At 61.8% G+C, this 55,301-nt stretch carries 61 protein-coding genes (2 of these 61 running past the window's edge); 24 read left to right on the top strand and 37 right to left on the bottom strand.

What is annotated here, in order from left to right; genetic code table 11:
* On the top strand, positions 1-177 hold the end of the coding sequence (locus HB676_RS12845; RefSeq protein WP_213738161.1) for a MarR family winged helix-turn-helix transcriptional regulator. Its footprint begins 285 nt before the window's first position; only the last 177 of its 462 coding nucleotides appear in the window; its start codon lies beyond the left edge, outside the window; its stop codon occupies positions 175-177.
* A gap of 120 nt (positions 178-297) precedes the next feature.
* On the top strand, positions 298-1,230 hold the full coding sequence (locus HB676_RS12850; protein ID WP_213738162.1) for a DMT family transporter: 933 nt from the start codon (positions 298-300) through the stop codon (positions 1,228-1,230).
* Between the two features lie 84 nt (positions 1,231-1,314).
* Here HB676_RS12850 and HB676_RS12855 read toward each other — a convergent pair whose 3' ends face one another.
* From HB676_RS12855 to HB676_RS12905, 11 genes are all read right to left on the bottom strand, one after another.
* The gene (locus HB676_RS12855; RefSeq protein WP_213738163.1) at positions 1,315-3,000 is read right to left on the bottom strand and encodes a methyl-accepting chemotaxis protein; all 1,686 of its coding nucleotides are present in this window, start codon (positions 2,998-3,000) and stop codon (positions 1,315-1,317) included.
* Positions 3,001-3,264: 264 nt separating this feature from the next.
* Complete coding sequence (gene serA / locus HB676_RS12860; protein ID WP_213738164.1) at positions 3,265-4,854, bottom strand: phosphoglycerate dehydrogenase; 1,590 nt, start codon at positions 4,852-4,854, stop codon at positions 3,265-3,267.
* 239 nt (positions 4,855-5,093) lie between these two features.
* Positions 5,094-6,266 (bottom strand): phosphoserine transaminase, encoded by a 1,173-nt coding sequence (locus HB676_RS12865; protein ID WP_213738165.1) that lies wholly within the window; start codon positions 6,264-6,266, stop codon positions 5,094-5,096.
* Between the two features lie 79 nt (positions 6,267-6,345).
* Positions 6,346-6,567, bottom strand: coding sequence for a hypothetical protein (locus tag HB676_RS12870; RefSeq protein WP_213738166.1), 222 nt, complete (start codon positions 6,565-6,567; stop codon positions 6,346-6,348).
* A 191-nt stretch (positions 6,568-6,758) separates the two neighbouring features.
* A complete protein-coding gene (locus tag HB676_RS12875; RefSeq protein ID WP_213738167.1) occupies positions 6,759-7,229 on the bottom strand; it encodes a GNAT family N-acetyltransferase in 471 nt (156 codons plus the stop codon).
* A gap of 15 nt (positions 7,230-7,244) precedes the next feature.
* Positions 7,245-7,835: a glutathione S-transferase family protein gene (locus HB676_RS12880; RefSeq protein WP_213738168.1), complete on the bottom strand. Its 591-nt coding sequence runs from the start codon at positions 7,833-7,835 to the stop codon at positions 7,245-7,247.
* A gap of 99 nt (positions 7,836-7,934) precedes the next feature.
* Positions 7,935-8,747 (bottom strand): outer membrane beta-barrel protein, encoded by an 813-nt coding sequence (locus tag HB676_RS12885; RefSeq protein WP_213738169.1) that lies wholly within the window; start codon positions 8,745-8,747, stop codon positions 7,935-7,937.
* Between the two features lie 211 nt (positions 8,748-8,958).
* Positions 8,959-9,816, bottom strand: a complete 858-nt coding sequence (locus HB676_RS12890) for an outer membrane beta-barrel protein (RefSeq protein WP_213738170.1) — start codon at positions 9,814-9,816, stop codon at positions 8,959-8,961.
* A 261-nt stretch (positions 9,817-10,077) separates the two neighbouring features.
* On the bottom strand, positions 10,078-11,346 hold the full coding sequence (locus tag HB676_RS12895) for an MFS transporter (RefSeq protein ID WP_249780208.1): 1,269 nt from the start codon (positions 11,344-11,346) through the stop codon (positions 10,078-10,080).
* Between the two features lie 131 nt (positions 11,347-11,477).
* Complete coding sequence (gene glmM, locus HB676_RS12900) at positions 11,478-12,824, bottom strand: phosphoglucosamine mutase (RefSeq protein ID WP_213738171.1); 1,347 nt, start codon at positions 12,822-12,824, stop codon at positions 11,478-11,480.
* 208 nt (positions 12,825-13,032) lie between these two features.
* Positions 13,033-13,209, bottom strand: a complete 177-nt coding sequence (locus HB676_RS12905) for a hypothetical protein (protein ID WP_213738172.1) — start codon at positions 13,207-13,209, stop codon at positions 13,033-13,035.
* Positions 13,210-13,328: 119 nt separating this feature from the next.
* On the opposite strand from HB676_RS12905, the gene HB676_RS12910 reads away from it, so the two are divergent.
* Positions 13,329-14,465 (top strand): alpha-hydroxy acid oxidase, encoded by a 1,137-nt coding sequence (locus tag HB676_RS12910; RefSeq protein WP_213738173.1) that lies wholly within the window; start codon positions 13,329-13,331, stop codon positions 14,463-14,465.
* Between the two features lie 214 nt (positions 14,466-14,679).
* On the opposite strand, the gene HB676_RS12915 is transcribed toward HB676_RS12910, so the two are convergent.
* The 4 genes from HB676_RS12915 to HB676_RS12930 form a co-directional block, all read right to left on the bottom strand.
* Entirely contained in the window at positions 14,680-15,306 is a 627-nt protein-coding gene (locus HB676_RS12915) for a hypothetical protein (RefSeq protein ID WP_213738174.1), read from the bottom strand.
* A gap of 94 nt (positions 15,307-15,400) precedes the next feature.
* The gene (locus HB676_RS12920) at positions 15,401-15,973 is read right to left on the bottom strand and encodes a hypothetical protein (protein ID WP_213738263.1); all 573 of its coding nucleotides are present in this window, start codon (positions 15,971-15,973) and stop codon (positions 15,401-15,403) included.
* Positions 15,974-16,096: 123 nt separating this feature from the next.
* Positions 16,097-16,939, bottom strand: coding sequence for a shikimate dehydrogenase (locus HB676_RS12925; RefSeq protein ID WP_213738175.1), 843 nt, complete (start codon positions 16,937-16,939; stop codon positions 16,097-16,099).
* Positions 16,940-17,080: 141 nt separating this feature from the next.
* Positions 17,081-18,091: a bile acid:sodium symporter family protein gene (locus HB676_RS12930; RefSeq protein WP_213738176.1), complete on the bottom strand. Its 1,011-nt coding sequence runs from the start codon at positions 18,089-18,091 to the stop codon at positions 17,081-17,083.
* 108 nt (positions 18,092-18,199) lie between these two features.
* Here HB676_RS12930 and HB676_RS12935 point away from each other — a divergent pair, with 108 nt between their 5' ends.
* Entirely contained in the window at positions 18,200-19,048 is an 849-nt protein-coding gene (locus HB676_RS12935; RefSeq protein WP_213738177.1) for a LysR substrate-binding domain-containing protein, read from the top strand.
* A gap of 22 nt (positions 19,049-19,070) precedes the next feature.
* On the opposite strand, the gene HB676_RS12940 is transcribed toward HB676_RS12935, so the two are convergent.
* The 6 genes from HB676_RS12940 to HB676_RS12965 all read right to left on the bottom strand — a co-directional run bounded on the left by HB676_RS12940 (position 19,071) and on the right by HB676_RS12965 (position 26,751).
* Entirely contained in the window at positions 19,071-19,706 is a 636-nt protein-coding gene (locus HB676_RS12940) for a DUF1275 family protein (protein WP_213738264.1), read from the bottom strand.
* A gap of 71 nt (positions 19,707-19,777) precedes the next feature.
* Positions 19,778-21,790: a WG repeat-containing protein gene (locus tag HB676_RS12945; RefSeq protein WP_213738178.1), complete on the bottom strand. Its 2,013-nt coding sequence runs from the start codon at positions 21,788-21,790 to the stop codon at positions 19,778-19,780.
* Between the two features lie 143 nt (positions 21,791-21,933).
* Positions 21,934-23,997 carry an elongation factor G gene (locus tag HB676_RS12950; RefSeq protein WP_213738179.1) on the bottom strand — a complete coding sequence of 688 codons (2,064 nt, stop codon included), beginning with the start codon at positions 23,995-23,997 and terminating at the stop codon, positions 21,934-21,936.
* 187 nt (positions 23,998-24,184) lie between these two features.
* The gene (locus HB676_RS12955; RefSeq protein WP_213738180.1) at positions 24,185-24,670 is read right to left on the bottom strand and encodes a DUF992 domain-containing protein; all 486 of its coding nucleotides are present in this window, start codon (positions 24,668-24,670) and stop codon (positions 24,185-24,187) included.
* A 216-nt stretch (positions 24,671-24,886) separates the two neighbouring features.
* Complete coding sequence (locus HB676_RS12960) at positions 24,887-25,408, bottom strand: DUF992 domain-containing protein (RefSeq protein WP_213738181.1); 522 nt, start codon at positions 25,406-25,408, stop codon at positions 24,887-24,889.
* A 140-nt stretch (positions 25,409-25,548) separates the two neighbouring features.
* On the bottom strand, positions 25,549-26,751 hold the full coding sequence (locus tag HB676_RS12965; protein WP_213738182.1) for a pyridoxal phosphate-dependent aminotransferase: 1,203 nt from the start codon (positions 26,749-26,751) through the stop codon (positions 25,549-25,551).
* A 193-nt stretch (positions 26,752-26,944) separates the two neighbouring features.
* Here HB676_RS12965 and HB676_RS12970 point away from each other — a divergent pair, with 193 nt between their 5' ends.
* The 4 genes from HB676_RS12970 (at position 26,945) to HB676_RS12985 (ending at position 29,627) form a co-directional block, all read left to right on the top strand.
* Positions 26,945-28,219: a glycosyltransferase family 87 protein gene (locus HB676_RS12970; RefSeq protein WP_213738183.1), complete on the top strand. Its 1,275-nt coding sequence runs from the start codon at positions 26,945-26,947 to the stop codon at positions 28,217-28,219.
* Between the two features lie 190 nt (positions 28,220-28,409).
* A complete protein-coding gene (locus HB676_RS12975; RefSeq protein WP_213738184.1) occupies positions 28,410-29,063 on the top strand; it encodes a glutathione S-transferase family protein in 654 nt (217 codons plus the stop codon).
* A gap of 177 nt (positions 29,064-29,240) precedes the next feature.
* Entirely contained in the window at positions 29,241-29,417 is a 177-nt protein-coding gene (locus HB676_RS12980) for a hypothetical protein (RefSeq protein ID WP_213738185.1), read from the top strand.
* 60 nt (positions 29,418-29,477) lie between these two features.
* Entirely contained in the window at positions 29,478-29,627 is a 150-nt protein-coding gene (locus HB676_RS12985) for a hypothetical protein (RefSeq protein WP_213738186.1), read from the top strand.
* Positions 29,628-29,769: 142 nt separating this feature from the next.
* On the opposite strand, the gene HB676_RS12990 is transcribed toward HB676_RS12985, so the two are convergent.
* On the bottom strand, positions 29,770-30,123 hold the full coding sequence (locus tag HB676_RS12990; protein ID WP_213738187.1) for a DMT family protein: 354 nt from the start codon (positions 30,121-30,123) through the stop codon (positions 29,770-29,772).
* Between the two features lie 218 nt (positions 30,124-30,341).
* On the opposite strand from HB676_RS12990, the gene HB676_RS12995 reads away from it, so the two are divergent.
* On the top strand, positions 30,342-31,157 hold the full coding sequence (locus tag HB676_RS12995; protein ID WP_213738188.1) for a PAS-domain containing protein: 816 nt from the start codon (positions 30,342-30,344) through the stop codon (positions 31,155-31,157).
* 284 nt (positions 31,158-31,441) lie between these two features.
* Positions 31,442-31,657: a hypothetical protein gene (locus HB676_RS13000; protein WP_346347329.1), complete on the top strand. Its 216-nt coding sequence runs from the start codon at positions 31,442-31,444 to the stop codon at positions 31,655-31,657.
* A 147-nt stretch (positions 31,658-31,804) separates the two neighbouring features.
* Here the strand turns inward: HB676_RS13000 and HB676_RS34235 are convergent, their stop codons facing one another.
* The 4 genes from HB676_RS34235 to HB676_RS13020 form a co-directional block, all read right to left on the bottom strand.
* Positions 31,805-32,278: an EF-hand domain-containing protein gene (locus tag HB676_RS34235; RefSeq protein WP_213738189.1), complete on the bottom strand. Its 474-nt coding sequence runs from the start codon at positions 32,276-32,278 to the stop codon at positions 31,805-31,807.
* 235 nt (positions 32,279-32,513) lie between these two features.
* The gene (locus HB676_RS13010; protein ID WP_213738190.1) at positions 32,514-33,209 is read right to left on the bottom strand and encodes a glutathione S-transferase family protein; all 696 of its coding nucleotides are present in this window, start codon (positions 33,207-33,209) and stop codon (positions 32,514-32,516) included.
* A 135-nt stretch (positions 33,210-33,344) separates the two neighbouring features.
* Positions 33,345-34,052 carry a glutathione binding-like protein gene (locus HB676_RS13015; protein ID WP_213738191.1) on the bottom strand — a complete coding sequence of 236 codons (708 nt, stop codon included), beginning with the start codon at positions 34,050-34,052 and terminating at the stop codon, positions 33,345-33,347.
* Between the two features lie 139 nt (positions 34,053-34,191).
* Entirely contained in the window at positions 34,192-34,428 is a 237-nt protein-coding gene (locus tag HB676_RS13020; RefSeq protein ID WP_213738192.1) for a hypothetical protein, read from the bottom strand.
* Positions 34,429-34,533: 105 nt separating this feature from the next.
* Between HB676_RS13020 and HB676_RS13025 the strand changes: the two genes are divergently transcribed.
* The 3 genes from HB676_RS13025 to HB676_RS13035 all read left to right on the top strand — a co-directional run bounded on the left by HB676_RS13025 (position 34,534) and on the right by HB676_RS13035 (position 35,975).
* Positions 34,534-35,442 (top strand): LysR substrate-binding domain-containing protein, encoded by a 909-nt coding sequence (locus tag HB676_RS13025; RefSeq protein WP_213738193.1) that lies wholly within the window; start codon positions 34,534-34,536, stop codon positions 35,440-35,442.
* 91 nt (positions 35,443-35,533) lie between these two features.
* Positions 35,534-35,773, top strand: coding sequence for a hypothetical protein (locus tag HB676_RS13030; RefSeq protein WP_213738194.1), 240 nt, complete (start codon positions 35,534-35,536; stop codon positions 35,771-35,773).
* Positions 35,766-35,975, top strand: a complete 210-nt coding sequence (locus HB676_RS13035) for a hypothetical protein (RefSeq protein WP_213738195.1) — start codon at positions 35,766-35,768, stop codon at positions 35,973-35,975. Before HB676_RS13030 ends, HB676_RS13035 begins: the two co-directional genes overlap by 8 nt.
* A gap of 133 nt (positions 35,976-36,108) precedes the next feature.
* Here the strand turns inward: HB676_RS13035 and pgm are convergent, their stop codons facing one another.
* The gene (gene pgm / locus HB676_RS13040; protein ID WP_213738196.1) at positions 36,109-37,758 is read right to left on the bottom strand and encodes a phosphoglucomutase (alpha-D-glucose-1,6-bisphosphate-dependent); all 1,650 of its coding nucleotides are present in this window, start codon (positions 37,756-37,758) and stop codon (positions 36,109-36,111) included.
* A gap of 332 nt (positions 37,759-38,090) precedes the next feature.
* Between pgm and uvrB the strand changes: the two genes are divergently transcribed.
* The gene (uvrB, locus tag HB676_RS13045) at positions 38,091-41,363 is read left to right on the top strand and encodes an excinuclease ABC subunit UvrB (protein WP_213738197.1); all 3,273 of its coding nucleotides are present in this window, start codon (positions 38,091-38,093) and stop codon (positions 41,361-41,363) included.
* A gap of 131 nt (positions 41,364-41,494) precedes the next feature.
* On the opposite strand, the gene HB676_RS34240 is transcribed toward uvrB, so the two are convergent.
* The 3 genes from HB676_RS34240 to HB676_RS13060 all read right to left on the bottom strand — a co-directional run bounded on the left by HB676_RS34240 (position 41,495) and on the right by HB676_RS13060 (position 44,249).
* Positions 41,495-41,713: an SEC-C metal-binding domain-containing protein gene (locus HB676_RS34240; protein WP_346347331.1), complete on the bottom strand. Its 219-nt coding sequence runs from the start codon at positions 41,711-41,713 to the stop codon at positions 41,495-41,497.
* 861 nt (positions 41,714-42,574) lie between these two features.
* Positions 42,575-42,814, bottom strand: coding sequence for a hypothetical protein (locus HB676_RS13055; RefSeq protein ID WP_213738198.1), 240 nt, complete (start codon positions 42,812-42,814; stop codon positions 42,575-42,577).
* A gap of 316 nt (positions 42,815-43,130) precedes the next feature.
* Positions 43,131-44,249 carry an alpha/beta fold hydrolase gene (locus tag HB676_RS13060; RefSeq protein ID WP_249780211.1) on the bottom strand — a complete coding sequence of 373 codons (1,119 nt, stop codon included), beginning with the start codon at positions 44,247-44,249 and terminating at the stop codon, positions 43,131-43,133.
* Between the two features lie 398 nt (positions 44,250-44,647).
* Between HB676_RS13060 and HB676_RS13065 the strand changes: the two genes are divergently transcribed.
* The 6 genes from HB676_RS13065 to HB676_RS13090 all read left to right on the top strand — a co-directional run bounded on the left by HB676_RS13065 (position 44,648) and on the right by HB676_RS13090 (position 48,010).
* Entirely contained in the window at positions 44,648-45,097 is a 450-nt protein-coding gene (locus HB676_RS13065) for a nuclear transport factor 2 family protein (RefSeq protein WP_213738200.1), read from the top strand.
* Positions 45,098-45,232: 135 nt separating this feature from the next.
* Positions 45,233-45,499, top strand: coding sequence for a hypothetical protein (locus HB676_RS13070; RefSeq protein ID WP_213738201.1), 267 nt, complete (start codon positions 45,233-45,235; stop codon positions 45,497-45,499).
* A 164-nt stretch (positions 45,500-45,663) separates the two neighbouring features.
* Complete coding sequence (locus HB676_RS13075) at positions 45,664-46,098, top strand: nuclear transport factor 2 family protein (RefSeq protein WP_213738202.1); 435 nt, start codon at positions 45,664-45,666, stop codon at positions 46,096-46,098.
* 115 nt (positions 46,099-46,213) lie between these two features.
* The gene (locus HB676_RS13080; RefSeq protein ID WP_249780212.1) at positions 46,214-47,140 is read left to right on the top strand and encodes a hypothetical protein; all 927 of its coding nucleotides are present in this window, start codon (positions 46,214-46,216) and stop codon (positions 47,138-47,140) included.
* Positions 47,141-47,299: 159 nt separating this feature from the next.
* Complete coding sequence (locus HB676_RS13085) at positions 47,300-47,713, top strand: hypothetical protein (protein WP_213738203.1); 414 nt, start codon at positions 47,300-47,302, stop codon at positions 47,711-47,713.
* 159 nt (positions 47,714-47,872) lie between these two features.
* Positions 47,873-48,010 (top strand): hypothetical protein, encoded by a 138-nt coding sequence (locus tag HB676_RS13090; protein WP_213738204.1) that lies wholly within the window; start codon positions 47,873-47,875, stop codon positions 48,008-48,010.
* Positions 48,011-48,062: 52 nt separating this feature from the next.
* Here HB676_RS13090 and HB676_RS13095 read toward each other — a convergent pair whose 3' ends face one another.
* From HB676_RS13095 to HB676_RS13105, 3 genes are all read right to left on the bottom strand, one after another.
* A complete protein-coding gene (locus HB676_RS13095) occupies positions 48,063-48,206 on the bottom strand; it encodes a hypothetical protein (RefSeq protein WP_213738205.1) in 144 nt (47 codons plus the stop codon).
* Between the two features lie 135 nt (positions 48,207-48,341).
* A complete protein-coding gene (locus tag HB676_RS13100) occupies positions 48,342-48,821 on the bottom strand; it encodes a MaoC family dehydratase (RefSeq protein ID WP_213738206.1) in 480 nt (159 codons plus the stop codon).
* Positions 48,821-49,288 carry a MaoC family dehydratase gene (locus HB676_RS13105; protein WP_213738207.1) on the bottom strand — a complete coding sequence of 156 codons (468 nt, stop codon included), beginning with the start codon at positions 49,286-49,288 and terminating at the stop codon, positions 48,821-48,823. The genes HB676_RS13100 and HB676_RS13105 overlap by 1 nt, the downstream gene beginning before the upstream one ends.
* Positions 49,289-49,497: 209 nt before the next feature.
* On the opposite strand from HB676_RS13105, the gene HB676_RS13110 reads away from it, so the two are divergent.
* Positions 49,498-49,791, top strand: coding sequence for a DUF4282 domain-containing protein (locus tag HB676_RS13110; RefSeq protein ID WP_213738208.1), 294 nt, complete (start codon positions 49,498-49,500; stop codon positions 49,789-49,791).
* A gap of 28 nt (positions 49,792-49,819) precedes the next feature.
* On the opposite strand, the gene ychF is transcribed toward HB676_RS13110, so the two are convergent.
* The 4 genes from ychF to HB676_RS13130 form a co-directional block, all read right to left on the bottom strand.
* Complete coding sequence (gene ychF / locus HB676_RS13115; RefSeq protein WP_213738209.1) at positions 49,820-50,917, bottom strand: redox-regulated ATPase YchF; 1,098 nt, start codon at positions 50,915-50,917, stop codon at positions 49,820-49,822.
* A gap of 131 nt (positions 50,918-51,048) precedes the next feature.
* Positions 51,049-51,654, bottom strand: a complete 606-nt coding sequence (gene pth, locus HB676_RS13120; protein WP_213738210.1) for an aminoacyl-tRNA hydrolase — start codon at positions 51,652-51,654, stop codon at positions 51,049-51,051.
* Positions 51,655-51,681: 27 nt separating this feature from the next.
* Positions 51,682-52,437, bottom strand: coding sequence for a 50S ribosomal protein L25/general stress protein Ctc (locus HB676_RS13125; protein ID WP_213738211.1), 756 nt, complete (start codon positions 52,435-52,437; stop codon positions 51,682-51,684).
* A 167-nt stretch (positions 52,438-52,604) separates the two neighbouring features.
* A complete protein-coding gene (locus HB676_RS13130) occupies positions 52,605-52,868 on the bottom strand; it encodes an accessory factor UbiK family protein (RefSeq protein WP_213738212.1) in 264 nt (87 codons plus the stop codon).
* 271 nt (positions 52,869-53,139) lie between these two features.
* On the opposite strand from HB676_RS13130, the gene lgt reads away from it, so the two are divergent.
* The 3 genes in view from lgt to pgeF are tightly spaced (at most 56 nt apart) and all read left to right on the top strand, a layout consistent with a single transcriptional unit that may run on beyond the window.
* Complete coding sequence (lgt, locus tag HB676_RS13135; RefSeq protein ID WP_213738213.1) at positions 53,140-53,994, top strand: prolipoprotein diacylglyceryl transferase; 855 nt, start codon at positions 53,140-53,142, stop codon at positions 53,992-53,994.
* 56 nt (positions 53,995-54,050) lie between these two features.
* Positions 54,051-55,136 (top strand): SAM-dependent methyltransferase, encoded by a 1,086-nt coding sequence (locus HB676_RS13140; RefSeq protein WP_249780233.1) that lies wholly within the window; start codon positions 54,051-54,053, stop codon positions 55,134-55,136.
* Positions 55,133-55,301: the start of a peptidoglycan editing factor PgeF gene (gene pgeF / locus HB676_RS13145; protein WP_213738215.1), read on the top strand. 602 nt of this gene lie beyond the right edge of the window; 169 of the gene's 771 nt are visible here — the first part of the coding sequence; it begins with the start codon at positions 55,133-55,135; its stop codon lies off the right edge, out of view. The genes HB676_RS13140 and pgeF overlap by 4 nt, the downstream gene beginning before the upstream one ends.

Genomic DNA, 55,301 nt, shown 5'->3' on the forward strand with positions numbered 1-55,301 from the left:
CTGGTTGCGCTGACCGCCCAAGGGCGGGCCAAGCTTGCGGAATCGGAGGTGCTGTGGGCCCGCGCCCAACGCGGCTTCGAGGCAGGGTTTGGCGCGGCCAAGTCCGCTTCGTTGCGCAAGGCGCTCGAATTTCTCGTGTCAGATGATTTCGTCAATGCCTTTAACGGCCAAGGGTAAAAACAGGGCCAAAACAGAAGCGGCGGCGAAGCGCCCACCCGAATGAGCTGAGGACATTGTAGCATTGCGGGCGCGGGACTTGTCGCGCGGTGGGAATCCGGCACAACTTCGCTGCAAGCCATGACCAGTCCCACCCCACCGCCGCCGGCTTCCGATCCGGTCAGATGGCTCAGCAACCAGCCTTATCTGCTTCTGAGCCTGACTTCGTTTTTCTGGGCCGGCAATATCGTGCTCGGGCGGTACGTTGCCGGCCATATGCCGCCGATGACGTTGTCCTGCATCAGATGGATCGGCGGCTTTTTCATCTTGCTGCCGTTCGCGTGGCCGCATCTCGCGCGGGACTGGCCGGTATTGTGGGCGCGGCTTCCGCTCATGATCGTACTGTCGGCGACCGGCTTCGCCCTCAATAACGCGCTGGCCTATTGGGCGCTGCAATACACCCAGGCGCTGAATGCGCTGTTGATCCAATCTTCTGGCCCCCTGTTCGTCGCGCTGTGGTCGCTCGCGCTGTTTGGCGTGCGGCTAACCTTCGCCCAACTCGCCGGAATCACCATCTCGCTCGCCGGCGTCCTCACCATCATTCTGAACGGGGACTGGATGGCGCTCGCCGCTATCAGGTTCAATAAGGGCGACATCATGCTGGCCGGCGCGCTGGCATCCTTTGGACTTTATTCGGCATTGATGCCGCGCCGGCCGGTCACGCATCAGCTCTCGCTGATCTTCTTCACCACCGGCTGCGGCGCGCTGTTGCTATTGCCATTCGCGGTCTGGGAATACGCGACCGGCTTTGCGCTGAAATTCGATACCGTGACGATCGCGACCGTGATCTATGTCGTGGCCTTTCCCTCGGCGCTGTCGTATCTGTTTTTCAACCGCGGCATCGCACTGATCGGGCCGAACCGGGCCGCGCCGTTCTTTCATCTGATGCCGGTGTTCGGATCGGCAATGGCGATCCTGCTGCTCGGCGAGCAGCCGCAGCTATTTCATCTCATCGGTTATGCGCTGGTGCTGGCCGGGATCGTAATCGCATCGCGGCAGGGCTCGGCGGCGTGAGCGGCGACAAACAAAAACAGCGGCCTCGGCTCTGATTGATCAGAACCGAGGCTGCGGGTTGTAACAATCCGGCAGAAGATTGGCTTAAGCCGCGCGGACCTTGGCCAGGAATTCATCGACCGCGTTGCGCAGCATGCCCGACTGGTTGTCGAGTTCGCGCGCATTGGACAGCACGTCCGAAGCGGCAAGGCCGGTGGCAGCCGCAGCGCTGGTGACGCCGCCGATATGGGCGCTGATCTCGCTCGACCCGGCCGCAACCGACTGAATGTTGCGCGCGATCTCGCGAGTCGCCTCGCCCTGCTGGTCGATCGAGGTCGCGATGCTGACCGTGATCTCGCTCATCTGCGCGATCGTTTCGGTGATGCCGCCGATCGAAAGCACCGCGTCGCTGGTGGACGACTGCATGGCGGCAACCTGGGCGGAGATTTCCTCGGTCGCCTTGGCGGTCTGGTTGGCGAGCGCCTTGACCTCGGAGGCCACGACGGCGAAGCCGCGGCCGGATTCGCCGGCGCGGGCCGCTTCGATGGTGGCGTTGAGGGCGAGCAGATTGGTCTGCGCGGCGATGCTGTGGATCAGCTTGACGACCTCGCCGATCTTCTCGGCGCCGGTCGACAATACCTGGACGGTGGCGTTGGTGCGCTCGGCATCGTCGACCGCCTTGCTGGCGATCTCGCTCGACCGCGTCACCTGCCGGGAGATCTCGGTGACCGAGCTCGACAGTTCTTCCGCGGCCGCAGCAACCGTCCCAACATTGTTCGAGGCGCTGTCGGACGCGGCTCCGACGGTTGCGGCACGTGCGCTGGCGTCGCTCGCAGTGGCGGTCATGGATTGCGCCGTGGTCTGCATGCCCTTTGCCGCCGTCGCGACCGAGGAGACGATGCCCTTGACGCTGCGTTCGAAATCATTGGCGATGCTCTCCATCGCGGTACGGCGCTCGGCCGCGGCGCGCTGTTGCGTTTCCGCCTCGACCTTTTCGAGCCCGCGAATGCGCAGCGCATTGTCCTTGAATATCTGAACGGTGGCGGCCATCTTGCCGACCTCGTCGCCGCGCTCGGTACCGGGAATCTCGCCATCCAACTGGCCGTCGGCCAATCCCCGCATGCGGGCGCCGAGTTCGCCGAGCGGCCGACTGATGCTGCGGCCGATCATCCAGGCGATGCCGCCTGAAATCACAGCGATGATGAGCGTGGCAATGCCGAGCGACCAGATCACCGGCTTCAACTTGGCGTCGAGATCCTCGAGATAGGCGCCGGTGCCGAGATACATATTCCAGCCGGGGACCGCGACCGCGTAACCGATCTTGCGGATCGGCTTGTCTTCGCCGGGCCTGACATAATCATAGGTCACCAGGATTTCGCCCTTGGCCTTGACGCCATCGAGCAATTCGCGGGAGATCATCCGGCCATTGACCACGACGTCCATGCGATTGGTGCCGATCTGCTTGGGCTCGGGCGACAGCACCGTGATGCCATCGTAATTGGTGCCGAACAGATAGCCGGCGCCATTATCGTAGGTCAGGGTATTGGCGCGGCGTCCGAATTCAGCCAGCGCCGCTTCCTTGGTGAGTTGCCCGGCATCGACCTGCTTCTGCAGGCCGATCGCCAAGTTGCGGCCCATATCGACGATGGCGTGAACCTGATCGATGCGCGCATTTAGCATTTCGCGCTGCATCAGATAGCCCGCGAGAGCACCGGCGATACAGAGGCCGAACAGCGTGACGCTCACCAGAATGCCGAGTTTGGGAACGATCGTCAGATTGTTCAGCTTCACGGGGGAGTCTCCGGGGGTGTGCGCTCACGGCGCGCGATGGAGGGATAAGAATCTCCTCACAATATGGTGAGAATTATTTAGTAATTTCTTACGAAAGGTGTCCTGGGACGGCTTCAAAGGCAAAGAACAGCCGTCATCGTCGCGCGATTTCTCGCGCGGCCCCCGTATATTTACGCGGCTATTTTTGTTTGCGCTGGCGAAATCGAAATTTCGGCGAACCGGCGGCTTGAATCGAAGACTCAAACCGCCGGGGACCGGAGCTTTTTAAAACGCCAGCGCTTTGGCCTGCTTCACCTGCGGCAATGCCTGCACCTTGGCGAGCACGTCCGCCGGCACCGCGCCGTCGATCTCGACCAGCGCGATCGCATCGCCGCCCTGCTTGTTGCGGCCGAGATGGAAGGTCGCGATATTGATCCTGGCCGCGCCGAGCAGGCTGGCGAAACCACCGATGAAACCGGGCTTGTCTTCGTTGGTGACGTAAATCATCGACTTGCCGAATTCGGCATCGACCCGAATACCCTTGATATCGACAAGGCGCGGCTTGCCGTCGGCATAGACCGTGCCCGACACCGAGCGTTCCTGCCGTTCGGTCGTGACCGTGACGGTGATCAGGCTCTCATAGTCGCTTTGCGCCGCGCGCACGATCTCGTCGACCACCATGCCGCGCTCCTTGGCAACGACCGGCGCGGAGACGACATTGACGTCGCCCAGCATCGGCCGCAGCAATCCCGACAACACCGCCGAGGTCAGCGCCTTGATCTTCATTTCGGCGACATGACCCTCATAGGTGATCTGCACCTTGGCGATGCCGCTCTCGGTGAGCTGGCCGGCGAACGAGCCGAGCTTTTCGGCGAGCGCGATGAACGGCTTCAGCTTCGGCGCTTCTTCGGCAGTGATCGAGGGGAAATTGACCGCATTGGAAATCGCGCCGTTCAAAAGATAGTCCGACATCTGCTCGGCGACCTGCAGCGCGACATTCTCCTGCGCTTCGGTCGTGGCGGCGCCGAGATGCGGCGTGCAGATCACGTTGGGATGCCCGAACAGCACATTGGTGGTGGCGGGCTCTTCGACGAACACGTCGAACGCCGCGCCCGCGACCTGCCTGGAATTCAGCGCATCGACCAGCGCCTGCTCGTCGACCAGACCGCCGCGCGCGCAATTGACGATGCGCACGCCCTTCTTCATTTTGGCCAGCGCCGAGGCGTCGATGATGTTCCTGGTCTTCTCGGTCAACGGCGTATGCAGCGTGATGAAGTCCGCGCGCTTGAACAGATCCTCGAGCTCGACCTTCTCGACGCCGATATCCTTGGCGCGTTCCGGCGACAGGAACGGATCGAATGCGATCACCTTCATGCGCAGACCGAGCGCGCGGTCGGCGACGATTGCACCGATATTGCCGCAGCCGATCACGCCGAGCGTCTTGGCGGTGATCTCGACGCCCATGAAACGGTTCTTCTCCCACTTGCCGGCCTGGGTCGAGGCGTCGGCCTGCGGAATTTCCCGCGCCAGCGCCAGCATCAAGGTGATGGCGTGTTCGGCGGTCGTGATCGAATTGCCGAACGGCGTGTTCATCACGATGATGCCCTTGGCGGTCGCGGCCGGAATCTCGACATTGTCGACGCCGATGCCGGCGCGGCCGATCACTTTCAGCCGCGTCGCCTTCTCGATGATCTTGGCGGTCGCCTTGGTGGCCGAGCGGATCGCAAGTCCGTCGTAATTGCCGATGATCTCGGCGAGCTTGTCCTTGTCCTTGCCGAGATTGGGCTGGAAATCGACCTCGACGCCGCGGTCCTTGAAAATCTGCACGGCAGCGGGCGACAGCGCGTCGGAAATGAGAACCTTGGGTTTTGTCATCTGGTGTTCCTTCATCCTCCCCTGGAGGATCTGCATGCAATGCCGGAGGGGTGAAATATCTTGGAGCGATTTCTTCTCCCTCTCCCCATTCTTACGGGGAGAAGGTCGGGGTGAGGGGCTCTATCGACAGACTAGGAGTCGTGGTGAGTCCCCCTCACCCGGATTGCAGCGGACGATGCTTCGCATCGCCGAGGCAATCCGACCTCTCCCCGCGTGCGGGGCGAGGTTAAGAAAGAAAGCTACGCCGCCTTGGCGAACGTGGACTTGGTCTCGGCAAAAGCCCAGTCGATCCACTGCGTCAGCAGCGCGACGTCCCTGGCTTCCACGGTGGCACCGCACCAGATGCGAAGCCCCGCGGGCGCATCGCGATAATGCGCGAAGTCGTAACCGGCGCCTTCCTTCTCCACCAGCGCGACCAGCTTCTTGGCGAAATCGGCCTGCGCATCCGGGCTCAGCGCCGTGATCGCGGGATCGATCACCTTCATGCACACTGAAGTGTTGGAGCGGATCGCCGGATCGTTGGCGAGGAAGTCGATCCACGGCGTCTTCGCCTTCCAGTCGGCGAGTACCTTGGTGTTGGCATCGGCACGCGCCATCAGGCCCTTGAGACCGCCGACCGACTTGGCCCAGCCGAGCGCATCGAGATAATCCTCCACGCACAGCATCGAGGGCGTGTTGATGGTCTCGCCTTCGAAAATGCCCTCGTTGAGCTTGCCGCCCTTGGTCATGCGGAAGATCTTTGGTAGCGGCCAGGCAGGTGTGTAGCTCTCCAGCCGTGCCACCGCGCGCGGCGAGAGCACCAGCATGCCATGTGCCGCCTCGCCGCCCAGCGCTTTCTGCCAGGAGAACGTCACCACATCGAGCTTGGCCCAATCGAGATTCTGCGCGAACGCCGCCGAAGTTGCGTCGCAAATGGTGAGGCCTTCGCGATCTGCCTTGATCCAGTCGGCATTGGGCACGCGCACGCCCGAGGTCGTGCCGTTCCAGGTGAAGACGATGTCGGAAGCCGGATCGGCCTTGCTGAGATCGGGAATCTCGCCATAGCCGGCATGCAGCTTGGTGACGTCCTTGAGCTTCAATTCCTTGACGATATCGCTGACCCAGCCTTCACCGAAGGATTCCCAAGCGATCGTCGTCACCGGCCGCGCGCCGAGCAGCGACCACAGCGCCATCTCGACCGCGCCGGTATCGGACGCCGGCACGATGCCGATCTTGTAGCCCGCAGGCACTTCAAGCACCTCGCGGGTCAGTTCTATCGCAAGCTTGAGCTTGGCCTTGCCGATCTTCGCGCGATGCGAACGGCCGAGCGCGGCGTCGTTGAGGGTTTGGGGAGTCCAGCCAGGGCGCTTGGCACAGGGGCCGGACGAAAAATGCGGCACGGTCGGCCGCGAAGCGGGCTTCGCTGCAGTCATAATCTATCCTTCCAGATAGCAAGCCTCCCGTTGGGGGGAGGTGTCCCGCCGCGGTGCATAAGGGAATAGCCCGGAATCGTCAAGAAACTTCGGGAGGATCAGGGATGGAATCACAAGCGATTGATGGCGCGGCCTCCAACGGCAGAAGTTGCGCCGGCGGCGGCGGTTCGGAATCCAGCAATTCGGCGGCATTGGTGACGAGTTGCGCAGCCCTGCGCCGGCTGGCGACTTTCAGCACGCTCTGATCGCCGGCTTGCACGACGTATTCGTTGCCGATCCGTACGATCGAGTAATTTTTCATGTGCGGTCCCCAAGCTGCCCGAGCCCGACGGGATACGCCAAACTCTCACAGATCGTTCTGCAGAAAAAATGACGAACGGCCGGGTAGTTTATCGGGTGTTAATCCAAACGAATCGCAAAACTCGTTTGGCAATGGCTGCAACGTCGCGTTCATCGAGCTGAACAATTCGGCTGTATCAAAACAACGCTGTCTCAAAAGCGTATCGTCATACCGGCGTGGCTCTGCGCAAATCCCAGCCGTTTGTAAAATCGCTGCGCATCGACACGGCTATTATGCGTCAGTAACTCAACCAGTCTGCAACCGCGCGAACGCGCTTGCGCAACGGCCCATTGCACCATCTGTTCGCCGATGCCGCGGCTGCGGCAATGCGAAGCGACGCGAACGTCTTCGATCAGGCCGCGCGAGACGCCCTGCGAGCTCAACCCCGGCAAGATGCAGAGTTGCAGACAGCCGACCACGGCCCCTTCGCGATCTTCCGCAACCATGAGCTGGATGTTCGGATCGCGGTCGACCGCCTCGAACGCCCGAAAATACGATTCCGGCAAGGGATCCTCAACGCGCTCGCGGCCGCTGCCGAGCGGATCGTCCGCCAGCATCCGCACGATCGACGGCACGTCGCCGCGACCGGCGCGCCGGATGGTAACCGGGGAAATCTCAGCCATGACCGCTCTTATCCCTCAACACGCCGGCGGCAGGCCCAAAAATGCCTCGGCTTCGCCGATCCAGCGCCGCACGGCGGCATAGCCGTCGAGGTGAAAGCTGCCTTCATGCGCCAGCCTTGTGTAGGCCAGCAGTGCTATGTCGGCGAGCGAGAAGGTATCGCCGACCAGGAATCGCGTCAGCGCAAGCTGCTGCTCCATCCGCGCCAGCGCGGCGCAACCGCGCTTGATCTTGTCCGGATCGAGATCGGAGGCCGGCTTGCCGAGATACACCATCTGGAACCGGCACCCCGCGATATAGGGTTCATGGCTGAACTGCTCCCAGAACAACCATTCGTCCATCTTGGCGGCGGCGAAAGCATCGGCCGGGATCAGGTCGCTGTCGCGGGCGAAATAGCGAATGATCGCGTTGGATTGCGCCAGCGTGCGGCCGTCGTCGAATTCGACCGTCGGCACCTGCCCCGCACTGTTGAGCTTCAGGAACTCTGGCGTGCGGCTCTCGCGCTTGAGGATATCGATGGAAATCCAGCTATAAGGCAGCGCCAGCCTGTCGCAGACCCATTTCACCTTCAGGCAATTGCCCGAACCAAGATCGCCATAAATTTTCATGGGCTGCCGATGCCTCCATCGAGGCAATAGACCAACAGCCTGCAAGAATTCTGTCAACCGGATTGCAAAACGCGAAACTATCCGCGCGCCGCGCGACGATCAGAACTTGTAGCCGAGGCCGGCGCGTACGGTGTTGATGCTGGTGTCCACCGAGGACGTGAAGCGGATATATTCCCACTCCCCGCGCAGGAAGAGACCGCCGATCAGATTGTAGTCGAAGCCGATACCCGCCGTGTAGCCATAGATCAGGTGATTATGCACGGCATTGTCGGCAGACACCGACATTAGCTGGGTAAATTGGCCAAGCGGCGTAGTACTGACGGCGTCATTGACCGTGACAGAACTCGAGATATTAGCATTACCGAGGGCGAACCCGCCGAACATATAAGGCAGGAAGCAGCCCCAGGCGTAACCCGCACGCGCACGAAACGTCGCCATGTCCGTAATCGCGATCGCAGACGTCGAGTTCACCGAAACTGCATGATAGAAAGTGTCGGACAACGGGCCACCGACGAGAGGACCCGCGGTAGCGCTGGCCGAGCCGCCGAATGCACCATGCAAATAGGACATTTCGAGGCCGGCAACGACCTCATCCCACTGCCAGTTATATCCGGCGAAGGCCCCGTATCCTGACGAACGTTGGGACTGCTTGCCGAGTTGAAGATTCCACTGCGCTACCCCCATCTGCTGGATGACGTCGTCCGCAATCAAGGCCGCAACCATGTTCGCGGGGCCGCCGCCATTGAAATTCTCGTCAGATGAACCGTAGCCGCCCTGGGCGCCGATATAAAAGCCGCGCCAGTTTTGCGTCACGGGTGCACCGACCGAGCCACGCAGGAAATCCGGCATGTCGGCCGCTTGCGCGCCGCTCGCCGCTCCGAACATCATCGCCGCCAGCAAAAGTCTACGCATCGCAACGCTCCCGTCGAACACCTTTAACTGGCGTTGATCATGGCTCGTTAACCTTAACCAATCGTTGTCGCGGCGCGCCGAACGGGATGATCGCAGCGGAAAACCGAAATCTGTTTTCGTAAATCGCCTCTCAAGTTCGCGCGGCCGCGCACAGCAAAACGGCGCGGGAGGATCCCGCGCCGTTAGCAAACATTAACAAGTCAGGAAGCGATCAGCCCTTGCGGATCAGCGGCGGGGGAGCGGCCGGCTCTACTTCGCAGCAGGTCCAGCGCACGCCGAGCTTCACATCCTGCGAGGTCAGGTTGTTGAACTGGAACGGCCGCAGGCTGGTGGTGCCGGCGAAGGTCGAACCGCCGCCGGTGACGGCGGAGCCGAGATCGAGGTAGCGATACGCCAGTTCGATGGTGAAGTTGCTGTTGACCTTGTAAGCCAGACCCGCATGGAGCGCCCAGGCGAGGTCGGTCTTCGATGCCCCCTGCGCCTGATACAGGCTGGTGCTGAGATTGTTCGCCGGGAACGTCGCCATGTCCGACAGACCGGTGGTCTTGTTGTACGCGAAACCGACACCGGCGCCGACGAACGGCGTGATGCACCACCACGTGCCGAGATCGGCATAGGCGTTGACCAAGCCGACCCAGCTCGAATAGCCGCCATTATAGGTGTCGCCGAGCGGAGAATTGCCGGGAACGCCGTTCAGGCCGTTGACGACAACGAAGTCATTGCCGCTGAAGTTGACCCGCGAACGATATTCGCCGGTGATATCGGCACGGAACCAGCCGTTGAACTGATAGCCGACGCCGAGACCGTATGAGGTGCCGCCGGTGAACTCGTGGCCAACCTGCTGAAAGGAGACGGTCGATGCGTCGTTATAGCCGGGAGCAAACAGCTTGCCGCTGGTGTTGGTCATGCCGATATCGCCGCGCAGATACCAGCCGCCAAAGTCCTGCGCCGGCGGCGGTGCATAATACGGCTGCGGCGCCGGCATGATGGAAGGCATGTCGGCCGCAAGCGCCGCCGACGACAACAGGGATGCCGCTCCGGCGGCCATCAGATACTTAACGCTACGCATTGGCTTCGTCCTTTTGCCCGGTGAGACAACGGAGGCCTCACATCCAAAAACTCACGGCGGGACGATGCCACCAAATGTTTAAGCGGCGCTTAACCCTAATTTTTAAGGTTGATAATCTGTTTCATGCGCGGTGTTTTTTTTGCCGGCAAAGTCGGCCGCCGGAAAATGGCGACCGCGCCATAATTCCTAACAATGTGTTGATGAGAGAATCCCCTTGGGGATTCCGCGCCGCGTCAATGCACCGACTTTAATTCGCTGACTTCAATGCGATGAATTGGACATCTTCGGCAGGAACACCGCGAGCAATCCAATCGCGGGCAGGAACGCGCAGACCTGATAGACAAAAGTGATGCTGGTATGATCCGCGAGCTTGCCGAGCACGGCCGCGCCGAGCCCGCCGATGCCGAACGCGACGCCGAAGAACACGCCGGAAATCATGCCGAACCGGTGCGGCACCAGTTCCTGCGCGAATACGATGATCGAGGATGTCGTCGAGGAAATGATCACGCCGATGAATACCGTCAGCACCGCGCTCGCATAGAGCCCGGCATAGGGCAACGCCAGCGTGAACGGCAGCGCGCCCAGGATCGAAAACCAGATCACGATCTTGCGGCCGAAGCGGTCGCCCAGCGGACCGCCGAAGAACGCCCCGACCGCATTCGAGGCAAGAAAGATGAAAAGATAGATCTGCGCCGTCTGGGTCGAGACGCCGAACCGGTCGATCAAATAGAAAATGTAATAACTCGACAGGCTCGAGACGTAGAGTTGCTTGGAGAACAACAGCGCCACCAGCACGGTGAGCGCGATCGTGACCTGGCGCTTGCTCAACGCATCCGGATGCAGGTTAACCGCGGCCGCTTTCCTCGTCGTGATCTGCGGCTTGTACCACAGCCCGATCCGCCACAGGATCACGATCGCCAGAAACGCGATCGTCGAGAACCAGGCGATGCTGGGCTGGCCGAACGGCACCACGATCATGGCCGCCAGCAGCGGACCCATCGATGTTCCCGCGCTGCCGCCCAGTTGAAACACCGATTGCGCGAAACCGAATCGGCCGCCCGAGGCCAGCCGCGCAATACGCGCCGACTCCGGATGGAACACCGCCGAACCCAGGCCCACCAGCGACGCGGCGATCAGGATGATCGTATATTGATGAGCGATGCTGAGCAGCAGCAGGCCGAAGAACGTAAATCCCATGCCGATCGCGAGCGAGAACGGTTGCGCTTTCTTGTCGGTGAAATGTCCGACCACCGGCTGCAACAGCGACGCCGTGAACTGGAACGCCAGCGTGATCAACCCGATCTGCGTGAAGTCGAGCGCGTAATTGTCCTTGAGGATCGGATACACCGAGGCGATCAGCGACTGCATGGTGTCGTTGAGAAAATGCGAAAAGCTGATGCCGGCGAGCACGACATAGGCCGGCCCCGCCGCCATCTTCGCCAAAGAAGGCGTCACGGAAGCCGCCGACACGTCGGGCACGACAACCGGCGCGACCAGCGTTTCTCCGGAGACGACGACAGGCTTGTTCAAGGCAAAATTCCCAAAGAGATTCGTAAAAACGCTCAATAGGCGTTTCCTACGATGGCCGCGCCACGGCGACCACCACCATTAGATAATGGCTGCGATGCGATCAGCGCCCCACGGGGGGCGGAACAAAGCCGTCAGGCTGCCGCGGCGTGGCCAAGCGCGGAGACGATGTGATCGACCACTTCCTCGACCAGGATACGGTCATCGCCCTCGCCCATCACGCGGATCACGGGCTCGGTTCCGGAGGAGCGCACCAGCAGCCGGCCATGGCCGTTGAGCCGCTTTTCACCGTCGACGATCGCCGATTTGACATCGGCGTCATCGAGTGGCTTGCCGCTGCGGTAGCGCACATTTTTCAGGATCTGCGGCAACGGGTCGAAGCGGTGACAGACTTCCGACACCGGACGGCGCAGTTTCTGCACCACCGCCAGCACCTGCAGCGCGGCGACAAAGCCGTCGCCCGTGGTGGCGTAATCCGACAGGATGATATGCCCCGAGGGCTCGCCGCCGAGATTGTAGCCGCGGCTCAGCATCTGTTCGAGCACATAGCGATCGCCGACCGGCGTGCGCACAAGTTCGATGCCCTGGCCCTCGAGAAAACGCTCCAATCCCAGATTCGACATCACGGTCGCGACGATGCCGGGCTTGGAGAGACGGCCGTCTTCCTTCCAGCTCTGCGCGATTACCGCAAGCAGTTGGTCGCCGTCGACCACATGCCCGCGTTCATCGACCAGGATGACCCGGTCGGCGTCGCCATCGAGCGCGATGCCGATGTCGGCGCGCATTTCGCGCACCTTGCGGCTCAGCGCTTCCGGCGAGGTCGATCCGCATTCCTTGTTGATGTTGAAGCCATCGGGCTCGACGCCGATCGAAATCACGTCGGCGCCCAGTTCCCACAGCGCTTCCGGCACCACCCTGTAGGCCGCGCCGTTGGCGCAATCGATCACCACGCGCAGGCCGTCGAGGCTGAGATCGCGCGGCAGCGTGCGCTTGGCGAATTCGATGTAGCGGTCGTGCACGCCGTCGATACGGCGGGCGCGGCCGAGGCTGGCGCTCTGCGACAGGCGGCGGTCGAGGGATTCGTCGAGCAGTTGCTCGATCTGCATTTCGACATCGTCGGACAGTTTGAAGCCCTGTGGGCCGAACAGCTTGATGCCATTGTCCTCGAACAGATTATGCGAGGCCGAAATCATCACGCCGAGATCGGCGCGCATCGACTTGGTCAGCATCGCCACCGCCGGCGTCGGCATCGGGCCGAGCAACAGCACATCCATACCGACCGAGGTAAAGCCGGCCACCATCGCGTATTCGATCATGTAGCCGGAAAGCCGCGTATCCTTGCCGATCACGACACGGTGGCGATGATCGCCGCGCTGAAACACCAGGCCGGCCGCCTGCCCCACCTTGAGCGCCAGTTCGGGCGTGATCAGACCGTTGGCGCGCCCCCGAATCCCGTCGGTACCGAAATATTTGCGGCTCATATAACCCCCAACAGCGACACGGGATTCTCGAACCAGAGAGGCCCCGAACGCCCAATTATCCTGTCCTGCAGGGGTTATACGGCCTTCGACGCTAAAATGGCTTCAAAAAATATGATGAATCATTTCCATCGGCCGGCCCCTGGATCAGCACCTAACCAATTGTTATCATAGGAATTATTCCGCGAAAGGCCTCTCCTGGAAGCGCCCATCAATCCCGGCGCTTGACGTAATGATCGGCTTTCGAGGGCGCCGGCTGGGTGACGTTCACCGGGTCCGAACCGGGAAAGGTTTCCTCCAGCCCCTCCTCCAGGGCCTCGTCGAGCCGGCGCTTGTCGGCGTCTTTGGCCTCTTTAGAATCCTGGGCCTTGGATCGCGGTCCGGTCATGGCAACATCCTTTCGGGTTGGCGGCCTGCTGGCGTGAAGCGATTTTGCAGCAGGCTCAAGCATGCTAGATGAACAGCCAACACCGTGAATACAAGAAGGCAACAGGGTTTGGAACGTCAATGAAACACATCACTTGCATCGAAGATCTGCGCCAGCGCCATATGCGAAAGGTGCCCAAGGCATTTTTCGACTACTGCGACCGCGGTTCCTATTCCGAGGACACGCTGCGCGCCAATGTCGACGATCTGCAGGCGATCAAGTTCCGCCAGCGCATCCTGGTCGATGTATCGAAGCGCGATCTGTCGACCACCATCCTCGGCGAACCCGCCGCGCTGCCGCTGATCCTGGCGCCGGTCGGCCTGACCGGAATGCAATTCGGGGACGGTGAAATTCACGCCTGCCGCGCCGCGCAGGCCGCGGGCATTCCCTATACGCTGAGCACGATGTCGATCTGTTCGATCGAGGATGTCGCCGCCAATGTCGACAAGCCGTTCTGGTTCCAGCTCTACGTCATGAAGGATCGCGGCTTCATCAAGGCGCTGATCGAGCGCGCGATCGCCGCCAAATGCAGCGCGCTGGTATTGACCGTCGATCTGCAGGTGATCGGGCAGCGCCATGCCGATATCAAGAACGGCATGACGGTGCCGCCGGAATGGACGCTGTCGAAGTTTGTCGATTTCGCCACCAAGCCGGCCTGGGTGTCCGGCGTGCTGCGCGGCAAGCGCCGCACCTTCGGCAACCTGGTCGGCCATCTCAAGGGCACCGACGACATCACCGCGCTCGGAACCTGGATCGCCACGCAGTTCGACACCACGCTGAACTGGAAGGATGTCGAGTGGATCCGCAGCATCTGGCCGGGCAAGCTGATCCTCAAGGGGATTCTCGATGTCGAGGACGCCGAGGAAGCGGTGAAGACCGGCGCGCAGGCGCTGGTGGTTTCCAACCATGGCGGCCGCCAGCTCGACGGCGCGCCATCATCGGTCGAAGTGCTGCCGGAGATTGTCGATGCCGTCGGCTCCAAGATGGAAGTGTTGTTCGACGGCGGCATCCGCTCCGGTCAGGACGTGATGCGCGCGCTCGCGCTCGGCGCCAAATCCTGCATGATCGGACGGGCCTATATTCACGGCCTCGGCGCGTATGGCGGCCCCGGCGTCAGCAAGGCGATCGAACTGATCGCCAAGGAACTCAGCACGACGATGGGACTGTGCGGCGTCAACACCATCGCCGAGATCGACGACCACGTGATCGCGGTTTGAATTCGCCGGGACTTCCTTACTTCCTTCTCCCCTTGTGGGAAAAGGTGCCGTAGCGGAGCGAAGGCGGATGAGGGGTCTGCATCCGCGGAAAGAACCCCTCACCCGTCCGCGCTGCTTCGCCGTAGCCGATGCTTTGCATCGGCGTTTTACCAAGAACGGCGACTGAAGGCCGCCTATGGCCACCCTCTCCCACAAGGGAAGAGGGGAAACAACATCACATCGGCGGTGCAATGCCGTCGCGGCCGACGCCGACGCGGTTGGCTTCCAGCACGCCATCTTCCTTTTTCACCGCGCCGAAGATGATGATCTTGGCGCCCGCCTTCAATTCGGACTTGTCACCCGACACGAACGCGACGATCGGGGTTTCCGGCGGCACCACGACTTTCTTTTCGCCGTCCTTGTAACGAACCAGAATGTTCTGCCCGTCGGTACCCTCGACGGTCTGCGCGACAGTTGCATTGGTCATGGTGCTGCCGGCGCGAAGATCCCAAGGCCGGAAACCTTCGGCCGCGCCGCGCTGGGCTTCGGGGAAAATATGGACGGCAAGCGCCTTCTGGGTGCCGTCGGGTTCCGGCATTGCCGACACGCCGATATACGATCCCGGCTTGATGTCGGCCATCGCGGACTTGGCGACGCCGATCACCGTCACGTCGCTGGTGACGCGAACCTTCATGTCCGTGCCTTCGCGCGACTTGACCGTCAGCACCGCGCCATCGACGCTCTCGATGGTGCCGCGAATGCGGACCGTCGGAGGCTGCTGGGCCCACGCGGCCGAGCTCAACACAGTCACAAGCGCGAGCGAAGCAAGCACACGCGGCACGAACGAAGATAGTTTCGGCATGATTTCTTCCTCAATGGTTTTGGTTGAGCGGCCAATCCAGGGCTGACGCCCGTGGGTGGCTCTCCTGCTCGTTACGAAACGCAGGAGGAGATTGTTACATCGGCGGCGTCAGCCCATCCTTGCCGACGCTGATGCGGTTGGTTTCGAACATCCCGTCCGGCAGCTTCTTCACAAAGGCGATCACCTTGGCGCCAGGCTTCAATTCGGTTTTGTCGGCGGGAACATAAGTCACAACAGGCGTGTCGGGCGAGACCACGATTTTCTTCTCGCCGTCCTTGTATTTGATGGTCAGGTTCTGACCGTCATTTCCTGCGACAGTCTGGGCCACCGTGGCGTTGGTCATGGTGCTGTTGGGCCGCAGATCGTAGGGCCGCGTTCCCTCGCCGGTGCCGCGCATGTTTTCCGGAAAGACGTGCACTTCAACTGCATTCTGACTGCCGTCCGGTCCGGGCACCGTAGTAGCGCCGATGAACGAGCCGAGCTTGATATCGGCCAGTGAGATCTTGATGATCCCCACCACCATCATATCGTCGGACATCCGCAACTTGACGTCCTCGCCGCTACGCGACTTGACCGACAGCACATCGCCGTCGACGGCCTCAACGGTGCCGCGAACCCGGGACGGCGTCGGCGGCTGCTGGGCGATCGCAAGGGGCATCGCCGACATCAGCGTGAGCGCGGCCAGCGGCAACGCAAAACGATAGGATTTGGCAAAACGATAGGATTTCATGACGCGTCCTCCGGTCACCATCCCTAGCAGGGATGCGGGGACCTCCCACGATCTCCGCGTTCAATCCTTTGTGAGATCGGCCTCGACCAGCGCGCGAAGCGCCGGAGTTACCTCGGGACGCAGCCCGAACCACAATTCAAACCCGCGCACAGCCTGGTGCAGCAACATGCCGAGCCCGTCAGCGGTCCTCAGCCCGCGCTCGCGCGCCGCTGCCAGCAGCGATGTTTCCAGCGGGACATAAACCAGGTCGGCGACGATTGCCTGCGATGGCAGCCGGGCGATATCAATCTCCAGCGCGGGCTGGCCGCGCATGCCGAGCGACGTCGTGTTGACCAATAGTCCGGCGCGCGGCAACACATCGTCGATCGCATCCCACGCGACGGGATGAACATTGGCGCCGAACTGATCGGCCAGCGCCCGCGCGCGATCGATAGTCCGGTTCGCCAGATGCACGCGCTTGACGCCGCGTTCGACCAGTCCGAACACCACCGCGCGCGACGATCCGCCGGCCCCTAACACCAGCGCGTCTTCGATGGCGTCCCACCCCGGCGCGCAGACGTCGAGATTATTGATGAAGCCTTCGATGTCGGTGTTGGTCGAGCGCAGTTCATCGCCCTCGTACCACAGCGTATTGGCGGCACCGACGGCGCGGGCGCGCGCATCGGGCACCGACAGCGCCAGCGCGCGTTCCTTGTGCGGAAGAGTGACATTGGCGCCGACGAAACCGTGCGTCGATAGATGCAGCACGAATTCGGCAAAGCCCTCGGGCGGCACCGCCTCGATATTGTAACCGCCCTCGATCTCGAGCGTCCGCAGCCAGTAATGATGGATCAGCGGCGAACGCGAATGCGCGGCCGGCCATCCGATCAGGCAGGCGGCGCGCGGTTTGGTGGTGGTTGTCATCGCCGATCCCGTCGCGGCGCCGGGTCAGCAGGGCGCCGTCCTGCTCAAATCCGACAGACCGCGTTCACTGTCAATGCTCGGGGCTCTTGTTTCGATGGAATGAAACCGAAAAGGCTTCACATCCGGCGGATTCCGCAACGCTCAGACCGGCGTTACAGAAAGACCTGCATGCGGCTCACTCGCCGCGATCCGGCGCGCTGCGTAGTACCGCGCGAGCGACGCGCAGACCATGAGCTGGATCTGGTGGAACAGCATCAACGGGATGACCACGAGCCCCACATGCCCGGTAAACAGCAACGTTGCGATCGGGATGCCGTTGACGAGGCTTTTCTTCGATCCGCAGAAAACGATGGTGATTTCATCGGCACGCGAAAATCCGAGCTGCCTGCTCGCAAAAATCAGGATGGTCATGACGGCCGCGAGCAGCGCGACATCGAGGAGCGCGACCCTGAACAGATCTCCGGCATCGATCTGATGCCAGATACCGTCCACGACGCCCCGGCTGAAAGCCATGTAGACGATGAGCAGGATCGATCCGTAATCCACGCTCTTGATCGCGCGCGGATGGCGCGTGAGATAGGCGCCGATCCACGGTCGCAACAACTGACCGGCGACAAAAGGCAGCAGCAACTGCACCAGGATAGCAACAATAGAGTGCGCGGAAATGTCGAGGCCGTGGCGGCTGAGCAGGAAGCCGGCGATCAGGGGCGTCAGGAACACGCCGAGCAGGCTAGAGGCGGTCGCGCTGAACATCGCGGCCGGCACGTTGCCGCCTGCCACGGACGTGAAAACGACCGAGGCCTGCACCGTCGAGGGCAGCGCGGTGAGCAAAATCACCCCGGCCCATAACGGCCCGGGGAGGAAATCCGGGGCCAGGAAGTGCGCGGAAATTCCGAGCAACGGAAACAGCGCGAACGTGCTCAGGAACACCGTCGCGTGCAGCCGCCAGTGCCGCGCGCCAAGCAGCGAGTCTTGCGGCGAAAGCTTCGCCCCGTGCAGGAAAAATAACAGCACGATGGCGGCATCCGTCAGCCAGCCGACGGCCTCAGCCGCATGGCCGCGAGCCGGCAGTACGGCGGCGAAAGCAACCGTCAGCAAGATCGCCGCGAGGAACTTGTCGATGCGTGACCAGACGGCGCGGACCAAAATCATTTCAAGCCTCGTTGGGAGGTGATCGTCCCCACGAATATCGGCGCATGCCGGTCATTGTAAATACCGCATACATCTATTACTGTAATCGTCCATCGTGATAATAGGGCCATGCTGGATCCCGTCCTGCTTCAGACCTTCCTGGCGATCGCCCAGACCCGGAGTTTCACCCGGGCCGCCGAGCGCCTCGGCTTGCGTCAGTCGACGGTCAGCCAGCACATCCGCAAGCTTGAGGACGAGACGGGACGCCGGCTCTTCGTCCGCGATACCCATTCGGTAACAATGACGGCTGACGGGGAAGCCATGATCGAGTTCGCCCGGGGTATCCTGGCAGCGAACGAACGGGCGGCACGCTATTTCGCGGGCTCCGAGCTGCGCGGCCGGCTGCGGTTCGGCGCATCGGAGGATTTCGTGACGTCGCTTCTGCCGGAAGTGTTGCGGGAGTTTGTTCGCACGCATCCACTGGTCGAATTCGAGCTCACGGTTGGCCTGAGCGGAGAACTCAACGAGAAACTAGGGCGCGGAGAGCTCGACCTCGTCTGCGGCAAACGTCGTCCGGGAGAGGATCGCGGACGCGTTGTCTGGCGCGATCGGTTGGCCTGGGTGTCCGGTGACCTTCCGCGCCTCGATCCATCCATGCCGGTACCGCTGATCCTCTATTCACCGCCCAGCATAACCCGCGAAATCGTTCTCGCAGCACTTGAGCGGTGCGGCCGTCCCTGGCGCATCGTGTGCGCGAGCGGCAGTTTGAGCGGGCTGCGAGCCGCGGCGCTCGCCGGATTAGGCGTCACGATTTTCGCCGCGGACCTGATCCCGACGGGCCTTGCCGAGATTCCGGGCGGTCACGGACTGCCAGATCTCGGCACCGTCGAGTTCGTTCTGCTCGGCACCGGCAAAACCTTAAGCGGGCCCGCCGCCGAACTGGCGGACGCAATCCTCGCAAGCGGCATTCGGGTGTAACAGCTTGTTCGTCTGAAACGCTCTACAGGTGAATGCTCGCGGCAACGATCCCGCTCAGCGCCAGCGCGAAGGCTGCGGCAAACCAGACCGCGGCGAGATTGAGCCAGTGATAGGCCATCGCGCCGCACACCGAACCCGCCACCAGCGCGGCCCACAGCAGAAGATTGGGCAGCCACCCCCAGCGTGCGCCACCGGTCAGCGCCGCCGCCAGCAATTGGCCGACTTTCACCAGCGCGCCGGTGACATAAGTGAGGCCGAGGCCGGCGCCGCCATCGATCTGGAACACCGCGTTCTCGAGGCCCATCGCCAGCACGATCGCGGCGATCGCGACATTCGAGAAACCCGATGCATAGCAAAGCGCGGCCGCCGCGAGCAGCGCCGCCTCCACCAGCAGCACCCAGGGCTGCCGATTGGCGCCGCGGCCAAGCACGATCAGGCTGCCGCAGGCCGCGCCGGCCACAAACAACGCGATCAGGCCCAATGCCTCGGCCGCATTCGACCAGCCCCGCTCGGCGAGGCTGACACCCAGTCTCGTCGAATTGCCGCTCATGAAGGAGACGAACAGCCCGCCGAGATGCAGGTAGCCGATGCCGTCGACATAGCCGGCCAGCGCACTCAGCGCACAAGCCAGCGCAAGGTTGCGTCTCGAAGCAAGAATCATAGGCCCCATCGCCGTGACGGGCGACAGTGTTCATGAAAGCGGCGGGATTGGGAAGTGGGCGACCGATCTCAAGGCTCGACCTTGCACTCGAACCGGCCGCCCATGGATGCCACGGGATCGGCACCCGTGCAGGGGATACCGGCCACGGGATGGCCGTGTCGGTCAATCGCACACCAGTTACCGTCGCGTTTGGCCCAGGCCACGCCGCGGAGCTTTGGAACGAAATAGACCGGTTCGTCGAACTGCGGCTCGACCATCACCTGCCCGGCGGTGTCGACCAGACCCCATTTGCCATTCTTTAGAAAAGTCAGGAGACCAAAATCAAGGGCGATACCAACCCGCTCGGCGCCGACGTCGATCCATGTCTCCCCGGTCCTCGACATGATCACGCGTTTGCCATCCGCTTGCGACATAATCGCCTGGTTGATGTCGCACATAACACCGGAACGCGGCGCAACGACCCAGGACTGATCCGACAGCCGCAGTACACCGGTTGCGCCCGCGAGCGTAACGAATGCGGTATCGTCGGTTCGGCGGCGCGCGGCGGCATCGAATTTCGGCTCAATCAGCCATGAGCCGTCCGACCGCATGAAGCCGCGTTTACCGTCGAGCGAAGCAACGAAGATATCAAAATGGTTTGAGAGGAAATCGAATTTGGGTTCGATTAGCCTGCGGCCGTCAAGCCCGATACGCCCCCATTTGCCATCGATTTTAACGTTCTTTGCGTTCGGCCCGGCCCAGGTAATCGCATCAAAATGCACAGGCGTCAGAGGATCGAATCTCGCATCGACCAAGCCGAGCTTGTCACCGATTTTCACGGTATATGGCGGGGCGCTGCCGCATGTCGCATCGATCAGCCGCCCCTCCCGCGGCAATAGCGGGCTTCCGTCCTCTTTGAATAACAACCATTCCTTGTTCTTGACCGCTTCCAACCGACCGTCGGCGCAACGCCGGATGGATTGATCGAAGTCGGCGTCGAGCACCACGCGGCCATCGAGGTCCATCAGTCCCCATCGGTCCGCCTTGTTGAAAGCCCAGCCGAACACCGGGTAGTCCTTCTCGCGGAACGAAACCGCTAAATTTATCTGCTGGTAATTTGTTTGGAAAATCCAAGAGCCGGTTTTGTCGATCACACCGAAGACACCGTCTCGCTCGGCCGAAGTGCGGCCAATACCTGGACTGAATATCCATGCCTTGTCGAAAACCGCACCAATAACGAGCTTCCCGTTCCTGTCGATAAAACCAAATTTGCCGTCAAGCTTTACAAGCGCCAAGCCGTCACTCAGAGGACTCACGTCTGCGAACTTCGGCTCGATGAGCCAACTCCCGTCGATGCGCGCCAGCCCCCATAGCTTGTCCTTTTGCACCCAACGGATCGATGGATCATCTTTGTCGAACATGCGAGGCGGCGACGTACCAAACGGCTCGATCCATCTTCCAGAGATATCAATGATGCCCCTTGGGACATATTCGGAAAAGAGAGGTATAGAAACGTAGAAGCCGCCCGACGCGGTGGTTCCAGACCGATTACCGGAAAAATCCTCACCACCCGTCGTTCCACCCAGTTGCCGGGTTTCCGACACGCGAAAACGATCGGGACTTATGGCCTCGATGAACCCGTATTTCGGCTCAATAACCATCTTGCCATCGCGATCGATCAAGCCGGATTTTCCATCGACATCGACCTGCGCGAAGCCAAGCTTGTAGTCGTCCACGATGCGATATTGCGGCTTGACGATTTCGCGTCCCGTATCGTCGACGAAACCATAAAGACCATTGAGGCGGACCGCGGCCCGGTTGTCCGAGAATGTGCCGACCCAATCATAGCGCGGAAACACCGCAACCGAGCTGTCGCGATTAACCGCACCACACAGACCACCCGGAAATGCGCACATCGCCAACGGAAACACGGGTTTGATCAACCCGGGAAAATTATTCGGCGCACGGTCGGCTGCGATCTGGCCCTCAAGGATGGCCTTACCCGCTGGCGTCAGCTCAGGCGGCTTGTCCTGCGCAAGCGCGCCGTGTGACATCGACGCGACAAACCATACAAAGACATTCAACCAGAGCCGCGCAGCCATCGTGCTTTGTCCTACCCGTTCGACGTGTCATCGACTGGGTAGGAACGATCCATGGCGGGAGCATGTCGGAGTTGAGTTAAACCCGAACACAATCACAGCATGTCCAGATCGGCTCGCACCGATCTGAACACACAAGCTTCACCTCACGCCGCAACACGATGCGCGGCGATGATCTGGTCGGCGGCGCGGCCTGAGACTTCGGCCATGCGGTCGAACTGCCGGGTGAAGCTGCCGGCGCCCGCCGTTGCCGATCGCAATTCAACGATCAGTTCACCGATCTCGGCTTCCGGCATCATGGCGCGGACGCGGTCCCATCCCGGCCAGCCCTCGCGGGTGTCGAAGCCGAGAATCTGCCCGCGCCGTCCCGACAGGATCGCGTTGATCTTCGCGGTGGCCTCGGTGGGACAGACGATCTCCACCACATGGATCGGCTCCAGCAGCACCGGCTGGCATTGCGGCAGCGCTTCGGAGACGCCGATCCGCGCCGCAGTCCGGAACGCGAGGTCGGAGGAATCCACGCTGTGATAGGAGCCGTCGGTCAGCGTCACCTGCACATCGATGACGGGAAAGCCGAGCGGCCCGCGCAGCAATCCATCCACCACGCCCTCCTCCACCGCGCCGATATAATTGCGCGGCACCGCACCACCGACGACCTTTTCGTGAAACTCAAAGCCGCCGCCGCGCGTCATCGGCTTGATCTCCAGCACCACATCGCCGAACTGACCGTGGCCGCCGGATTGTTTCTTGTGGCGACCGCGCTGGGTGATCGGTTTGCGGATGGTCTCCTGATAGCCGATCGTCGGCGGATGCGACTGGACGTTGACGCCGAAGCGCTCGCGCAGCCGCTCCAGCGCGACCCGCAGGTGCATCTCACCCTGCCCCCACAACACGATGTCGTGGGTTTGCGGATTGTGGATCATGGTCAGCGAAGGATCTTCCTCATTCAGGCGCAGCAAGGCCTGGCCGAGTTTGACGTCGTCCTTGCGATCGCTTGCCGAAAGCGCCAGCGCCAGCACCGGCGGCAACGGTTCGACGCGCACCAGCGCCGATGGCGCAGTCTTGCCGCCCGACAGCGTGTCGCCGGTCTTGACGGTATCGAGCTTGCCGAGTGCGACGGTGTCGCCGGCCTCGGCCGCGGCGCGCTTGGTATCATGCGCGCAATTAATCGCCGTTATCCCCGACACCCGGCCGCTTTCGCCGGAGGATGATTGCAATGTCGCACCGTCGTCGAGATGACCGGCGAGCAACCGCGTCAGCGACAGCTTGCCGCCGTGCTGCAGATGCACGGTCTTGAACACGTAACCCAGCGCATCCTTGTGCGAAGACGCGCCAAGACGCTTTGCGGTCTCGGCAACGCCGGGCGCTTCATGCCGCAGCGCCTTCATCAGCCGCAACACGCCGTTCTCGCGCATCGCCGAACCCAACAGCACCGGACAGATCAGCCCTTCGCGCAATTCGCGGGCGAGATCGTCGAACACCGCATCGCGTGGCGGCGGAACGTCCTCGAGCAATTGCTCCATCAGCGCGTCATCGTGATCGGCGAGTTTTTCCAGCATCGAGAAACGGGCTTCCTTCTCGCGGTCGAGATCGCCGCCGGCCAATGCCACCACTTCGGAGGCCTTGTGTTCGCGATAGACAAAGGCGCGCTCCAGCGCCAGATCGACGAAGCCCGCGATCAGATCGCCGTTCCAGATCGGAATCTGGCGCAGCACCAGCGGAATCCGCGACGCCGGCTGCAAGGTCGCGAGCGTCTCGCGGATGCGCTTGTTGGCGCGGTCGATCTTGTTGAGAAACAGAAAGCGCGGAATCCCGAGATCCTCGAGCTCGCGCAGGATGATCTGAAGCTGCGGCAGCTTGCGTTCGTCGGCTTCGCACACCACCACCGCGGCATCGACCGCGGGCAGCGCGGCGCGCATGTCGTGCGCGAATTCCACCGAGCCCGGACAATCGATGAAGGTGTAGCTGTCGCCCATGAAGTTCGCCGTGGCGGCGGTCAGTCCGACGCCCATTTTGTGGCGGCGGGCCTCGGGGCTGGCATCGCCGACCGAGGTTCCGGCATCGACGCTGCCGGCGCGCGGGATGGCGCCAGTGCGCGCCAATATTGCTTCGAGAAGTGTGGTCTTGCCGCTTTGGAAAGGGCCCACCAGTGCAATGCACCGTGAGCCCGATTCTTTAGGACCTGGGGGACTTCTGACGTCATGTCCCATTGCCGCCTCCTCAGTTGGAGCTCGGCCCTTGATTGGGTCGGCGGAGGGATGCTCCCCCCGCAACGAGAATTTGGCAATCGGAAAGTGTCGCTGCAGTGCAAGGTGGTCAATGCGAGCGATAGAAGGCGGAACAAGGCACCGTCATTGCGAGCCAACGCAATGACGGCGAGAGCGACGTGCTCGACCCTTAACGTCCCGGACGAAGTTCCAGGCTTTCGAGCCCGGCTGCGACACTGAGACCGACCTGGCCCTGCACGCTGAGCGGCTGCAACGCGATCGAATTGTTCGAACCGCCGACCAGCACGTTGCCGCCGACCCCGACGCCAACCGCGGCGCTGCCCTGCGCGCCGGCATAATTGCCGGAGAGATCGCCAGGCCCGAGCCGGGCGACCGGCGCATAGACGCCCCAGGCCAGAGCGGATTCTTCGGTGATGCCAAGATCGACGCCGACCTTGCGGATGGTCGCGACGTAGCGATCGTCCGGCACGCCCGCAACACGCAGCACGCAGCCAAGATTGGTGACGGAACCGACGATAAAGCCGATGCTCGCACCGCCGCGGCATTCGAGAATGCCGACCTGGACGCGCTGCATCGGCTGTTGTGCATTGGCGCCACTGAGCGATGCAACGAACGTGGTGAGAACGGCCCCGGCGAGGAGGAATGAGCGGCGCATGAAAAAATCTCCGGCTGAAGAGTGTGATGCGAGCAGAGAATTATAGAGCGCCCTGCCCCGGACGCCGGGCCTGTCTATGACACAACATCTATGGGCACGCCAGATTTGCCGCACAGCAAACCTGTCAGAAACCATCCAACATGAACAACCCTATAAAAAAGGCCCGCTGGCGCGGGCCTCTTTCATTAAAGTTATTGGTTTCAGCCGTTTTCGGTTTCAACCGTGACGGTGATGCCGATAATGCCGGTGCCCGATCCGGACCGGCACCAATTCGATATCCGCGATACCGGCCGCGACGTTCAAACCGGTCTGGCCCTGCACGCTGAGCGGCTGCAGCCCGTAGGAATTCTGCGCACCGCCGACAAGGAAGTTGCCGCCGAAACCAACGCCAACCGACGCGTTGGCGCCGACGCCGCCGTAATTGCCCGCGAGTTCGCCACGTTGAATCTGGCCGCTCGGCGCGCTCACCGCCCAGGAAAATTTGGTCTGGTCGGTAAAGCCGAGATCGACGCCGTAGCGGTGCACCGTGGCGATGTAGGGCTCGGGACGGCGGCCCTCGCTCTGGAAGACGCATTCGAGACTGGTCACCGAGCCGACGACGAAGCCGATATTCTGACCGCCCTCGCATTGCAGGATACCGGCGCGTACCGGCGGGAGCGCATTGGCGGTCGCAACCGACGCAACCAGCGAGGCGACGGCGATGCCAAGGACAGCGACGCCAAGGGTCGTAAATTTCATGAGTTTCGATCTCCGCAAGAGGAACTGAAAGTGGAACTGAGTTTGCGGGCGGGACAGGAAGGAAGCGCCGTGTCCAAAACAAGGCGCTTCCAAACTATCGCCGTCAAAACATCAAGAACTCAAAGCGGGATGTGATTTGACTATCTCAAATTGCCGCAGAACCGCTGAATGCGTTTGCAGGCATCCTCGAGATCGGAGGTCTTGGTCGCATAGGAGATGCGAAATGCCGGACCAAGTCCGAACGCCGAACCCTGCACCACTGCGACGCCTTCGGTTTCCAGCAGCTCCGTGACGAAGTCTTCGTCATTGGCGATCACCTTGCCTGACGGCGACGTCTTGCCGATGGTGCCGGCGCAGGACGGGTAGACATAAAACGCGCCCTGCGGCCGCGGACAATCGATGCCCTTGGCCTGATTGAGCATCGACACCACGAGATCGCGGCGCTCCTTGAAGACAGCGTTGTTGACCGGAATGAAATCCTGCGGACCGTTGAGGGCTTCAACCGCCGCCCATTGCGCGATCGACGACGGATTCGAGGTCGACTGCGACTGGATCGTCGCCATCGCCTTGATCAAGGCCGCAGGACCGCCGGCATAACCGATGCGCCAGCCGGTCATGCAATAGGCCTTCGACACGCCGTTCACGGTCAGCGTGCGGTCATACAGTTTGGGTTCGATCTGCGCCGGCGTGGTGAAGACGAAATCGTCATAGACCAGATGCTCGTACATATCGTCGGTCATGACCCAGAGATTGGGATACTTCACCAGCACGTCGGTGATCGCCTTCAATTCGGCGCGCGTGTAGGCGGCGCCGGTCGGGTTCGACGGCGAGCACAGGATGATCCACTTGGTCTTCGGCGTGATCGCTTTTTCCAGCGCCTCGGGCTGCAGCTTGAAACCGTGCTCCGCGGTGCACACGACAGGCACCGGTTCGCCGCCCGCAAGCGCGACCATTTCCGGATAGCTGACCCAATAGGGTGCCGGAATGATCACCTCGTCGCCCGGATTGATGGTGGCCATCAGGGCGTTGTAGAGCACCTGCTTGCCGCCGGTTCCGACGATGATCTGGTTCGGCTTGTAGGTCAGGCCGTTCTCGCGCGCAAACTTGGCGATGATCGCCGCCTTCAGTTCGGGAATGCCGTCGACCGCCGTATATTTGGTTTTGCCGGCCTCGATCGCATGAATCGCCGCGAGCTTGATGTTGGCGGGCGTGTCGAAATCCGGCTCGCCGGCGCCAAGGCCGATGACGTTGCGCCCCGCCGCTTTGAGCTCACGTGCTTTATCCGTTACCGCGATGGTCGCGGACGGCTTCACACGGTCGAGCGCAGCGGACAGGAACGGCATCATCATCTCCTTGCAAACGTCGTGAACACGGCTGGTGCATCCACACCGATCCACGACTCTCTTTTTGGGATCGGCGCACCCTAAAGCCCGTGGCCCCCCATCGCAAGAAGCTTGATCCCATAACGCAAACTTTAGAGAACGTTAAAGGCCGCGATTTAGGGTCGGCGCAATATTCATAAAATTCTGCGGCGAAATGGCTTATTTCCGGCAAAGTCCGTGGTGGAACGCCTTGCGGTCCGGCGCATGGCTAACCGCTGCGCGGATCCGCGGCTACAGCCTGATCCTGCTCGGCATCAGCGTGATCGCGCTGGTGGGCTGGACCCTGCTGTCGGACGGCCTGATCGATCGTAACGGCAAGCCGATCGGGACCGATTTCTCGAGCTTCTACGCCGCCGGTTCGCTCGTTCTCGATGGCCGGGCCGGCGATGTCTACAACATGGCCGCCCATTATGCCCGCGAGCAGCAGATATTCGGTCAGGCCACACCCTATTATGGCTGGCTGTATCCGCCGATCTTCCTGTTGCTGGCGGTGCCGCTCGCCTCGATGCCGTATCCGGTGGCGCTGGCGGTCTGGCAATTTGGCAGCTTTGCGTTCTACCTCGCCGTGATCGGCCTCATCGTCGGCGGTATCGGCAAACGCCGAGCAGCGATCGGCTCGACATGGCTTTTGGTCGCCGCCGGCTTTCCCGCGGTCTTGATCAACCTCGGCCATGGTCAGAACGGCTTTCTCACCGCCGGACTATTTGGCGCGGCATTGCTGGCGCTGCCCTCCCGTCAAATCCTCGCCGGCGTGCTGTTCGGTCTTCTCGCCTACAAGCCGCAATTTGCGCTGGTCATCCCGATAGCCTTGCTCGCCGCCGGCCAATGGCGCGCCATCTTTGCCGCAGGGATCACCGTGGTAGCGCTGGTAGCCGTCACAAGCCTGATCTTCGGCTTTGATCTGTGGCTTGCGTTCGCCGCGTCTACCGAGACGTCGCGCAAACTGCTGCTAGAGCAGGGTGACGTCGGATTCGAAAAACTCCAGAGCGTGTTTGCGGCGGTGCGGATGTGGGGCGGCGGCATCCCGTTCGCCTATGCGATCCAGGGCATCGTATCAATCGCGGTGGTGTGCGGCACCGCGTGGATATGGTCGTCGGCTTGCAACCGCGACCTCAAATCGGCACTCCTCGCCGTCGCGACGCTATTGGCTTCGCCGCACGTTCTCGACTACGACCTCGTGGTGCTCGCGGTCGCGATTGCATTTTTTGTCCGCCACGGCATCGGCCACGGTTTTCGCGACTTCGAAATCAGCGTGTTGGCCGCGGCCTGGATCGTGCCGTTGCTGTCGCGCGGCATTGCCGGCATCACCGGCATTCCCCTCGGCTTGTTGGTGTTGCTGGCGCTGTATGTTGTCACCTTGCGGCGCGCGATGTCCGATCGCGAACACGTCAACGTGGTGGGCGATCGCCACGGAATCGCGCAAGCGTGATCTGATTTGTCGGGCCGTGTTGGCATGATTTTCTGCGCGTTTGCAGTGCGGCAAAGGTTTTCGACCTTTTCCATGTTCGAGACCTTGCGACCGCGCTGCATCGGCATCATTGTTTAGCCGCGTTGCAGCGTGACAAGGCGCCTCGTGTGCGCGCATACGTCGCATCTCATCTCTCGAAATGAAATCTGGAATGTACAAGCTCTATTCAATGCAGCGCTCCGGCAACAGCTACAAGGTCCGCCTTGCGCTGGCGTTTCTGAACGCGCCCTACCACGCAATCGAGATCGACATTCTGCATGGCGAAAGCCGCACGCCGGATTTTCTCGCGATGAATCCCAGCGGCCAGGTCCCGCTGCTCGAAGTTGCCGAGGGACGCTACCTCGCCGAATCCAACGCCATTCTCTGGTATGTCGCCGGCGGCACCCCGCTTGCACCCGACACGCGGATCGAACGTGCCGAAGCACTGCAATGGATGTTCTTCGAACAGCATGCGCTGGAACCGAATATCGGCGCCGCCTATTTCTGGCTGTCGCTGGTCAGGGGTGGACGCGACCTGCAAACCCACGCGCTGGAAGACTGGATGGAGCGCGGCTATGCCGCGTTGCAGGTGATGGAAAATCACCTCAAGACCCACGAATATTTCGCCGCGGGCCAGCTTACGGTCGCCGACATCGCGCTCTACGGCTACACCCATGTCGCCGACCGCTGCGACTATGATCTCGCGACCTTCCCGGCGATCCGCGCCTGGCTGCGGCGGGTCGAACAGACCCCCGGCTTCGTCGCGATGGACTGGCGCCCTGGCACCGCGGTCGACGAATCGGCCGGCATCGCCGCCGAGGTTTAGCTGCCAGTTCCGATTCTCGCGAAACCGCACTGAACTGCCGAAATAGCGGGCATAACCTTATAAACCGCCGTCATTTGGCCATTTTCGAGCGTCTGACCGCCGCAATATTGCCGGCGATCCCGGCGATATCTCGGTGCGCTGTGGGTGATTCGCCCGCGCATTGAAGGATTTCCGGCCATGACACGGTCGCCGGGCGCAGTGGGCTTTAACGGCCGCACCGCGCCAGTTGCCTCGTCCCGACTGATCGATGCCGTCGCTGCTTCGCTCGCGATCGGCTCGCTATCCCTGTGCCTGATCGTGGCCCTCACCGTGCTGTCGATCAAGGTCAGCATGGCGATGCCTATACCGGCGTAAATCCCGGGCCCATCGCCATTTTGCGCGGCACGCCGCGACGATCAGATTCCCGATCGGATCATGATGAAGTCACCTGTTGTCATTGTCACCGCGGCCCTGACCGTGGCGATCCTGCTGGCGGCGTCGTTCCTGATCGCGACGGGAACGCGCGGCGAGAACGCGCTCGCCCACACGCCGGCGGGAACGACGCTGACATCGCCGGAGAGGTAATGCATCCCTCGGCCGTCATTGCGAGGAGCGTTAGCGACGAAGCAATCCATTCTTTCATCACGCTGTGCGATGGATTGCTTCGCGGAGCCTGTCATCGGGCGCGCCTTCGCGCGACCCGTTGGCTCGCAATGACGAGGAGGCCTCACGACCATTTGTGGAAAATGAAAAACGCCCCGGCAGCGATCAATCCAAATCCCAGCGCGTGATTCCATCCCAGCGGCTCCTTCAGGTACAGCACCGAAAAGCCGGCGAACACGATCAGCGTGATCACCTCCTGCATGGTCTTGAGCTGGGCCGCGCTGTACACCGCGCTGCCCCAGCGATTGGCGGGCACCGCCAGCCAATATTCGAAGAACGCGATACCCCAGCTCACCAGCACTGCCAGCGGCAGCCAGCTCTCCTTGAACTTCAGATGGCCGTACCAGGCGAAGGTCATGAAGACGTTGGAGGCGAACAGCATCAGGACCGGCAGGACCGACGGCGAAATGGCTGGCATGGATATCCCTTCGAAATTTCAGCGAGCGTAAAATTCCAGCGCTAACAGTTGGGCCTGGAACCGGGTTCCATCCGAAACCACTATCATTCGATCCAAAAGATCGGAAAGCCGCACCAAATCAGTCAACCGTTCTTTAGGGACATTGGAGGAAAGCCCACCGCCTATGCAACCAACTGTCACGCCGGAGGACTTATTCTCGTGGAAAAGCGGGAACAGGCATGCAGTTCAACTGGCGCGCGATCTCCGGTCCGGCTCTCACCGCAATGACGGCATTGATCGCCATTCTTGCCGATCATCGTCTCGCTGCCGTTCCCAACCCTGCGCCGTTGTTCATTTGCATTGTCGCGTTCGCGGCCTCGCTCAGCGGCCTGGCCTCGGGCATGGCCAGTGCCGCCATCGCGGTGGCTTGCTCGGCGCTGTTTTTTCTCAATCACCGCGCCACGCCCGGCTACGACACATCCGATCTCGTTCGACTGGCGATGCTCGCGGTGACCGCGATCGGCACCGCCGCGATCACCGGCCTGCTGCGTAAAAGATTGATGGACGCGTTTGCGCTGGAGCGCAGACAATACGCCATCGCCGAACGCCTGTCGGCGGCGCTAGATCAGGTCGACATCGGGATCGTTCTGCTCAACACCGACACCCGCGCCGAATTCATCAATCGCGCCTTTCGCGATTATTTTTCGCTCTCCGACGCCAAGGCCGACAGCAAGCCGCCGTTTATCGCGCTGATGTATCACGGCCGCGACAACGGCGCGTATGAAATGCCGGAAGAGGAACTGAGCGCCTTCATTGCGGAGCGAACCGAGATGATGCGCGTCGGCGATTCCACGCCGATCGATATCAATCTCACCAATGGCAAGGTGCTGCGCTTTGCCTGCACCGCGCTGCCCGACGGCGGACGCATGCTGAGCTACACGCCGGTGACCGATCTCGTGCGCCACACCGACGACCCCGCCGATACCAGCTATTATCAATCGCTGCGTGGCGGCGGCGATCGCGGCCTCACCCGGCATTTGCGCGCCGCGGAATAAGCGCGTGCACGCCACGCACCAGAACCACCTGTGGATAAGTCCCCCTGTCATTGGTACGTAACAATACGGGCCTAGCTTTCGATCGCGTCTGATCAGCCCCCCGTCGCAAGATCACACGCCCCCAGCGGTCCCCGTCAGTCGCCGCGTCTGACCGGGGCCGCATTTTTTTGACCCACTTCAGATTCGATTGTACCGCAACTTGCGTCTCGCAGGCGAGCGCGAGAGAATGCGACCGAACCGGGGACTTCCGACATGAAAAACAGATCCGGGATTCGGTTGGCGCCGTGACAAACCGGTTAGAAAACGCGCGATTGGAAAGCACCACGCCGGAAAGCGCCGGCCCGCGCCGCCTCGCCTGTTCCGGATGCGGAACGGCGTTCACCTGCAACGTCGGGGTATCCTGCTGGTGTGCCGAAGAAACCTTCATCCTGCCGATGCCGGCCGACGGCGGCGATTGCCTGTGCCGCGACTGCCTGCGAAAGATGGCGGGACAAGTTTGATTCTACCGCCGTCATTGCGAGAAGCGAAGCGACGAAGCAATCCATCTTCCAACTTGCCCCGCCGGGCGATGGATTGCTTCGCTTCGCTCGCAATGACGCGGAGGGGCCGGAGCGACGAAAACTGGAGCCCAGCCTACGTCCACCCCATCAATGAAACCTGTCCCGCGGCCGCTCGGTCGGTGCCCGCGGATCGGTCGCGGGTGTCGCGGCGGCCCTTATTTCTTCCGGGGTCACCTTGCAATCGCCGTTCTTGTCGAACCGCAGAATGAATACGCTCGGCTTTTCGACGAACTCGCCGCGCGAGATCTTGCCGTCCTGGTTTTCATCGAAATAGCCGAAGTCGGCGTCCGCCAGAGTCGGATCGGCTTTCTTGACCGCGTCGAACTCGGCCCGGTTGAGATTGCCGTCATGATTGCGATCGGCCGATTTGAACAGCCGGTCCATAAAGACTTTCCATTCCTCGCAGGTGTAGACGCCGTCGTGATTGGCGTCCCAGATCGGCGGCCCGTTGTTGAGCATGGCGTCCGGCCGCGGAGCGGGGGACTGGGCAAAGGCGAGAGGTCCTGTCAGCAACAGCCCGATCGTGATGCCGATCCTGAACATGGATTTTCCGAGCGACACTTCTCTCTCCTGTCTTCGCGGTCAGCATGGGCGCTGATGATTGCGGAGGCGCAAGGTATCGAGAAACAAACCCGACACATTCCTCCATGCGTGCGAGATTATACATTGCGCTGACGCGTTGAAACCTTTTCCGCATCGCGGCGTTCGCGTGCTTCATCACAACGAAGCGCGCAAAAATATATTATTTATTTATGTTGCTGATGATTGCCGACCCGGATCACATGCGGCGCGAGCGCTACACATCAAATCCCGGCGATTTCCCCGCCATGCCGTCGAAGGCGTCGAGCAATTTTTCGCGCCACGCATAGACAGCGTCGTTCTCGGCCAGCAGTTTGAACGGGCTGACAACGCGCGCCCACTGGAATCCGCCGAACACGATGTAGTCCGCATAGTTCGGCTTGGCGCCACCGAGAAAAGGCTGGCTTCGCAGCGTCAGCCGCAGCGGATCGAGCGCGCGGCGAAAACCTTCGACCGAAGTGTCGCGCGCGGCGGCAAGTTCTTCCAGGGTTTTGCCGAATCGCGCCTCGCGGCTTTGACGGAAATAGGTCGCATCCATCGGTTTCAGCAGCGCGGGAATATCCGCCACGATCAACGCCGCCAGAGTGCCTACCGTGACGAGATCGCCCCACCAATTGATCATGCGGCCCATCGCGCGACCGCCCTCGCCGCCGAACAGCGACGGCCGGTCCGGATAGCGATCCTCGAGATAATTGGCGATCGCCCAGGAATCGGACACTGAAGTTTCGCCGTCGATCAGCACCGGGACCTTCTCGGAATTGTGCGGAGCGATCGCCTGCTTTTCAGTGAAGCACCAGGGAATGGTTTCGGCGCCAAGTCCCTTATGCGCCAGCGCCATCCGGGTTCGCCAGCAATACGGGCTGAACGGACGCGTTGCGTCGGCGCCGACCAGTTCGAAGAGTTTCAGGGACATCGATGTGGCCTTCGGCAGTACTGCTCGCCTCAACTTCGTATCGTCATTGCCGGACTTGATCCGGCAACCCACCCTTCTTCAAGAAGATGGATACGCGGGTCAAGCCCGCGTATGACGACCTGTATTATCCTCGCTCTACTTCACCACCGCCGCGGTCTGGCCGAACAGCAGCTTGCGCTCCTCCTCGGTGCGGATCGAGGGCTGGCCGAAATTCGGGTTGACCTCCTTGGCGAGCGCGTAGGCGCGCACCGTGGCCGGCCGCTCCCGGATGGTCTCGAGCCAGCGCTTGAGATGCGGGAAGTCGTCGATGTTCTGGCCCTGGTTGGCGTAGGGCACGACCCACGGATAGCTCGCCATATCGGCGATCGAATAATCGCCGGCGATGAATTCGCGGTCGGAGAGCCGCTTGTTGAGCACGCCGTAAAGCCGGTTGGTCTCGTTCACATAGCGATCGATCGCGTATGGAATCTTGTCCTGGGCGTAGTTGCGGAAGTGATGGGTCTGGCCGGCCATCGGCCCGAGCCCGCCCATCTGCCAGAACGTCCATTGCAGCGCGTCGTAGCGGCCGTGCAGATCGGACGGCAGAAATTGGCCGGTCTTCTCGGCGAGATATTGCAGCATCGCGCCGGACTCGAAAATCGAGATCGGCTTGCCGCCGCCTTTGGGCTCGTGATCGAGCAGCGCGGGAATGCGGTTGTTCGGCGCGATGCTAAGGAACTCCGGCTTGAACTGATCGCCCTTGCCGATATTGATCGGGAAAATCTTGTACTTCAGCCCGGTCTCTTCCAGAAAGATCGTGATCTTGTGGCCGTTCGGCGTGGTCCAGTAATACAGATCGATCATCGGCGCGTTCCCTAGACGAGAGAATCCATGCATCGCGAAATGGATGCGGATGCATGAACTTTGTCACGCCGCCTCAACGAGTCAATCGCATCGGCCCTAATAACGGGAAGGTGATGGCAGCCATGCCGGAACGGCGGGCTCAGTTCATGCGGCCATGGGCACGCAGCCATTTTTCGCCCTGTTCCGTGACGATCACGACCATCCCGAAACCCGCGATGGTTTCGCGCGCGACATAACCGCCATCGGCCGCGTCTTCCCAGATCGTCAGCCGCGGGCAGGAGGTGCGCCAGGTCGCGACCACCTCGGAATAGAGCCGCGGCTCGCGCGCGATCCATTCGATGAAATCGAGCACCAGCGGATCTGCGACCTCGGCCATCGGTTGCGCCCTCATGCGTTGGCTTGCCAAGGCTGTCATGGCCCGGCTTGGACCAGTTTCGCAAACTGAGTTATCTTTGCCTGGCATCAGTTTTCCTGAGGGTATATGCGGCGGCTCCTGTTTCTCAACGGCATCCGGGCGTTCGAGGCCACGGCGCGAAGCGGAAGCTTTGCCGGCGCCGGCGCGGAGCTCAACGTGTCGGCCGCCGCCGTCAGCCGGATGGTGCATCTGCTGGAACAGCGCCTCGGCGTCGCGCTGTTCGAGCGCAAGTCGAACCGGCTGGCGATGACATCGGCCGGCCGCGCCTATCAGAGCGGGTTGACGCCGATCTTCGACGCGCTGGCCAGTCTGACCGCGCAGGTCACGGCGCCCTCAAGCGTCCGGGTGCTGACCATCGGCGTCGGGCCAACGTTCGCGATGCGATGGCTGATCCCGCGGCTGGCGGATTTTCAGCGCGAGCAGCCCGATATCGAGGTGCGCATCACCACCGGAGGTGCGGCGGCGCCGTTCGGCGACGACTGGAGCTGCGGCATCAAGCTCGGCGACGGCGCCTGGCCCGATCTGGTCGCCGAACCCTTGTTCGCCGCCGATCTGTTGCCGGTATGCGCGCCACGGCTGGCCGCGCAATTGAAACGTCCCGGCGATCTCAGGGGGCCGAGCCTGCTGCGCGTCGCGCATGCCGCTGAAGACTGGCCATTATGGCTGAAAGCCGCCGGAGCCGGAAGGGTGACGGCGCGCGGACCGGAATTTCAATATTACGGCCAGACCCAGCAGGCCGCCGCCGACGGTCTCGGCGTCGCGATGGGCATCCGGCCCTATATCGACGACGATCTCGCCGCCGGCCGGCTGATCGCGCCGTTTGCGCTGACGGTGCCGAAGGGCATGCGCTGGTATCTGGTCTATCGCGATTTTCGCACCGAACAGCGCGACTTCGCCGCGTTCCGGCGCTGGGTCGTCCGCGCCGCCGCGAGCCCGGTCGCGCCCGGCAAATCGGCCGGTAAAGTTAGCCGGTAATGAAAATACCCCCGGAGATGTGAACCAGCTCACAGTCGTTTTTGCAGCCGTGTGGTTTTCTCTGGTTCCCGGAATCAGTGGAACCTGCGACATGATCTATGATGGCTTTCTCATTATGACGTTCGAGGCCGGAAGAAGCCTTTGGCACGCCAAAATCCGGCGCGCGGATCTGAAACCGGTCATCATCGATGGCGTATCGTTTCCCGAACTCGAAGTCGGTTTCGCCTGGTCCGATCCCCACGCGGCGATCGAGGATGCCAAGACCCGCATCGACTATCTCAACCAGCGCTGCGCCAATGTCGATCTGATGCGGGAGACTGCACATGCGTGAATCCGACGCCAAGCCGTCCGCCGCTGTGCGATCCAACTGCCCGGAATGCGATGCCGGCCTGAAAGTCCTGAGCATCATTTCGGGGCGGGCCGGATCGGAATACTGGACCATGCGATGCACCAAATGCGGCGGCATTCACCTCGATATCGTCAAGGGTGCGGCGCCGAATTCTTCCTCGCCGTCTCCATCGCCCGCGGCTTAGTTGATCTCCAATTCATCCTTCGAGACGCATCGCTTTCGCGATGCTCCTCAGGATGAGGACTCACTCCCTCATGGTGAGGAGCCGCGAAGCGGCGTCTCGAACCATGAGCGCCACAAGACGGCCCAGCTCAACATCACCCTTCAAACGCCTTCGAAATCGCTGCCTGCGCGTCCTGCTGGATTTGCCGTAAATGCGCTTCGCTGCGGAAACTCTCGGCATAGATCTTGTAGACATCTTCGGTGCCGGACGGCCGCGCGGCGAACCAGCCGCTGTCGGTCGAGACCTTGATGCCGCCGAACGCCTGACCGTTGCCGGGCGCTGATGTCACCGCCGCACGCACCGGCTCACCCGCCAACTCTTTCATCCCGAGCTTCTCGCCGGTGAGCGCCTTCAGCAAATTCTTCTGCGCGGACGACGCCGGCGCATCGATCCGCTCATAATAGGGCACGCCCAACTCGTCGGTCAGCTCAGTGAAGAGCTGGCTCGGATCGAGCTTCGTGCGCGCAGTCATCTCAGCCGCCAGCAGGCCGAGAATCAGACCGTCCTTGTCGGTGGTCCACACCGTGCCGTCCTTGCGCAGGAACGAAGCGCCGGCGCTCTCCTCGCCTGCGAATCCGAACCCGCCGCCGATCAGGCCGTCGACGAACCATTTGAATCCCACGGGCGTCTCGACCAGATCGCGGCCGAGTTTCTTCGCGACGCGATCGATGATCGCGCTGGAAACGATGGTCTTGCCGACCGCGCTGCTCTTGCTCCATTGCGGACGGTGCGCGAACAGATAGGCGATCGCCGCGGCCAGATAATGATTGGGATTCATCAGGCCTTTGGAGCGCGTCACGATCCCGTGCCGGTCGGCATCGGTGTCGTTGGCAAAGGCGACGTCGAACCGGTCGCGCATTCCGATCAGCCGCGCCATCGCATAGGGCGATGAGCAATCCATCCGGATCTTGCCGTCCCAATCGACAGTCATGAAACGGAATGTCGGATCGACCGCGTCGCTGATGATGGTCGCGTCGAGGCCATAGCGCTCGATGATCGGCTGCCAGTAGCGAACCGCAGCTCCCCCTAGGGGATCAATGCCGATTTTGACGCCCGCGCTCTTGATCGCCTCCATGTCGACCACATCAGCCAGATCGGCGACATAAGGCCCGATGAAATCGTAGCGATGCACGCAGGACGCTTTGCGCGCGCGGTCATAGGGCATGCGTTTGACACCGCGCAGCCCGTCTTCGAGGTAGCCATTGGCGGCGCGCTCGATCCCCGACGTGATGTCGGTATCCGCCGGGCCGCCATTGGGCGGATTATATTTGAAGCCGCCATCCTCGGGCGGATTGTGCGACGGCGTGATCACGACGCCATCGGCATGGCCGTGCTCGCGGCCTTTATTGTAGGTCAGGATCGCATGCGAAATCACCGGCGTCGGCGTGTAGCCGTCGTGCTGGTCGATCATCACCTCGACGCCGTTGGCGGCAAATACCTCAAGCGCGCTCGCGACCGCCGGCTCCGCCAGTGCATGGGTGTCGATTCCGATGAACAGCGGTCCGGAAAGACCGACCTTGTGCCGGTGATCGCACAGCGCCTGGCTGATCGCGACGATATGTGCCTCGTTGAACGCATTATTGAGCGCGGAGCCGCGATGCCCCGAGGTGCCGAACGCGACCCGCTGCGCCGGTATCGCCGGATCCGGCTGGCCGGCAAAATAAGCCGTCACCAATCGCGGAATATTCGCCAGCATGGCGGGATCGGCGGGCTTGCCGGCGCTCGGATTGATTTTGGCGGACACGGGGATTCCTTCATGCGTCAGAAACGATCCGGCGCGGCATTGTAGATAGGTTTTGTAAGGCAGAACAAGGGAGGCTCAAGCCTCTTGCCGTCATTCCGGGATGGTGCGTTAGCACCAGACCACAGATGCACAATTGTGCATCGGGGAATCTCGAGATTCCGGGTTCGATGCTTCGCATCGCCCCGGAATGACGAACTCATCGTCCTTCGAAACAACGTCCCTTACTGACCTCTGCTGACAAGCAACGCAGCTCCTCACAGCGGGTTCCGAGCGCGGCACCTTCAAAGTTCTTTACCCTTTTCTATCCCCCTGACTCATCCCATATTCCCGATATGGCGAAGAACCCCGACACTCCGAAAAAACCCGCAAAATCCCCAAAGCCGAAGACGCCGAATTCGAAGGCATCGCGGCCGGATGTGCAGCCGATCGGGCCGGCGCTGGCGGAACTGCTCAATCCCGCGATCAATCGCGGCGAAAGCGGGCTGGGCTCATCGACCGGATTGCAGCCGCCGCCGGATAATTCCTGGGACCGCCGGGCCAATGGCGAAGCCGCCGCGCACCGCGCAAGGGCGTCGACCCCGAAAAATTTCCCGCAAAGCGCCGCGGACCCCTATCCGATGCCACTGCGGCAAAATCCGCAGCCGGCGGGTGCACGGTCAAAGGCAAAATCTTCTTCCTCCCCTCCTCCCGCGCGCGAAGCGCGTGGCGGGGAGGGGTCGGGGGTGGGGGGTGCGTCAGCAAACTCGCCGTCGACAGCGGAGCGAATTGATAGACCCCCCACCCCCGACCCCTCCCCGCCGCTTCGCGGAGGGAGGGGGGAAGAAAGCCGCGGCGCGGGCGGAGCAGAAAGCCGCGGAGGGAGCGGAGAGCAAAAAACCGGCTTCGGCGAATCCCCGCAGCGGGAATTTGCGCCGGCGAATTACAACACCGCCGCGACCATCCCCACGCTCGATCCCGAACTGGCAAAGCAATTCGGCTTCACCACCGAAGAGGAAGACGCCGCCGCGCTGGCGCGGCCGCCGCGCAACAAGATGGAGGCGCTCGGTGTCGCCGCGACCGCCGATGCGTTGGAAAGCCTGATCCGCGAGGGACGTCCCGAATTCAAGGGCGACGACGGCCAGGTGAAGATCTGGACACCACACCGCCCGCCGCGCCCGGAGAAATCCGAAGGCGGCGTGGAATTCGTCATCAAGTCCGAATATGAGCCGAAGGGCGACCAGCCCGTCGCGATCAAGGAACTGGTCGAGGGCATCAAGCGCAACGACCGCACCCAGGTGCTGCTCGGCGTCACCGGCTCCGGCAAGACCTACACCATGGCCAAGGTGATCGAAGCGACGCAACGCCCCGCCATCATCCTGGCGCCGAACAAGACGCTGGCGGCGCAGCTCTATGGCGAGTTCAAGAGCTTCTTCCCCGACAATGCCGTCGAATATTTCGTCAGCTATTACGACTACTACCAGCCCGAGGCCTATGTGCCGCGGACCGACACCTACATCGAAAAAGACTCTTCCATCAACGAGCAGATCGACCGCATGCGCCATTCGGCGACGCGGGCGCTGCTCGAACGCGACGACGTCATCATCGTCGCCTCGGTGTCGTGCATCTACGGTATCGGCTCGGTCGAAACCTACACCGCGATGACCTTCGCGCTGAAGAAGAACGAGCGCATCGACCAGCGGCAATTGATCGCCGATCTCGTGGCGTTGCAATACAAGCGCACCCAGGCCGATTTCACCCGCGGCACGTTTCGCGTGCGCGGTGACGTCATCGACATCTTCCCGGCCCACTATGAAGACCGCGCCTGGCGCGTGAACCTGTTCGGCGACACCGTCGAGAATATCGAGGAGTTCGATCCGCTCACCGGCCACAAGCAGGACGAGCTCGAATTCATCAAGATCTACGCCAACTCGCATTATGTGACGCCGCGGCCGACGCTGGTGCAGGCGATCAAGTCGATCAAATCGGAATTGAAGCTGCGGCTGGATGAGCTCAACGATCAGGGCCGCCTGCTGGAAGCGCAGCGGCTGGAGCAGCGCACCACCTTCGATCTCGAAATGATGGAAGCCACGGGGTCCTGCGCCGGCATCGAAAACTATTCGCGCTACCTGACCGGACGCCGGCCCGGCGAACCGCCGCCGACGCTGTTCGAGTACGTCCCCGACAACGCGCTGGTGTTCGCCGACGAGAGTCACGTCACGGTCCCCCAAATCGGCGGCATGTTCAAAGGCGACTTCCGCCGCAAGGCGACGCTGGCCGAATACGGCTTTCGCCTGCCCTCCTGCATGGACAACCGACCGCTGCGCTTCGAGGAATGGGACATGATGCGCCCGCAATCGGTCGCAGTCTCCGCCACGCCAAGCGCATGGGAGCTGAACGAGAGCGGCGGCGTGTTTGTCGAACAGGTGATCCGCCCCACCGGCCTGATCGACCCGCCGGTCGATATCCGCCCGGCGCGCACGCAGGTCGACGATCTCGTCGGCGAGGTCCGCGCCACCGCGCAGGCCGGCTATCGCAGCCTGATCACAGTGCTGACCAAGCGCATGGCGGAAGACCTCACCGAATATCTGCACGAACAGGGCATTCGCGTGCGCTACATGCACAGCGATATCGACACCATCGAGCGCATCGAGATCATCCGGGATTTGCGGCTTGGCGCGTTCGACGCGCTGGTCGGCATCAACCTGTTGCGCGAAGGCCTCGACATTCCCGAATGCGCGCTGGTCGCGATCCTCGATGCCGACAAGGAAGGCTTTCTGCGTAGCGAAACCTCGCTGATCCAGACCATCGGCCGCGCCGCGCGCAATGTCGACGGCCGGGTGATTCTGTATGCCGATGCGATCACTGGCTCGATGGAGCGCGCGATCGCCGAGACCGACCGCCGCCGCGAGAAGCAGGTCGAATACAACACCGCCAACAACATCACGCCGGAGAGCATCAAGAAATCCATCGGCGACATCATGAACAGCGTCTATGAGCGCGACCATGTGCTGGTGGAAATCGGCGACGGCGGCATGGCCGACGATGTCATCAGCATCGGACATAATTTCGAAACCGTGCTGGCCGATCTCGAAACCAGGATGCGCGAAGCCGCCGCCGATCTGAACTTCGAGGAAGCCGCCCGCCTGCGCGACGAAGTCAAACGCCTGCGCGCCACCGAATTGGCCGTGGTCGACGACCCCACCGCCAAGCAGCGCACCGTGCAAGGCAAAGCCGGTGCCTATGCCGGCGCGAAGAAATATGGCGAAGCCGCGAATTTGCCGGCCAGCGCGATGAAGAAACGCGGCGGTGCTTCGCGTGGCGGAGCGTCAGCGCGCGCCAGTGCCTCTTCTCCCTCCCCCCTTGCGGGGGAGGGTCGGGATGGGGGCGCAACGAGTCCCGGCCCATCCAAAGTCCACAAACCCCATCTCGACGAAATGCACGGCCCGGAATCCCTGCCCTTCCGCCCCGGCCGCGCCCCCACGCGCAAACCCGCGCCCGAGCCCACCAGCCCCGGCAGCAAAATCTTCCAGCCCACCGACTCGCGCCAGTCCGGCCCCGAATTCGGCCCGAGCCCGCGCTCCTCCGGCGGCGCGCCGGGACATCGGGGCGGATGGAAGAAGCGGTAGCGGCCGCAACGCGGCAGCCCAAAATATCCAATGCAAAACACCTCTCTCCGCATGCGCGGAAAGAGGTGCTTACGCTCAGTCATTGCTGACCGATTGCTACTCCCTGAAAGTAGTCGTTGCGGTTCGACCCGTCATAGACGCCCGATTTCAGGCAACAGGCTTTGAAACCTGTAGCCCGAGCCACATGGGCACAGGTCGTTGCGACCGAGTTTTTCGAGCAACTCAACGTCGCCATGGACGAAACGCCGCCCGCGTTTGACATGGGTTTCTGAAGGGTATGACTTCCGCCGCTTACGCGTAATGCTGAAAGCTGGGGAGGTTTTCGAGATTGCGATATTTGCGCATGACACACCTCCGTCAATAGAGACACGGCCTTTTGCCGCGCCGCGTTGCTATCACTTATGTGGCGAACCGCAAACTCATTTGGATAGCAATTGCTTTCGACATTACGCGCCGAGGAATGACAAAAAATGGAAAATTCTTTTTTGGCATCAACGTGATTCCACCTGTCCAGTTGGACGCGCGGAAATAAACTCCTTCGCGTTTCCACCCAAATCAATTCAGAATCCGCGCTGTCTCGTCCCACTCGAGGGGCGTATCGCGATCGTCACGGACGCGGGGCGGGATGCGGTGGACGCGGATGCGCCTTTGACGAATGGCGCTGAGGCGGACGGCGAAGTCGTGTGGTCCTGACGCCTCGACGCTGGCGTCAAGTTTTGCGGAAGTGTCCGCGAGGCGACGGTGGCAAAAGAGCCCGATCGCCGGGGAGAGCGCGAAGTAAGCCGTAAACCATTGCGTGGGGAATGCCGGGTGTTTCCGGTGTGACCTGACTAACGCGTGTGCTTTTTACTCACGACTTTCGCACATGCGGCAGCGGGCGCACCAGGCGCCCGGCATTCCCCGCGCCCTCTCTGGGGCGGAAGTTTCCAGGCATAATCCGGGCGCGATGCGCCGCGGGAATGCGGAGATGTGTCTCCGCGTCATTGCGAGCGCAGCGAAGCAATCCCATGGCGCGACAAAAAGAAAGTAAGGGTGGATTGCTTCGCTGCGCTCGCAATGACGAACTTAAAATCTTTGGCTGTTTGAAATTTGAATCAGAAGTAATGCATCCACCAATGCGTCGTCCCGGCCTTGTGCGCAATTGCGCACTAGGCCGGGACGACGACGTTGAGAGAGATTGCGCCTACGAGAGACGTCGCGCGCAACGCGCCTTACAGCTTCTCCTGCCCCGCCGGGGCCTGCCCCTGTTGCTGCTGCCGTTGCAGGTCCTGCTGCCTGGCGTGGCGGCGGCCGTAGATGCAGCCGGCGACGGCGCCGAGTACGGCGTGATGGCCGGCATAGTGGCCGGCGACGCCGCCGACCGCCGCGCCCTTCAGGCAGCCCTTGGCATCGGCGGAAGTCGAAGCCAGCGCGAGCGTTGCGACGGCGAATACAACGGCAATCGTCTTCATTATAGTCCCCTTGAACAGCGTGACCGATGCGACCGGGTCGCACCGCGAACAAACAATCGCGGAGCGGCGATCCCGTTCCATCGTATCGTTCGCGAGGGGCAAATAGGAGGGCGCGGGGGTGTTTCAAGGGGCGACTACCGTCGTCGCGGGTGTGACGGATCGATATAAAGCCCCGGCCGCTCAACACATACAGCTCGTCATACGCGGGCTTGACCCGCGTATCCGTCTTCTTCGAAGAGGATGGATTGCCGGGTCATCTGGCGCGAAGACGCGCTTCGCGCTTTTGCCCGGCAATGACGGCTATCGCACGCTCCACTCAATTCAGCTTCTTCCCGCCCTCCGTCACGCCATCGAGAAACGCGCCCGTCTCGCGGTTGAGAAACTCGACATCAGCAGGTCCCGCGCCGCCGGCGGAGGCGTGGCCGGTGACAGTGCCGGGGCTGATCGTCATCCTTTTCACACCAACGATATTCGCGCCCATCGTGACCGGCTCGAATTCCGGATTGAGCAGATCCTTGGTGCCGGTGAGGATCAGCGTTTTGGCCTTGATCGAGGCCAGCGCCTTGGCGGTGTCGCCATTAAAACCCGGCGTGGTGCCGACGTCGTGCCGCTCATAGGCCCAGGTCTGGTAGATCCAGTCATTGGCGTCGAATGCCTTCATGACTGCGGTCTCCTGCGCTTCCATCCAGGGCAGCACATCCATGCCGTTCTTGAACTGCGCGGAATAAATATCGGGCGTGCGCGCCGCCAGCAGATTGAGAATGTCGCGCCACAGCCGCACGCCCTTTTCCGGCGGCGCGTCGTAATTGCCGTCCTTCCAGGCCGGATCGGTCATGATCGCCTTGCGGGTCGCTTCCAGCACCGCGACGCTCCAGGCCGGCGTCTTCGCCAGCGGCACCATCGCCACCAGCGCATCCATGGTGTCGGGATGGCTGACGCCCCATTGCAGCACCTGCATGCCGCCCATCGACGGACCGACCACGGCGACGACATGATCGATGCCGAATTTTTCCTTCAGCAGGCGATATTGCGATTCCACCATGTCGCGGATGGTGAATTTCGGAAAGCTCATACGCGGCTGCGCTTTGGAATTGCTCGGCGACGTGGTCAGCCCGTTGGAGATCGCATCGGTGCAGATGATGAAATACTTATCGGGATCGAGCGCCTTGCCGGGGCCGATCATGAAATCGATGCGGTGATGATTGCCGCCGACCGCCGTCACCATCAGGATGACGTTGGATTTTTTGGCGTTCAATGTCCCGTGAGTAACATAGGAGATCGAGAAATCCTTGATTGCCTCGCCGCTTTCCAGCTTGAGATCGCCTTCGCTATAGAGCTGGTGCGGTGCTTGCTGCGGCGTGTGCGCCAGGGCAGATAGCGCGGGAAGCAGCGACAGCAACAAGCCTGCCGCCGCGACATGTGCAATGCGTTTCAAGTTTTCCCCCATCGGATTGCGAAGGGACTTTTGATCGGCCGCCCTCCTGGCCCCGACGATACGGTGGCGCGCGGCGACTGTGAAGCACCCGCGATCCTGCCGCGGCGTTCCACCGCCTGACCGTAAGATGCCGGATGGGTTGCAGGTCACCGCGCGACGGACGTGATGCTGCTTTCGTCGCATTTCTGATTTTGCGAACTACAGCGGAAATACATCTCATGGTTGAAGTTGCATTTCATGGTTGAGAATTCATTTCGAACCTCACCCCCAAAAATAGTCACTCACATCAGGGCATCTGCGACGCTGGGAATTTATTGCCGATTGAACGCCACGCAATTCTGTTCACAATGGAACCCGCAATGGGAAGGCCAGTCGGGCCCAACACCGACGGAGAAAAAATGATCGAGAACCTTCACCGGCAGCGCGTTCTGAATTTTCTCGACATGTTTTCCAACGGCGATCTCGAAGCAGCGCTCTCCCGCTGCACCGACGATATCGAATTTTTCAGCAACGCGCCGATCGATATCCTGCCGCATATGGGCCTGCGTCACGGCAAGGCCGATCTCCTGGATATGTGGAAAACCGTGCACGCCCGTTATTCCAACATGCGCTACGAGATACCGATCCTGATCGCCGAAGGCGACCAGGTCGCGGCGAATATCCGCGCCTTCTTCCGCAAGCGCAGCAACGACCGCGTCGTGCAGTTCGATATCGCGACGTTCTATACCCTGCGCGAGGGCCGCATCGCGCGGATTCGCGAAATCATGGATACGTTCGACCTGGTCGCGCAGGTGCTTGAACGCGATCTCGCCGCCCTTCTGGCGGCAACCGGCCCCGACAAGACATAGCCGCGGCCGCGTCGTCGCCTCCACTGCATGGAAACGCGTTGAACCTTGCGGCGCCCTGCGGTGACCAAACGGGAGGTCTCGCGGCATCTTTTTGCCGGGATCCCTGCTGGTTGTCGGTTGGGCGAAAACACATCCATGAAAATCGCGTTGCTGGCGTTGCTCGGTCTGGTGTTAGGCGCGCTCGGCGGGGCGGCGCTGGGAGTCGGCGCCGGCCTGGCCTGGGTCGAGATCTTCAAGACCTCGAACTTTGAAGGCTACAGCGGCATGCTGGTATTCTTCACCTTCATGCCGCTCGGCGCCATGATTGGCGGCCTCGGCGGCGCGCTGATGTTCGGTGTGATCGCGATCCGCGACAACGAAATCGCCGTTAGCCGGGAGCCCATCGGCCGATCCGATCGGTAATTCAGGGCTGTCAGCATTTGTCCAATGCAAAATTGCACATTGCGTTTTAGTCAAACGCTACTAGTTGAGGTTTCAATTACTCGTACAGCATCCAGGCACGGCGTCATCGATGATGCCCATCAGGGCCGGTTGCTGGACGCCAATCCAATTCAGGAAACCGCATCATGACAGAGCATAGTCTCTGGCGTTTTTCTCGTGCGTTGCATCGCGCGATCAACGACCGCCAGTACGAAGACCTCCAAGGGTTGATCGACGAGGATGTCGATTGGGCGGTCTATGGTCCGATCGACATGTTTCCCTTCTTCGGCGCGCGCCACGGGAAGGCCGCCGTGCTCGAGGTGATCCGGCAGGTCGCGGAGAATGTCAGGGTGCACCGCTTCGATCGCGAGTCGATCATGCTGGGTGTGGATTCTGCGTCCTCGATGATGCGCTATTCGCTGACCGCATTGGACTCCAACAAGCCGATCAGCCTGCGGCTCGCCCAGTTCGCGCAATTCAGGGCCGGCCGGCTGAGCAGCATCCGCATTCTCGTCGACACGTTCGATCTGGTGGAGCAGGCGCTGGGGCGGCCGATTCATCTGCCGAGGATTGCATCCTGATTCGGAAACCCTCCTGGCGAGGGACGGATGCGGCGCGGACGCGCCGCCGCCCGCCTCCGCCACAATTTCGCACCGATAGGCGCGCATTCTGGCGGTGCTGGTTGCGGGCAAGGTAATGAGTTCCAGGACAGGATACGGGCTGATCGTGCTGCTGATGCTGGCGGCAAGCTCTGGCTTGTCCGACATGCCGGCGAACGCGCAGGCTGTGCCGGCCACCGAAAACCAGAACACTGAAAACCAGAACACTGAAAACACCCCGGCGATGGAAGCCGATACCGCCGATGAAGAAGCGGCGGAGGATCCCGATATCAAGGATCTGGAGCTGGACTGGAGTCAGCTCAACATCGATGCCTCCACCTTGCTCAACGAAAGCCCGACATCGAGGGCTCGCCTTGCACCGGTAACCGGCGCATCGACGGAAATGACGTGGTCGTCGCACGACCGGTCCAATGGCGCCGCCGTCTCGGTCAAGCAGCCTTTGTCATCGCTCTGGGATGCCCATATCGGCGCCGATATGACCGTGGTGCGGCAGCCGCAGACAATGTCCGAGTTGCTGGCGGATAAAGCTGCTAACGGCGGCAACGACCCGCAATCCTCCGGTTCGGCGTGGGCTGGAATCACCACTCCCGGCGTCGGTGCGATCTGGGACAAGACCGCGATCGAGGCCCGCGTCGATCCCTCGCAGGACCAGAGCAAACTCGGTACTTCCTTGAGCAAGTCCGTCGCCCTCAACGAGCGATATTCGGTCACGCTGCAGAACGGCTACAGCGTGATCCAGCAGGGTATCGTCCCGGTGCCCGGCATCATCCCGCACCCGTCGCGAAATTACGAAACCGATCAGTCGGCGAAGCTGAGTATTGCCGATACCGGCACCAGCTTCAGCGCCGGCCAGACGCTCTCCTCCGGCGATGACCGATGGCTGCGCAAGATCGGCGCCGAGCAGAAGCTGTTCGGCGGCGTCAACATATCCGGCTCGATCGGCGAAACTCCGTTCGGCTTCACCAACAAGAGCCTCACCGCCGGCTTCAAGCAGAGCTGGTAGCCGCGCCTTCGTTGGCATCGGAACAATTCCCGCGAAAGATCGAGCATTGCCGCATATTGGCCCCGATGCGGTCAAAATCGGAAGCCCTGATGGCGTTGCTAATCTTTCGTCGTGCGGGGGACATCCGCGCTCGCTCAACGCGAAACAAGGAAACGGCCGATGAATGCCATTCGTGAAAAAGTTGAATCAATTGAAGAAGACACCAATCTCGCGGCGGTCTCGGAAGTCGAGGCCGGTATCCGTGATTTCGTTCGCAATGACGTCGCCTATCTGCGCCGCCCGGGCACCACGCCAAGCACCGGCGAGAATGCGCTGGAGTCCACCACCGAGGCCACCGTCAACAATGTCAACTCGCTGATCCAGCGCGTGGCCGGAACGTCGCTGGCGGAAATCGAGAACCTGATTTCCGAACTCGAAAGCCTGCGCGATCTGCTGCATGCCGAAGGCCAGCGCGTCCAGCGCGAAATCTCCGGCTATGCCCAGCTCAGCCAGGCGGCGATGAAGTCCACCCGCATGATCGCCGACAACGTCACGCAGTGGAAGCGCGCCGCGGACGGGCTTCGCAACAGCTGAACTGATTCGCCATCGTTTCAAAAATTCATCCCGCCGCGCTTCCTTAACGAAGCGCGGCGGTTTATTTTGACCCTGCAATTGCCTTGAACCAGCGGGCCCCGAACCGCGACCAAGGGCAGGCGCCATGATCCGGCGAGCAAGTTCGGGGACTTAATCTTGATGAAGAGCGTTCGGCCAGACAATACCGACCCCATTCCGTTGCGGAACACGCCGCACAATATGGGAACCATCATGATCCGGTTTGTCGGACTGCTGGTGGCGGCGGTGGTGGTTCTGGCGCTGCTCTGGAGCCGCTGATGTTTTCCCGAGAGCTCGCAGGCTTTCGCTGCTATGGTTAGCGAACGCTGAATTACCGGCTAGCGACCGACGTGCCTTCGAGCGAATAGGCGCCATCGGCATAGCCCTTCACCACCATCCCGGTGGCCAGCATCACCGCCAGCGTGACGGTCGCGAAGATAAAGCCCACAAATTTCAATCCGGCACGGTCTGCCATCGTCATCCCCTGACATCTGTTCGGTGTTATTTGACAGACACAGGTTCAAAATGCGTTAGCGAAAAAATCGTTCCGCGAGTTCCGCATCTGCACCGAAAATGATGCAGCAATTCAGTAACCATCTTTCGGCCCCAGTCAGCCGGGATTGCGCCGCGGCACAAAGGCGGTCGCGAGAAACGAAAACACCACTTCGCCGCGCTGATTGGTGCCGGTATTGCGGGCCTGCATGATGCCCCATTCAGGCCGTTTCTCGGATAATCGCCTGGTCTCGATCTCGCTGACAAAATGAATCGTATCATTCGCCAGCACCGGCCTGATCCAGCGCAATTCGCGAAAACCCGGCGACGGTCCCCAGATCGCAACCTGCTCGCCGCGCGCCGTGGCTTCCCGGGCCTCGCGCTGGCCGTCGGCTACCAGGAGCTTCATGCAGACCGAGCCGACATGCCAGCCCGACGCCGCCAGGCCGCCGAACAGCGAGTTGCGGCCTTCTTCCTCGTCGAGATGAAAGCGCTGCGGATCGAATTGCGCCGCGAATTCCTTGATCAGTTCGGCGGTGAAGGTGAACGATCCCAGATCGCGCCGCTGCCCGACTTCAATGTCCTCGAAGAAACGCATCAGCCCGCCCGTCCCAAGGCATGTTCCGGACGCCGCTCGATGATGATGGGCGAGATCATCTCGCACAAGACCTGTCCCGCCGCGTTGCGCAGCACGCATTTGAACGTCACGATACCTGTCGATGGACGGCTGCGGGAAACCCGTGCGTCCGTGATCTCGACATCGAGCATCAGATCGTCGCCCGGCCGAAACGGTGCGAGCCAGCGCAATTCATTGACGCCGGGCGAACCCAGCGACGCGGTGCGGCCGATGAAGCCATCGAACATCATCCGCATCATGATAGAGCAAAGGTGCCAGCCCGAACCAGCCAAGCCCTTCAACATCGATTGCGAAGCGGCCTCCTCATCGAGATGCATCGGCTGCGGATCGAACTCGGCGGCGAACGCCAGTATTTCCTCGCGCGTGACGCGGCGCGGACCAAAGCTGCCGAAATGGCCGGGCGGAAAATCTTCGAAGGTCAGCGTCATCTTGGGGATTGCCAGCACTAAAGCCCGATTGTGGCCGCTATTTGCGGCAATCTCAACCCGCCCACTCGCATGGCTCGTGCATAATCCGCGAACACCACGCGTCGGTGCCGCCTTGATCTTGCAGGGAATGCCATTCGCGGCTAGGCCCAGTGCGGCTCAGTACCAGTTTTCGATGCCGCCGATATTCGATTTTGCCGGGAGAACGATCGATGTTTGAATTTCGGGATCTGTTTCAGTGGGACCGTTTCATCACACCCACCATCATCAAGACATTTTACTGGCTGGTGATCGCGCTGATCGCGCTGTTCGGCATCGCCGGCATTTTCTCCGGACTGGCTGCGATGGCGATCAGCCCGTTTGGCGGCTTCATCCAGCTACTGTCCTCGATCGCCAGCGTCGTGGTCGGAGTCATCTTCTCACGCATCGCGGCAGAATTCATCCTGATCGTGTTCCGCATCAACGAGCATCTCGGCGCGATCCGCGACCAGGGCGCGGGACACTAAACTCCGCTCCGATCGAAACGAAAAGATTCTAGGTATTGAACCTGAAATGCATCACGTCGCCGTCGGCGACGACATATTCCTTGCCTTCCAGCCGCAGCTTGCCGGCATCGCGGGCGCCGGCTTCGCCGCCGAGTGCCACGTAATCGGCATAGGCAATCGTCTCCGCGCGGATGAAGCCCTTTTCGAAATCGGTATGGATGACGCCGGCCGCCGCGGGCGCCCTGGTGCCGCGGTGAATGGTCCAGGCCCGCGCTTCCTTCGGGCCGACGGTGAAATAGGTGATGAGGTCGAGCAACTGATAGCCGGCGCGGATCAGGCGATCGAGACCGGCTTCCTCAAGCCCGAGCGTGTCGAGGAACTCGGCGCGCTCCTCGCGCGACAGCGTCGCAATCTCAGATTCGATCTTGGCCGAGATCGCGACCGCGACGGCGCCTTCCTTTTTGGCGTGCTCGGCAACGGCCCTGGAGAAATCGTTGCCGGTCGCGGCCGCGCCCTCCTCGACATTGCAGACATAAAGCACCGGCTTGGAGGTCAGCAGTCCAAGCATGCTGAAAGCACGCTCCTCGTCCGGCTTGCGCTCGAGGAACCGCGCCGGCTTGCCGTCGCGCAGCAGTACCAGCGCGCGGTTGACGAGATCGAGCTGCTCCTTGGCGTCCTTGTCGTTGCCCTTGGCCTTCTTGGTCAGGTTATCGACGCGTTTTTCCAGGCTGTCGAGGTCGGCCAGCATCAGTTCGGTCTCGATGGTCTCGATGTCGGCCAGCGGCGCGATCTTGCCTTCGACATGGGTGATGTCGGAATCCTCAAAGCAGCGCACCACATGCGCGACCGCGTCGACCTCGCGAATGGTCGCCAGAAACTGGTTGCCGAGGCCTTCGCCCTGCGACGCGCCACGCACGAGGCCGGCGATGTCGACAAAGGTCAGCCGCGTCGGAATGATCTGCGCGGATTTCGCGATCGCCGACAGTTTATCCAGCCGCGGATCGGGCACCGCGACCTCGCCGACATTCGGCTCGATGGTGCAGAACGGATAATTCGCCGCCTGCGCCGCGGCGGTCTCGGTCAGCGCATTGAACAGCGTCGACTTGCCGACATTGGGCAGTCCGACGATACCGCATTTGAATCCCATCGTTCGTTCCGATCCTTCGCGCGAATTCGCCGCGAGTTGGTTATTCAGCGCGTCATACCCGGGCTTGACCCGGGTATCCATCTTCTCAGAAAGATAGATCGCCGGATCAAGTCCGGCGATGACGCGTTATTTCAATTACCGCCGCCATCGTCCTTGTCGAAAAATCCCTTGGCCTGCATCGCCAGATGCACCTTGTTCTGAAACGTGGAGTCGCGATCCTTTGTCAGCAACCCCGCGCTGTCGGCGACCGCTTCGCACAGCGCCTGCACCCAGGGCCGCTCGTCCTTGGCGAAATCGGCCAGCACATAGCCATGCACCAGCTCCTTGACGCCGGGGTGACCGATTCCGAGCCGCACCCGGCGATAATCGTTGCCGATATGCGCGGAGATCGAACGCAGGCCGTTATGCCCGGCGATACCGCCGCCGACCTTGACCCGCACCTTGCCCGGAGGCAATTCGAGTTCATCCTGAAACACGGTGACCTCGCCCGGCGCGATCTTGAAGAAGCTGGCTGCTTCCTGAACCGCACGCCCCGACTCGTTCATGAAGGTGGCGGGACGAAGCATGACCACCCGCTCGCCGTCGAGCGAGCCTTCCGTGGTCTCGCCCTGAAAACGACGGCGCCATGGTGCAAAACCATGACGCCGCGCAATCTCATCGACGGCCATGAAACCGATGTTGTGCCGGTTATGCGCGTATTTCGCGCCGGGATTGCCGAGACCAACAAACAGTCGCATGACGCGGCATCCCGCGCTCGATCAGGACTACTTCTTCTTGTCGCCGCCACCGGCAGGCGCCTTCGCGCCGGCCGCCGGAGCCTTAGCACCCGCTGCGGGCGCTTTGCCACCCGCCGCAGCGGCAGGTGCAGCCGCACCGGCTGCCGGAGCAGCACCGGGAGCAGCCGCAGCAGGACCAGCCGCAGCAGCGGCGGCCGCCGCCTTGATTTCTTCGGCGTAACCTGACGGCGGCACGATGGTCACCAAAGTTACGTCTTCGCGCGACAGCGACTTTACACCGGCCGGCAGCTTGATATCGGACAGATGCAGCGAATGGCTGATTTCCAGGCTGCTGACATCGGCCTCGATGAACTGCGGAATGTTATCGACCGAGCATTCCAGATCGATGGAATGGGTGACGATGTTGATCGCGCCACCACGCTTCACGCCCGGTGCAGCTTCCGCGTTCTGGATGTGCAGGGGAATGCTGACGCGGATGGTCGCGCCTTCGCCGAGCCGCATGAAGTCGACATGGATCGGAAAATCACGCACCGGATCGAGATGGAAGTCACGCGGAATCACGCGGTGCTTCTTGCCCTCGAGATCGATGTCGTAAATCGTGGTCAGGAACCGGCCGGCCTGGATACGCTGGCGCAGTTCGGCATCCTCGACCGAAATGGTCACGGGGGGCTGGTTGTTTCCATAGATCACTCCGGGCACTCTCCCGGCGCGACGCTCTGCCCGTGCGGCCCCCTTGCCGCCTGACGGACGAGTGGTCGCCTTCAATTCCTTGACGGTCGCCATTTGCCTAAGTCCTTGTTTTCTAAAAAGTTAAAGGCCGCATCGCGGCCCGTTTGTGGTGCGCAGCAAGCCTCCAGGGGTGCGGGGGCTGCGGACGTGGCGGCGTTCTAGCCCCAAAGGCCGGAAATGACAAGGAAATGAAGGGATTTTTCTGCCGGTTTCCGCCGTCTTCAGGCCCCGGGCGTCCCACCCAGCTTGGCTTCCAGCGCGGCGATGCGGGCCTTCAAGGCCTCGTTTTCCTCGCGCGCCAGCCGCGCCATGTCCTTGACCGCCTCGAACTCCTCGCGCTTGACGATATCGAGGTCGCGCAGGATCTTTTCGGCCTGGTTGCGTACCACCGTGTCGACCTCGCGCTTGACGCCTTGGGCCGCGCCGGCGGCATCGTTCATCAGGCGCCCGATTTCGTCGAAAAACCGATTGCTGGTCTGGGTCATCTCAAAATCTCCGGTCGGCTGTCATTGGTCGGCAAGGCCAAGACATTGGCAGCAAGACAATGGCGATCCCGGCGGCGCTGTTCAAGGCCGATGTGATCCCGCAACCACCCCGCTTGCCTTGTCATGTCCGGGTTTCCTTGTAATCGTATCGATCGTCAGGCCCGCAAGCGAGAAACACCGCCCCATGATCGAGCAGCAGATCGACATTCCGACTGGGGATGGCCACATCTTCGTCACCCATCCCGAACGCAACCTCGCTTAAGCCGGCGCGATGCCTTTTCTCACCATTGCCTTTCCGGTGTTCGATCCGATTGCGGTTGCGATCGGGCCGATCGCGATCCGCTGGTACGCGCTGGCCTATATCGGCGGCATCGTGCTGGGATGGATCTATGCCCGCGCGCTGATCAAGAACGAGAGATTGTGGGGCGGCCCGGCGCCGATATCGCTGCCGCAGCTCGACGATTTCATCCTCTGGGTCACGATCGGAATCATCCTCGGCGGCCGCACCGGCTATGTGCTGTTCTACAATCTTGGCTTCTTCGTCCAGCATCCCGCCGAGATTTTCGAACTGTGGAAAGGCGGCATGTCGTTTCACGGCGGCTTCCTTGGCTGCGTCATCGCGGTCATGGCATTTTGCCGCCTGAACAAGCTTCCGACCCTGTCGCTCGGCGATATCATCACCGGGGTCGGGCCGATCGGACTGTTTCTCGGGCGCATCGCCAATTTCATCAACAGCGAGCTGTGGGGCCGGCCAGCCGACGAAAGCGTACCCTGGGCGATGGTATTCCCCAATGGCGGGCCGCTGCCGCGCCATCCGAGCCAGCTTTACGAGGCAACGCTCGAGGGTATTGTTCTGTTCGTGATTCTGGCTGTCATGATTCGCCTCGGTGCCCTGAAGCGGCCGGGACTGATCCTCGGCAGCTTCATCGCATTTTACGGGTTGGCGCGTATTGTCGGCGAGTTTTTCAGGGAACCTGACCCCCAGCTCGGATTTTTGTGGGGCGGGCTGACCATGGGCATGTTGTTGTCAGTACCGATGATCATTGCAGGAGCTATCCTTATTGTGGTGGCATGGCGCAGAAAGCCGCTGCCGCAAGTAGCGATCTCCGTCCAGGGAACGCCGTGAGCGAATATTCACCGCTGCAGTCCGAGATCAAGAAGCTGATCAAATCGTCGGGCCCGATGCCGGTCTGGCGCTACATGGATCTGTGCCTCACCCACCCCAAGCACGGTTATTACGTTTCCCGCGATCCGCTGGGACGCGAGGGCGATTTTATCACCGCGCCCGAAGTCAGCCAGATGTTCGGCGAATTGCTGGGGCTGTGGGCCGCCTCCGTCTGGAAGGCGATCGGCTCGCCGTCGCTGTTGCGCTTGATCGAACTTGGCCCCGGCCACGGCACCATGATGGCGGACGCGTTGCGCGCGCTGCGGGTGCTGCCGCCGCTCTATCAGTCGCTGAGCATCCATCTCGTCGAGATCAATCCGCTGCTGCGCGACAAGCAGAAGGCGACGCTGACGGGCGCGCGCAACATCGCCTGGCACGACACTATCGACGACGTGCCCGACGGGCCCTCCGTGATATTCGCCAACGAATATTTCGACGTGCTGCCGATTCATCAGGTGGTGAGAGGACAAAATGGCTGGCACGAGCGCACCGTCGAGATCGACGGCGATGGCAAGCTTGTGTTCGGCGCGGCCGCCGAGCCGACGCCGCGCTTCGAAGTCCTGCTGCCGCCGCTGGTGCGCGCCGCCCCGGTCGGCGCCGTGTTCGAGTGGCGCCCCGATGCAGAGATCATGAAGATCGCGAGCCGGGTGCGCGACCAGGACGGGGCCGCGCTGATCGTCGATTATGGTCATCTGCGCAGCGACGCCGGCGATACCTTTCAGGCCATCGCCCGCCACAACTTCACCGATCCCCTGAAAAGCCCCGGCCTCGCCGACGTGACCGCCCATGTCGATTTCCAGGCCTTGGTGCGCGCGACCGAAGATATCGGCGCGCGGGCCCACGGTCCGGTCACGCAAGGCGATTTTCTCAAACGGCTCGGCATCGAGACCCGCGCGGTCACGTTGATGGCGAAAACCACCCATGAGATTTCCGAGGATATTTCGGGCGCGCTGAAACGGCTGGTCGGCGGCGGCCGCGGCGGCATGGGACAGATGTTCAAGGTGCTGGCGGTATCGGAACCCAATCTCACCTCGCTGGCCGGCTTCGAAGACGAGGACCAGGACGCGGGCGCTGAGCAAGACACTGGGACTGAATCTCCATGATCACGAGATCGCCGCTGCTGTCGGCCATTCCCGGCCTGCGTCACGCTTTTTTCAGCCGCGAGGGCGGCGTCTCCGATGGCATCTATGCCGGCCTCAATGGCGGCCTCGGCTCCAACGACGAGCCCGCTTGTGTCGCGGAAAATCGCCGCCGCATGGCGGAAGCAA

Origin of the sequence: Bradyrhizobium sp. dw_411 (assembly GCF_018449695.1) — a bacterium.
Taxonomy (GTDB): Bacteria; Pseudomonadota; Alphaproteobacteria; order Rhizobiales; family Xanthobacteraceae; genus Bradyrhizobium.

Excerpts from the sequence above, each read along its gene's own strand:
- HB676_RS12850 (WP_213738162.1), top strand. The coding sequence starts at position 298 with ATGACCAGTCCCACCCCACCGCCGCCGGCTTCCGATCCGGTCAGATGG.
- serA (WP_213738164.1), bottom strand. The coding sequence starts at position 4,854 with ATGACAAAACCCAAGGTTCTCATTTCCGACGCGCTGTCGCCCGCTGCC.
- HB676_RS12865 (WP_213738165.1), bottom strand. The coding sequence starts at position 6,266 with ATGACTGCAGCGAAGCCCGCTTCGCGGCCGACCGTGCCGCATTTTTCG.
- HB676_RS12870 (WP_213738166.1), bottom strand. The coding sequence starts at position 6,567 with ATGAAAAATTACTCGATCGTACGGATCGGCAACGAATACGTCGTGCAA.
- HB676_RS12875 (WP_213738167.1), bottom strand. The coding sequence starts at position 7,229 with ATGGCTGAGATTTCCCCGGTTACCATCCGGCGCGCCGGTCGCGGCGAC.
- HB676_RS12880 (WP_213738168.1), bottom strand. The coding sequence starts at position 7,835 with ATGAAAATTTATGGCGATCTTGGTTCGGGCAATTGCCTGAAGGTGAAA.
- HB676_RS12885 (WP_213738169.1), bottom strand. The coding sequence starts at position 8,747 with ATGCGTAGACTTTTGCTGGCGGCGATGATGTTCGGAGCGGCGAGCGGC.
- HB676_RS12890 (WP_213738170.1), bottom strand. The coding sequence starts at position 9,816 with ATGCGTAGCGTTAAGTATCTGATGGCCGCCGGAGCGGCATCCCTGTTG.
- glmM (WP_213738171.1), bottom strand. The coding sequence starts at position 12,824 with ATGAGCCGCAAATATTTCGGTACCGACGGGATTCGGGGGCGCGCCAAC.
- HB676_RS12905 (WP_213738172.1), bottom strand. The coding sequence starts at position 13,209 with ATGACCGGACCGCGATCCAAGGCCCAGGATTCTAAAGAGGCCAAAGAC.
- HB676_RS12910 (WP_213738173.1), top strand. The coding sequence starts at position 13,329 with ATGAAACACATCACTTGCATCGAAGATCTGCGCCAGCGCCATATGCGA.
- HB676_RS12915 (WP_213738174.1), bottom strand. The coding sequence starts at position 15,306 with ATGCCGAAACTATCTTCGTTCGTGCCGCGTGTGCTTGCTTCGCTCGCG.
- HB676_RS12920 (WP_213738263.1), bottom strand. The coding sequence starts at position 15,973 with ATGTCGGCGATGCCCCTTGCGATCGCCCAGCAGCCGCCGACGCCGTCC.
- HB676_RS12925 (WP_213738175.1), bottom strand. The coding sequence starts at position 16,939 with ATGACAACCACCACCAAACCGCGCGCCGCCTGCCTGATCGGATGGCCG.
- HB676_RS12930 (WP_213738176.1), bottom strand. The coding sequence starts at position 18,091 with ATGATTTTGGTCCGCGCCGTCTGGTCACGCATCGACAAGTTCCTCGCG.
- HB676_RS12935 (WP_213738177.1), top strand. The coding sequence starts at position 18,200 with ATGCTGGATCCCGTCCTGCTTCAGACCTTCCTGGCGATCGCCCAGACC.
- HB676_RS12945 (WP_213738178.1), bottom strand. The coding sequence starts at position 21,790 with ATGGCTGCGCGGCTCTGGTTGAATGTCTTTGTATGGTTTGTCGCGTCG.
- HB676_RS12950 (WP_213738179.1), bottom strand. The coding sequence starts at position 23,997 with ATGGGACATGACGTCAGAAGTCCCCCAGGTCCTAAAGAATCGGGCTCA.
- HB676_RS12955 (WP_213738180.1), bottom strand. The coding sequence starts at position 24,670 with ATGCGCCGCTCATTCCTCCTCGCCGGGGCCGTTCTCACCACGTTCGTT.
- HB676_RS12960 (WP_213738181.1), bottom strand. The coding sequence starts at position 25,408 with ATGAAATTTACGACCCTTGGCGTCGCTGTCCTTGGCATCGCCGTCGCC.
- HB676_RS12965 (WP_213738182.1), bottom strand. The coding sequence starts at position 26,751 with ATGCCGTTCCTGTCCGCTGCGCTCGACCGTGTGAAGCCGTCCGCGACC.
- HB676_RS12970 (WP_213738183.1), top strand. The coding sequence starts at position 26,945 with ATGGCTTATTTCCGGCAAAGTCCGTGGTGGAACGCCTTGCGGTCCGGC.
- HB676_RS12975 (WP_213738184.1), top strand. The coding sequence starts at position 28,410 with ATGTACAAGCTCTATTCAATGCAGCGCTCCGGCAACAGCTACAAGGTC.
- HB676_RS12980 (WP_213738185.1), top strand. The coding sequence starts at position 29,241 with ATGACACGGTCGCCGGGCGCAGTGGGCTTTAACGGCCGCACCGCGCCA.
- HB676_RS12985 (WP_213738186.1), top strand. The coding sequence starts at position 29,478 with ATGATGAAGTCACCTGTTGTCATTGTCACCGCGGCCCTGACCGTGGCG.
- HB676_RS12990 (WP_213738187.1), bottom strand. The coding sequence starts at position 30,123 with ATGCCAGCCATTTCGCCGTCGGTCCTGCCGGTCCTGATGCTGTTCGCC.
- HB676_RS12995 (WP_213738188.1), top strand. The coding sequence starts at position 30,342 with ATGCAGTTCAACTGGCGCGCGATCTCCGGTCCGGCTCTCACCGCAATG.
- HB676_RS13010 (WP_213738190.1), bottom strand. The coding sequence starts at position 33,209 with ATGTCCCTGAAACTCTTCGAACTGGTCGGCGCCGACGCAACGCGTCCG.
- HB676_RS13015 (WP_213738191.1), bottom strand. The coding sequence starts at position 34,052 with ATGATCGATCTGTATTACTGGACCACGCCGAACGGCCACAAGATCACG.
- HB676_RS13020 (WP_213738192.1), bottom strand. The coding sequence starts at position 34,428 with ATGGCCGAGGTCGCAGATCCGCTGGTGCTCGATTTCATCGAATGGATC.
- HB676_RS13025 (WP_213738193.1), top strand. The coding sequence starts at position 34,534 with ATGCGGCGGCTCCTGTTTCTCAACGGCATCCGGGCGTTCGAGGCCACG.
- HB676_RS13030 (WP_213738194.1), top strand. The coding sequence starts at position 35,534 with ATGATCTATGATGGCTTTCTCATTATGACGTTCGAGGCCGGAAGAAGC.
- HB676_RS13035 (WP_213738195.1), top strand. The coding sequence starts at position 35,766 with ATGCGTGAATCCGACGCCAAGCCGTCCGCCGCTGTGCGATCCAACTGC.
- uvrB (WP_213738197.1), top strand. The coding sequence starts at position 38,091 with ATGGCGAAGAACCCCGACACTCCGAAAAAACCCGCAAAATCCCCAAAG.
- HB676_RS13055 (WP_213738198.1), bottom strand. The coding sequence starts at position 42,814 with ATGAAGACGATTGCCGTTGTATTCGCCGTCGCAACGCTCGCGCTGGCT.
- HB676_RS13065 (WP_213738200.1), top strand. The coding sequence starts at position 44,648 with ATGATCGAGAACCTTCACCGGCAGCGCGTTCTGAATTTTCTCGACATG.
- HB676_RS13070 (WP_213738201.1), top strand. The coding sequence starts at position 45,233 with ATGAAAATCGCGTTGCTGGCGTTGCTCGGTCTGGTGTTAGGCGCGCTC.
- HB676_RS13075 (WP_213738202.1), top strand. The coding sequence starts at position 45,664 with ATGACAGAGCATAGTCTCTGGCGTTTTTCTCGTGCGTTGCATCGCGCG.
- HB676_RS13080 (WP_249780212.1), top strand. The coding sequence starts at position 46,214 with ATGAGTTCCAGGACAGGATACGGGCTGATCGTGCTGCTGATGCTGGCG.
- HB676_RS13085 (WP_213738203.1), top strand. The coding sequence starts at position 47,300 with ATGAATGCCATTCGTGAAAAAGTTGAATCAATTGAAGAAGACACCAAT.
- HB676_RS13090 (WP_213738204.1), top strand. The coding sequence starts at position 47,873 with ATGAAGAGCGTTCGGCCAGACAATACCGACCCCATTCCGTTGCGGAAC.
- HB676_RS13095 (WP_213738205.1), bottom strand. The coding sequence starts at position 48,206 with ATGGCAGACCGTGCCGGATTGAAATTTGTGGGCTTTATCTTCGCGACC.
- HB676_RS13100 (WP_213738206.1), bottom strand. The coding sequence starts at position 48,821 with ATGCGTTTCTTCGAGGACATTGAAGTCGGGCAGCGGCGCGATCTGGGA.
- HB676_RS13105 (WP_213738207.1), bottom strand. The coding sequence starts at position 49,288 with ATGACGCTGACCTTCGAAGATTTTCCGCCCGGCCATTTCGGCAGCTTT.
- HB676_RS13110 (WP_213738208.1), top strand. The coding sequence starts at position 49,498 with ATGTTTGAATTTCGGGATCTGTTTCAGTGGGACCGTTTCATCACACCC.
- ychF (WP_213738209.1), bottom strand. The coding sequence starts at position 50,917 with ATGGGATTCAAATGCGGTATCGTCGGACTGCCCAATGTCGGCAAGTCG.
- pth (WP_213738210.1), bottom strand. The coding sequence starts at position 51,654 with ATGCGACTGTTTGTTGGTCTCGGCAATCCCGGCGCGAAATACGCGCAT.
- HB676_RS13125 (WP_213738211.1), bottom strand. The coding sequence starts at position 52,437 with ATGGCGACCGTCAAGGAATTGAAGGCGACCACTCGTCCGTCAGGCGGC.
- HB676_RS13130 (WP_213738212.1), bottom strand. The coding sequence starts at position 52,868 with ATGACCCAGACCAGCAATCGGTTTTTCGACGAAATCGGGCGCCTGATG.
- lgt (WP_213738213.1), top strand. The coding sequence starts at position 53,140 with ATGCCTTTTCTCACCATTGCCTTTCCGGTGTTCGATCCGATTGCGGTT.
- HB676_RS13140 (WP_249780233.1), top strand. The coding sequence starts at position 54,051 with ATGCCGGTCTGGCGCTACATGGATCTGTGCCTCACCCACCCCAAGCAC.